This is a genomic window from Bradyrhizobium sp. USDA 4341, from assembly GCF_054063755.1.
In genome coordinates this window covers 4,777,086-4,833,749 of record NZ_JBSSGO010000002.1, presented here as the reverse complement: position 1 = coordinate 4,833,749, position 56,664 = coordinate 4,777,086, and the positions used below count along the sequence as shown (strand labels likewise).

Genomic DNA, 56,664 nt, shown 5'->3' with positions numbered 1-56,664 from the left:
CCAGGCGGCCGTCGATCAGGATCCAATGACAGGCCGGGGTTGGACGCCGGCGATCCGCCGGGCGGCGAAAACCCGGCAGGTTGTCATTGGAATAGGTGGCCGGAATCGTCCACGGCGCGACGCGCTGGGGTTGAAACGGCCGGAATTTTGCGAGCTTTTCGAACATCGCTCACCTCCACTTCCGCTGTCGCGCGGCAGGCCGGTGAGGAGCAGACGGTTACGCGAGGCGTGACCACCCATCCACGCAGGCGAAATCTGCGCGATCAGTCTTGCTGTGTTGCGGCGTCAATAGTCCCGTCAGCGGTCTACTGTCGCCTGAGTTGCTACTGCCCATGTGCCTTCTGTGTTGGCTCGTGGTCGGGTTGGTGTCCGGGGTCAGACCCCGGTGCGGAACGCATGTTCCGACAATTGGGCACTACGCCTGCCACAATGGCCTGTCAAGCCGATTCTGCTATCCTCCGGGGAGGATCGCGATTATCCTCCAGGGAGGATAGGAGAACCGAATGTCAGACGACCATCCGCACGCTGCGATCGCCCGGCGCCTGAAGCGCGCCAACGGCCATCTCGAGACCATCGTCGAGATGATCGAGCAGGGCCGGCCCTGTGCGCAGATCGCCCAGCAATTGCAGGCGGTGGAGAGCGCGATCGAGAGCGCCAAGAAGGCGCTGATCCACGATCACATCGGCCACAGCCTGGAGGAGACGCTGAAGGCATCGGGCCCGAAGGGCCGCAACGTGCTGCGCGACTTCCGGCTGATCGCAAAATATCTGTGATCGCCGCGTTCAAGAATTGACCCGCCCGGGGGATCACCGGACGGGGTCGTGTGCGACACGGGGTGGATGAGGACCCGTGCCGAACGCAGGATCCGCAGCCTTTAAAAAAATCCCGTCGATCAGTAGCAGGAGCGCACGCGGCCGATGTAGTTGCCGTAGGCGTCGAACTGGCGCACCCAGGCGCAGCGCCGATAGCCGCCGTCGTAATAGCCGTCACTGGCCGCGATCGCGCTGCCGACGATGGCGGCGCCGACGAGGCCCGCGCCAACGCCCCAGCCATACGGCTTGGCGTTGGCCTGCGACGTCGTGGACGCGATGGTGCCAGTCATGGCGAGCACGGTGAGGGCGAGGGCGGCAAACTTGGTCTTGATCGACATGGGATACTCCATCCTGTTTGAGCGCGGCGCCGGTGTGGTCCGCATGCCCGTTGGACGGAGGCTTTTCGGTTCCGGTTCGAAGGCCGTGCCGGAAATATGGTTTCGCGGATTGTTTCGTCGGCCTCTCGCCGGACGAAGGAATTCCAGGTCAGCTGGCGCGAAATACGCCCGGATCAAACCTGTCGACGTCGGCCAGCAGTTCGCAGAACGCGCGCGCACCGTGCTCGAGCAGCTTCTCGCCCTTCTCGGCCGAGGCCTTGGTCGCATCGCCGATCGCGCCGCTCGGATTGAGGTCCTGCGCCTGCCAGGCGAACGGCGCCGGCCGCTGGGTCGACAGGAAGCGGTGGTCCTTCTCGATCTGCACGCTCGCGGGCTCGAAGTCCGCGATCGCACCCTTGCGCACATGTTGCGGATATTTCGCCAGCATGATCGAGGTCTCGACCGCACCGCCATGGATGCCGTGGCGCAATTCGTCGGCATCGAACAGCCCGTCCGGCGTGCCGAAGCGCGACCAGCTCGTGGTTACCACCAGCATGTGATGTTGCGCGCGCAGGTCCTGCGCCACGAGCTGCATCGCGGCGGAATTGCCGCCATGGCTCGTCACCATCACGAGCTTCTTGATCCCGGCGCGCGCCACGCTCTCGCCGAGCGCCATCCAGCTGTTCAGCGCGACCTTGGTCGGCAGGGTCAGCGTGCCCGGAAAATCGATGTGCTCGGTGGAGATGCCGACCGGCTGCAAGGGCAGGAACGTGGCCGGGATGGCTGCCGGCAGCAGCTCCTGAACCCGCGCCAGATACGCCTCGCCAATCATGACGTCGGTTCCAACAGGCAGATGCGGCCCGTGCTGCTCGGTCGCGGCCAGCGGCAGCACCGCGATCCAGCGCGCGGCCGCACCCTCGGCGAGGTCGGGCCAGTGGATGGCGGTCCAGTCACGGGGCGGAAGCTGAGAAGTCATCAAGCCAGTCGTTTCAATACAAGCGTTTCATGGGATGGATTTGCAGGCTAGTTTGTTTAACATCAGCGAGGCGTTCGCGTCTCCGGGCGCGGTGCACGTCTTCCCGCCTTCCATCATGGGCCATAATGATCGACGGAGTCCAACCATGATCCCGGCCTTTTTGCCGCGAGCGTTAACCACGGCCCTTCTGGCCGCCACCCTCGGCGTTTCCGCAGGCCTCCTCCCGGCGCGGGCGCAGACTCTGGACAAGGTCTCGTTCGGCACCAATTGGGTCGCCGAGGGCGAGCATGGCGGGTTCTTCCAGGCGCTCGCCGACGGTACCTACAAGAAGTACGGCCTCGACGTGTCAATCGTGCCCGGCGGTCCCAACGAGAACAACCGCATGCTCCTGATCGCGGGCAAGCTCGACTTCTTCATGAGCGCGAACTCGCTGCAGACCTTCGACGCCGTCACCAACAACGTGCCGTTGGTCGCCGTCGCGGCGATGTTCCAGAAGGACCCGCAGGTCTTCCTGACCCATCCCGAGGTCAAGGTCAGCAAGATCGAGGATCTGAAGCCGCTGACGCTTTTGATCTCGAAGGAAGGCATCACCAGCTACTTCCAGTGGCTGAAATCCGAATACGGATTCGACGAGAACAAGGTGAAGCCCTACACCTTCAACCCGCAGCCCTTCATCGTGAACAAGCAGACCGCGATGCAGGGCTATGTCACCTCGGAGCCCTTTGCAGTGGAGAAAGCCGCCGGCTTCAAGCCGAACGTGCTGCTGCTCGCCGATTACGGCTTCAACTCCTATTCGACCTTGATCGAGACCCGCCGCGACCTGGTCGACAAGAAGCCGGATCTGGTGCAGCGCTTCGTCGATGCCTCCGTCGTCGGCTGGTACACTTACGTCTACGGCGACAACTCGGCCGGCAATGCAACGATCAAGAAGCTCAATCCCGAGATGAACGACGAGCTGCTGGCCTATTGTGTCGCCAAGATGCGCGAGCACGGCATCGTCGATTCCGGTGATTCCATCAAGAACGGCATCGGCGCCATGACTGACGAGCGGATGGCGAGCTTCTTCGACAAGATGGTGCGCGCCGGCGTGGTCAAGAGCACCATCGACTATCGCCAGGGCTACACGCTGCGCTTCGTCAACAGGGCGGTCGGCGTCGAGCTCAGGCCGAAGAACTGACGGGTGCGGACGCGCGATGGCGGAGCCTGCGTTTTCTGGGCCTGATGCGGGATGGGCGGTGCGCCTGCGCGGCGTCACGAAGACTTACGACAGCGGGGTAATGGCGCTCGGGTCGATTGACCTCGACGTGAGACGCGGCGAGTTCGTCTCGCTGCTCGGCCCCTCCGGCTGCGGCAAATCCACCGCGCTGCGCCTCATTGCGGGCCTCGCCGCCCCAAGCGCCGGTACGGTCGAGCTCGCCCATCACGGCGCCGAGCCGCGCGGCAGCCACAGAGTAGGCTTCGTGTTTCAGGAGCCGACGCTGATGCCGTGGGCGACCGTGCGCGACAATGTCAGCCTGCCGCTGAAGCTCGCCCGCGCGCCGGCGATTGACGCCGAAGCGCGCGTCGAAGCCGCGCTCGATCAGGTCGGGCTTGCGGAGTTCGCGACCGCCTATCCGCGCGAATTGTCCGGCGGCATGAAGATGCGGGTGTCGCTGGCGCGCGCGCTGGTCACCGATCCCGATATTCTGCTGATGGACGAGCCGTTCGCGGCACTCGACGAGATCACGCGCTTTCGCCTCAACAACGACCTGCTGTCGCTGTGGCGGAACCTGCACAAGACCGTCATTTTCGTGACGCACTCGGTGTTCGAGTCGGTCTATCTCTCGCAGCGCGTGATCGTGATGACGGCGCGTCCGGGCCGGATCGGCGCCGAGTTTCGCATCACCTCGCCCGAGCCGCGCGGCGAGGAGTTCCGCACCTCGGCCGAATATGCCGCGTTCTGCCGCGAGGTCTCGGCCGCGCTGGCGCCGTCTTATGCAGGGCAGGCGGGCGCATGAAGTCTCCGCAGGACCTCGTCCGCTTTCTGCTGCCGCTTGCGGTGTTTGCCGCGGGCCTCGTGCTCTGGGAGGCGATCGTCCGCGCCTATGGCATCCAGCCCTATGTGCTGCCGAGCCCGCTCCTGGTGCTGAAGACGCTGGTTGCGGACTGGCCGGTGCTGGCACAATCGCTCGGCGTCACGCTCCTGACCACGCTCGAAGGCTTCGTCGCCGCCGCGATCGGCGGCGTCGTGCTGGCGCTGCTGTTCAACCAGTCGAAATGGCTGGAGTATTCGCTGTTCCCTTACGCGGTGGTGCTGCAGGTCACGCCCGTGATCGCGATCGCGCCGCTGCTCCTGATCTATCTGCAGCAGCAGACCGCGGTGATCGTCTGCGCCTGGATCGTGGCGTTCTTTCCGGTGCTGTCGAACACGACGCTCGGCCTCAACTCGGTCGATCGTAACCTTGCCGGATTGTTTCAACTTTATGGCGCATCACGGCTGCAGACGCTGCTGTTCCTGAAGCTGCCCGCGGCGCTGCCCTATATCCTCGGCGGCCTGCGCATCGCCGGCGGCCTGTCGCTGATCGGCGCCGTGGTGGCGGAGATCGCGGCGGGCAGCGCCGGCGCCGGCTCGGGCCTTGCCTTCCGGATCGCTGAATCAGGCTACCGGCTGAATATTCCCCGCATGTTTGCAGCACTTCTGCTGCTATCGCTGGCCGGGATTGTCATCTATGGGGTGCTGGCGTTAGTTTCGCACCTTCTGTTGCGGCGTTGGCATGAAAGCGCGTTAGGAAAGGACAATTGATGGCCCCGATTTCTTCCGAAAAGATCGATCTGTTGGTTTATGGACCGATCCGGCCAATCCTCGAAAACGGCTTTTCCGATCAATACGTGCTGCACCGGGCCGAGAGCCGCGGCGACCTTAAGCGCCTGACGCCCGACACGATGGCCAAGATCCGCGGCATCGCCGTCACCTATCACACGATGGCGACCGACAAGACCGCGATGGCGATGTTTCCGAAGCTCGAGATCGTCGGCAGCTTCGGCGTCGGCTACGACCACGTCGATTCCGCCTATGCGCGGGATCACAATATCGTGGTCACCAATACGCCCGACGTGCTGACTGAGGAGGTCGCCGACGTCGCGATGGGCCTGTTGATCGCGACGCTGCGCGAATTCGTCAAGGCCGACCGCTATGTGCGCTCCGGCCTGTGGCAGACCCAGAATTATCCGCTCAGCGTCGGCTCGTTGCGCGATCGCAAGATCGGCATCGTCGGCATGGGCCGGATCGGCCAGGCGATCGGGCGGCGGCTCGAGGCCTCGCGCGTGCCGGTGTCCTATCATTCGCGCAATCCGTCCAAGGACGTCGCCTACAAGCACTATCCCGATCTGATCGAGATGGCGAAGGCGGTCGACACCCTGATCGTCATCGTGCCGGGCGGCGCCTCGACGGCGAAGATGATCAACGCCGACGTGCTGAAGGCGCTCGGCCCGCGCGGCGTGCTGATCAATGTCGCGCGCGGCTCCGTGGTCGACGAGCCGGCGCTGGTCGCGGCGCTGAAATCCGGCACCATCCTCGCCGCCGGCCTCGACGTGTTCGCGGCCGAGCCGAACGTGCCGGACGAATTGAAGGCGATGCAGAACGTCGTGCTGCTGCCGCATATCGGTTCGGCCTCGGAGGTGACGCGCAACGCGATGGACCAGCTCGTGGTCGACAACATCAAGAACTGGTTCGCCGGCAAGCCGCCGCTGACGCCGGTTGCCGAAACGCCGGTGAAGGGGCGCTGATGTCCCTGTCCCGCTTCAATGTCGTGCTGCTTGTGCTGCTGGCCGCCTGCGGCCCGGCCGCCGCGCAGGACGCCTCGACGTTGAAGAAGGACATGATCGGGCAGTGGGAGCTCGCCACCACCGAGCGCAGCAAGACCTGCGTCGTGACGCTGAAGAGCGATGCGACGCCGCAAGGTTTCAAGCTCGAGCTCGAGCCGGCCTGCGCCGCCGCGTTGCCTTTCACCAAGGACATCACCGGCTGGAGCATCAAGGGCCTCGGCGACATCGTGCGGCTGCAGAATGCGGCCGGCGACGCCGTGATCGATTTCACCGAGGTCGAGACCGGCATCTTCGAGGGAATGCGCACCAACGAGGGCGTCTACATCCTGCAGAACCTCGCCGCTGCCCGCGCGCTCGCCAAGTCGATGGACCAGATGATCGGCGACTGGTCGATGGTCCGCGGCAACGGCCAGGCGATCTGCGCCCTGGTGCTGACCAACACCGACGCCGGCAACGACAATTTCCAGCTGTTCCTGAAAGGCAAATGCGATCCCGCGGTCGTAGCCTTCAATCCGACGCTGTGGCGGCTCGACCACGGCCAGATGATCCTGATGTCGCCCAAGGGCGAGACTTGGCAGTTTGAGGCCGATGACAACGCCCAGTGGCGCCGCGTCCCCGACAGCGCCGACCCGCTGATCATGCTGCGGGAGCAGTAGGGGCACCTATTTCGCCTCTCCCGCTTGCGAACCTGGTTTTCCCGTCATCCTGAAGAGCGCGTCGGCGCTTCTGAGTGCGGCGGTCGCAAGCGGGGAAGGGGCGCACCACCGAGCGTCGGCGGTTTGCCCTGCTCCGTCGTCCACCCCTAAAAATAATTCCCGAGCCCATGTCGATCCGGCTGGCCCCGAATCGTCGTCCCCTGTAGCGAGCCGGTCTTGCGGCGATCGTCGCCGCGTCTCGCCTCACAGGAGCTTTCCGATGCGTTTCATGTATATCGTCACCTCCCCGCAGCCCCCCGGGCCGCCGACCCCGGCCCTGATGGAGGCAATCGGCAAGCTCGCCGAGCGAGAGATCAAGGCGGGCCGCATGATCGACACCGGCGGGCTCTTGCCGGTCGCGATGGGCGCCCAGGTGCGCATCACCGACGGCAAGCTCAACGTCATCGACGGTCCGTTCGTCGAGACCAAGGAGATGATCGGCGGCTACGCGATCTTCGAGCTCCGCAACAAGGAGGAGGCGGTCGCGGCCGCGGTGGAGTTCATGCAGCTACACAGGGAACATATGCCGGGCTGGGAGGGGACCTGCGAGGTTCGTCCCTTCGCTACGCCTGGTGCCGACGGCGGTTGCCAGGTCGACGTCTCCGCCCGCGCCTGATGCGCGAAGTGCCGACATCATGTCGGCGGCGATGACGGCCGCCGACATCGAGGCCACGATCCTCGCGGTGTGGCGCATCGAGCAGCCGCGGCTGATCACCAGCCTGTCGCGGATGCTGCGCGACGTGCCGCTCGCCGAGGATCTGACCCAGGAAGCGCTGATCGCGGCGCTCGAGCACTGGCCGCTCAGTGGCGTGCCGGAGAAGCCGGGTGCCTGGCTGATGGCGACCGCCAAGCGGCGTGCGCTCGATCATATCAGGCGCAACCGCATGCTGACCGAGAAGCACGGCATGCTTGCGCATGATCTGGTGCGGGAGCAGGAGACCATGCCCGATTTCGATTCCGCGCTCGACGACGATATCGGCGACGAATTGCTGCGGCTGATCTTCACCGGCTGCCACCCGCTTTTGTCGCGCGAGGCCCGCGCCGCATTGGCGCTTCGAATGATCTGCGGTCTCACCACCGAGGAGATCGCGCGCGCCTTCCTGCAGGCGGAGGCGACCATCGCCCAGCGCATCGTGCGCGCCAAGCGCACGCTGTCGGAGTCAGGTCTGGCCTACGAGACGCCGCGCGGCGAGGAGCTGTCGGAGCGGCTCGCCTCCGTGCTCGAAGTCGCCTACCTGATCTTCAACGAGGGCTATACCGCGGCAAGCGGCGACGAATGGCTGCGGCCGCAGCTCTGCAACGAGGCGCTGCGCATCGGCCGCGTGCTGAGCTCGATCGCGCCGCACGAGCCGGAGGCGCACGGGCTGCTGGCGCTGATGGAATTCAACGCCTCGCGGATGGCGGCGCGCACCGACGCGGCCGGCGAGCCGATCCTGTTGATGGAGCAGAACCGCGCGCTGTGGGATCGCCTGCAGATCCGTCGCGGGCAACTGGCGCTGGCGCGTGCCCGCGAGCTCGGCGGCGCCGGCGGCTTCTACGCGCTGCAGGCTGCGATCGCCGCCTGCCACGCCGAGGCCGACACGCCTGACGCGACCGACTGGCGCCGCATCGCCGCGCTCTACGGCGACCTCGCCGCGCTGCTGGATTCGCCGGTGATCGAGCTCAACCGCGCGGTCGCGATCGGCATGGCCGAAGGACCGCTTGCGGCGCTTGCGATCGTCGATGGTCTCGCGGACGAGCCGGCGCTGAAGGCCTACCATCTGCTGCCGAGCGTGCGCGGCGATCTGCTGCACCGGCTGAGCCGCTTCGCGGAGGCGCACACCGCGTTCGAGGCCGCCGCCGCATTGGCCGGCAACGCGCGCGAGCGCGAATTGCTGCGGCGGCGCGCCGCGGTCGCGGCACGCGCCGCGCAGGATCACGGCCAGCGCTGACCACGGGAAGTCAGGAGGAGCTATCTCGCGTCATGGGCAAGGGCAGCCTTGCCGCGCAGCCCCCACAACAGCAGGATCGATGCTGCGATGATCGCAAGACCGATCGAGACGAATCCTGTGGTCACCAGCGCCTCCTGCCACGGCGCGGCGCCACGCCCGGCCGCGGTCACCGGCGACAGTGCGCCGGTTCCGAGAACGGCGGCGAGTGTCGTCACGGCCCAGTTGCCGTAGGTCCCGCACAGCAGCGCCCAATAGGCTACGGCGCTCGCGCGGGGCGGCAGCCTGACCTCGCTCCAGATCGCGCCGACCGCGAGCAGGAATGTGCCGTTCATCACGCCTTCGAGATGGGCCGCGAGCGCCATCCGCACATTGACGAAATGCTGCTCGAGAAGGCCGGTCAACAGCCCGATCAGGAACAAAACCATGCCGTGAAAAAGCAGACGCCGCCGATCATCCATTCCTGTCCCCTCAAATTACTGGTGTGAATAACGGCCGACCATAGCAGAATGCGCGAAGGCGCCCGCGCGCGAATAGCGCCTGCCGCGCCGGCTGCCGGCCGAAGCATGGGGCGCGCGCCCGGACTGGACCTGAGCCGGCACGGGACGGGGCCACCATCCGCGAAGGCCCGGCGGTTGTTGCCGGCGGCAACCTATGACACCATCCCGATTCCGGTTTGTTTTTGGTTTTTGGAAGCCTATGCCGCGTCGCAAATATGCCTGGGAGAAGCTCACGGATGCGCAGTTGCTCGGGCAGCGCCTCAGCAGTCTGAGGGTTGCGGTCGAAGGCACCTGGCTCGCGGATTGTGTCAGCACGCTCTACGAAGAGCTCGAAGAGCGTGGCATCCGGCTGCGGCCGCACGCATGGATCTCGAGCGAATGGTTCAGCCCGGCCGATGTGCCCGGCATCGCCATTCCGTTCTATCTCGCCCATCCGCGCCTGATGAAGCTCGAGAAGAAGATGATGCTCGACGTCGAGGGCGCCTCGTGGTCCGAGTGCATGGCCATTCTCCGCCACGAGGCGGGGCACGCCATACAGCACGGCTACCAGCTGCAACGCCGCCGGCGCTGGCAGCAGCTGTTCGGCCCGTCGTCGCAACACTATCCGCGCTACTACCGGCCCAATCCGGCCAGCCGCAACTATGTCCAGCATCTCAGGCTCTGGTACGCGCAGAGCCATCCGGACGAGGATTTCGCCGAGACCTTCGCGGTGTGGCTGCGGCCGCGCTCGAACTGGCGGACGCGGTATGCCGGATGGCCGGCGCTGAAGAAGCTCGAATATGTCGACGAGCTGATGGGCGAGATCGCCGGCAACCGGCCGTTGCTCACGACGCGGGAGCGGGTCGATCCGCTGCATACGCTGAAGCAGACGCTGGGCGAACACTACAAGAAGAAGCAGGCATTCTACGCCTTCACGCCGCCGAAGACCTACGACCGCGATCTGTCCAAGCTGTTCTCCGCCGATCCGCGGCATCGGCGGCAGCCGCCGGCCGCGGTCTTCATCAGGCGGCACCGCGCCCAGATCAGGCAACTGGTCGCACGGTGGACAGGCGAGAACCAGTTGACGCTCGATGCCGTGCTCGACGACATGATCTTGCGCTGTCGCGAGCTCAATCTGCGTGCCGTCGGCCCCGAGCAGAAGCTGGTGACCAATTTCACCATCCTGCTGACAGCCAAGACCATGCACGCGCTGTTCGGCCCGTCGCGCCGCAAATGGATCGCGCTATGAAACACTTTCGCATTCTGGTGCTGATGCACCCGGACTGTGTGCCGCCGGACTCCAGCGACGGATACTCGGCGCGGGAAATCAACGAGTGGAAAACCGAATACGACGTGGTGAGTACCCTGCGCGCCGCAGGCCATGAGGTGCGTCCGCTCGGCGTGCAGGAAGAAATCAAGCCGGTGCGCGACGAGATCGACGGCTTCAAGCCGCACGTGGTGTTCACGCTGCTGGAGGAGTTTCACTACGACGTCGTGTATGACCAGCACATCGCGAGCTATCTCGAGCTGATGAAGATCCCCTATACCGGGTGCAACCCGCGCGGCCTGATCCTGGCGCGCGGCAAGGATCTGTCCAAGACGCTGGTGCATCACCGCCGCATCCCGGTGCCGGCCTTCGCCGTGTTCCCGATGCGCCGCAAGGTCAAGCGGCCGCCGCGGCTCGCGCTGCCGCTGATCGTCAAGAGTCTGAGCAGCGATGGATCGCTCGGCATCTCGCAGGCGTCGATCGTCGATACCGACGAGAAGCTCGCGGAGCGCGTCGCCTTCATCCATGAGCGGATCGGAACGGCCGCGATCGCCGAGCAGTTCATCGAGGGACGTGAGCTCTATGTCGGCGTGATCGGCAACAACAGGCTGCGGGTCCTGCCGGTTTGGGAATTGAAGTTCGGCAGCATGGGCGGCCCGGCTGCGCGCCAGATCGCCACCGAGAAGGTCAAGCACGATACCAGCTATCAGGAGCGCATCGGAATCGCGGACGGGCCGGCCGAGGATCTGACGCCGGAACTATCCGCCCATATTCAACGGCTGGCGAAACGCATCTACCGGACCTTAGGGCTCGATGGCTACGCGCGCATCGATTTCCGCCTGTCCACCAACGGCGTTCCGTATTTCATTGAGGCCAACCCCAATCCCGAAATCGCGAAGAGCCAGGAGTTCGCGACCGCCGCCGGGCATGACGGACTGGACTACCCGATTCTGTTGAATCGCATTGTGGCGCTCGGGATCAGCCGGGCCAAGGCCGGCGTATCGCTAGGCTGAAACGAGGCGGTTAGAGGCTGCGCTGCATCAGGTGGCGTCGCGCGTCCCTGGGGATGAACATCGCAAACGTTTCCCTAACGCGCGCCGCCGGGGTCGCGGTGGCAGTGGCTGTAGGAGCGGGTGCCGCCTCCGGACGAAACGCATCCGATTCCGGCCAGCGCCGTGCAATCACGTCGTTCACCGGAGCCGCCCTGAGCAAGCCGTCGCTGCGGCAGGCATCGTAGACGTACAAAACGGCAAGAAAAATCGATACGACAACAAGGATCGTCTTGAAAATCGGCATTGTGATTGCGCCTTCTTGATTGAGGCGAACAATGCCCGGCGACGGTGAACCGCGCGTTTAGCGCGCCGGCCGATCGGCCGATACGGTTCCCAACTCATGAACGGAACCTTGCGTAAACGGCTCGCTTACCAATGCCTTCAAGGTTGCGGCAACCAGCTTTCCTCACCGGCGGGAAAGAAGTCTCTGGCATCAAGAGACCAACAAGAAGACTGAGGAGGCACCATGTTCGTCGCCATTCGAGTCATGATCCTGATCGCCAGTGCTTACGCCGGCTCGGCGGTTGCAGAGATGCAGTTCACGCCGCTGCCGAGCCTTGCGGCGTCGTCCGCGCCGTAGCACCGGCAACAGACGCAGTGCCCCGGCGCTTTACGCCGGATTGGGTGTTGCCGCGGCAACCCCGATTGCGCGGGCGGCGTTTTCCGTCATCCGGGTCGCTGTCAGCCGCAGGAAATACAGCGACAGTCCCGGATTGCGTTCGCACAGCTTCCGCAGTGCGCCGTCGCTGATCCACAGCAAATCCACATCGGTTGCTGCCAGCGCCGTCTGCGTGCGGCGCCGCTCGAGGGAAAACAATCCGATCTCCCCGAACAATTCGCCTGCCGAGACCCCGCGATCGATCTCGGGAAACCTGACATTGCCCGATACGACCATGTAGAGCAGGTCGGCATCGTCGCCTTTCCTGAAGATCGTTTCTCCCGCCCTGACGTGCTTCGCGTGCATGAACGGTTGCAGCCAGTTCGGAGAAAGATCCGTCGCGGCAGCGCGCCTGGCCTTGCGAAGCAGCCGAACCATCTGGAATAGCAACACCACGTTCAGCGGCAGCAGAATGATGTGCAGGATGAGCACCGGGTAGATCCGGTCGCCTAATCCATAGCTGATGAATGCCAGATTGCTGAATATCGCGACGGTGCGCAGGCTCAACATCGTGCTCATGCAGAACGTCAGCAACACAAGAGCCGACGCCAGGTAACCCAAGCCATCGATCAGCGTCATGACAGCGCCCACTGGAAAATGAATGGCAAGCAAAGCGATCTGAAAACGACCGGCAACATACACCAGGGTGCTCATTTTCCTGAGCGGAAATCCACCCGGCCCGCGCTTGCGCGGTGCACGCGCCGTGACGCGGCCTCAGCTCGACGAGCGCGAACGCGAGGCCACGCGAATGGCGCGGCCCTTCGCCGAGTTTGCCTTGGCCGCGACGATGGCCGGGCGCGCCTTGCCGAGCCGGGCTGCACCGGGCGAGCCCTTTCCGATCAGAAGCACGAGCCGTCTGCGCGTGCGGCTGGCGGCGGACCTTGCCGCCTGCTGGGCGGCCTCGGCCTTGCGCGTGAGCGTGGTCACGGCGGATGCTAGCAATGCCGAGACGAAAGCGACATCCTTCGACTTCGACAGGCCGCCGGTTCCCTCGCAAGGTGCTTCGCTCGGCAGGTCGATGCGAATGGCGAGCGTGTCGACATTCTCGATCCAATCCTCCGCCTTGGTTCCGGTGATGATGCGGAGATAGTCTCGGGTCTCGCGCGGCAGCTCGCTTTGCGTGGCGAGCCACTTCTGGACCCGGCCGTTGCCGGCGTTGTAGGCGGCCGCCGCTAGGCCGAGATTGCCGAAGTCGTCACGCAACTTGCGGAGAAGTCTTGCGGAGGCGGGCAACGCCTTGAGCGGATCGAAGGGATCGTCGAGCCCGACTTCCGCGGCGGTCTCCGGCATGAACTGCGCAACGCCCTGCGCGCCAGCGTGGCTGACCTCGTTCGAACGAAAGCGGCTCTCCTGCCAGATCAGGGGCGCAAAAGAACGCGACGGGGATTTCACTCGCCTGGGCCGCGTCCTTCAAGGAGTGGCGGAACGTATCGATCGCGGACGCCTGCGGCTCGGCCGGAGCGTCGCGCGGCTCGATCGCAGGCGCCGGCGCCTCACCCTCGACCGTCGCACCGGGCGCTTCACTGGCGTCGGCGCTTTCGATGAAGCGGGCGGCGAAAGGAACGGCGTCCGTTGTGGTGTCGTGCGAGAGCGCAGGGGCCTGGGTTGTCGAGGCGTTGATGGAGCTTGGCGAACGATCGACGTCGAGCATCAAGACAAGAAACGCGGCAAGCGCCGCGATGAAGAATCGCATTTGCTTCGAGAGACCTGAACTGTGATGTGAGCTGCGCGCAAATGCGGTTCTGATAACGACTTTCTAACGGGTCGATTGCGGCGAAGCAGCGATATCGGCTGTTCCACCGCAGAACTCCGCCGCTGTTTGCATTGGAACTTCGACGCTTTCCGTAACTTTACGGAATGTAGCCACGTTGGGATACGCGATGTTCCGATATTTTTTAGTTGCGCGTTTTGCTGTTGTCCTTTTGCTTGTCTCCGCCCCGACGATGGCGGCGGGTCTCGATGCCGCCGCGATCAACGATGCGGCGGCGCCAACGGGAAAATTGCCGGGCCGTCACCGGGCCAGCGCCTCCATTGCCAAGCTCGAGATTCTGCTCGATCGCGCGCATTTCTCTCCCGGCGAGATCGACGGCCAGCTCGGCGAGAATGCGCAGAAAGCGCTCACGGCGTTTGCCGGCGCGAATGGATTGTCGTTCGACAAGGCTGTGACGCCGGATATCTGGAGCAAACTCGCCGCCGCCAGCGAAGGGCCCGCGGTCGTCAACTACACCATCGTCGATGCCGACGTGAAAGGCCCCTTCCTGAAGCAGGTCCCTGCGAAGATGGAGAGCATGAAGGACCTGCCCGCGCTGAACTACACCAGCTCGCGCGAAGCGCTGGCCGAGAAGTTCCACATGAGCGAGGCGTTGCTTCAGGCACTCAATCCCGGCCAGAAGTTCGACAAGGCCGGTGACAGCATCGCGGTTGCCAACGTCCTCGACACTGGCGCTTCGGCGCCGGTTGCCCGCGTCGAAGTCGACAAGGCGCGACAGACGCTCAGCACATTCGACGCCGCAGGAAAGCTCACGGCCTTCTATCCCGCAACGGTCGGCAGCACGGAGAAACCGACGCCGAGCGGCACGTTGAAGGTGACGGCGATCAACAAGAACCCCACCTATCGCTACAATCCCAAGTACAAGTTCAAGGGCGTCAAATCGAAGAAGCCGTTCACGATCAAGCCCGGCCCGAACAATCCGGTCGGCTCGATCTGGATCAACCTTTCGGCAGAAGGTTACGGCATCCATGGCACACCCAATCCCGGCAAGGTCTCCAAGGCCGCGTCCCATGGCTGTGTTCGGCTGACGAATTGGGATGCGCAGCACGTCGCGGCCGATGTCGCGAAGGGGACGCCGGTTACGTTCGTGGACGGGACGCGATAATGCGATAGGAGGGACCGAGCTGCGCCGGCCATCGCAAAGCGCTTCCGCCACGGCGGCACCGAGATTGACAGGTAAGCCTGGGATCGCGGATGGTGCGGTGACAGCCGCATCCTGACGGGGCGCCGATGCATTTCAGACATTTGGCCATGTCGACGCTACGGGGGTTGTCGGTTGCCGCGATGATCTGGTCAGGCGCAGCCCGCGCAGAGCGAGCCGCCGATCCGGTGTGGCCGACCCGGCAGTGGCAGACGACGCCGCCGGAAGAGCAGGGGATGGATTCCGCCGCGCTGGCGCGGCTCGTCAACTTTGGCGCGGCTCACAGTTTCGATAGCCTCCTGATTGCGCGTCATGGCCGGATCGTGCTCGACGCTTACTATGCGCCGTATACGCCGGAGATTCCGCATCTCTTAAATTCCGTCACCAAGGCGGTGACCGGCACGCTGGTCGCGATGCTGCTCAAGGACAAGGTGCTCGACAGCCTCGACCATCACATGGTGGACTTCTTTGGCGACCGCAGCATCGCCAATCTCGATGACCGCAAGCGGGCGATCACGATCCAGACCATGCTCGACCTGACTTCGGGGATGGCCTGGACGGAGGGCGTCGAGGGCGGCAAGCCCGACTCGCTGATCGAATGGGGGCGCAGCCCCGATGCGATCCAGTTCATCCTGGACCGTCCGATGGCGAAGGCGCCGGGCGAGGCGTTCTACTACAACACCGGCAATCCGCAGCTGCTGGCCGCGATCATCAACAAGCTCACCGGCGTGAGCGCGCGGGACTATGCGGTGACGAAACTGTTTCGCCCGCTGGGGATTGCCGCGCCCTACTGGCACAGCATCGGGCCGGGGCTGACGCAAGGCGGCGGCGGGCTTCTGCTCGCGCCGCGCGACGCCGCCAAGATCGGGCTGCTCTATCTGCATGACGGCGAATGGGAGGGGCAGCGGCTGCTGCCGTCCGGCTGGGTCGATCGCATCAGGCACGCGACGACAGAGATGCACGCTTCGTTCGATCCGTCCCTGCACTACGCCAATTTCTTCTGGGTGATGCCGAAGCAGCAGGCCTTCATGGCGGTTGGCGACCGCTGCCAGCTGATCATGATCTTTCCCGCGCTCGACATCGTCACGGTCGTGACCGCGCACGACTACTGCTCATTCGGCAGGATTGCCGACGACATTTCCGGCGCCGTCAAGTCCGACACGGCGCTGCCGGTGAACTCCGCCGGCGGCAATCAGCTTGCCGCGGCGCTGCGCGATAGCGCGACGGAAAAGCCGTCGGCGGTCGGTGCGGTGCCCGAGACCGCGGCGGCCATCTCGGGCAAGACCTGGCGCTTCCCGGCCAACGGCCTCAATCTGCGGGCGCTGACGCTGTATCTGACCGATCCGTCCGCGCACTACGAGCTGGAAACGGCGACGCCGGATGCGGCGAGGCCGGTAGTCAAATTGGCGGGACCGATCGGGCTCGACGGCACCTATCGTCTCGGCCAGCCAACGCCGCTCGGCGTGATGGCGCTGAAGGGGACGTGGCAGACCGCTGAGACGTTTGCGATCGACCTGCGTTTGGTCGGCGGCGATACCGATCGCAGATGGCTGCTCACGTTCGACGGCGGCAAGACCAGGCTCAGCGGCAAGGATCGCTTCGGCCACGATGTGCAAGTCGATGCGGAAGCGCAGGGCGCGCAATAACGATTCGCTATTTTGAGGCAACGCGTACGGTGCAATGACGGTGATGTGGGCACGCACCCGGCTTTCCCTACGCCCTCTGTTCAAGAGAGAGGGCGAAACAAAATGCAAAAACCCGGACAAGGATGTCGCGAGAACGCGGAAGCGTGATCCACAAGCAGCGCCATAAATTCAGTGTCGTCCCGGCCTGGTGCGCAATTGCGCACGGGGGCCGGGACCCATAACCACCGAAGGAGATTCTTGCGCGCGGCTGGGGCCACAGCTCTCTTCAACAACACGACCCTGTGGTTATGGGTCCCTGCTTTCGCAGGGACGACGCCTGGGAAGGAGCCGTGCACTCGATCACCCGCTTTCGGCTTTCGCGGGTGATGGCACCGAACGAGCTGTTTGACAGGTCAATCGGACTTCTCCCCGTCGGGCGTGCAACGGCTTTGCCGTTGCGGCCTGAGCAAGCCCCCAGCACGACTGACGCGCGCCAACGCGCACGCCGGCCATTGTCAGATGGCCGCGCGGATCAGCAATGCTACGGAGATTGTGCGCCCTCGAGTCGCGGCGCGGCAGCGCGCCTAGTGGTCGGTCTTCGGTGTCTTGGCTGCAAAGTCGAGGCCGAACCGAAGGGCGCGTTCCTGGCGCTCTTCCGTCAGGAGCTGCAGCTCCCGTTCCAGCGACCGCGCGACCTCGTCCTGCGTTTCCTTGGAGTGGCGGCGGGAGCCGCCTTGCGGTTTGGCCGATTGGGCAGTCACGGGAGAATCCCTGTCATCGCAGTGTCATAGGCCGTGATGCCACGGCCGGAGTCCGGCGGACAATCAAAAAGAATTCAGCGGGACCCCTTTGGAATGTTTGTTGTGCATCTGACTCAAATTTAAGCAGGAAATTCTCCCGGCCTTGTCGCGAACGCCGAAGCCGTAGACCCGCGGTCTCATCAATTCGGATGAGACGGCCCGGTTCCCACGAAATCATTTCCGGATTCGCACGAAGACGTCCCGAAACCGACAAGGTCTAACCTTAGTAGCGTTGTGAAGGACGGGTGCCTGGTGAGACGCTGACGATTGAGGTTGCAAGATTCATCGGTGCTCCTGAGACGTTGGGGATGATCTCGGAAATGAAGAAGCCGAATGCTGTGCCATATGTCTGGGCGGCCGCGCTGATCGCGGTCGTCATCTGGGGGGTGAGCGGAACCCCGCAGATGGCACATACCTCTGCCAGCAGCACGCATCTGGCTCGGGCGCGCTAGCGCGATTTCAAGCGAAGCGGCTTCCGGCTCGCGTCAAGACAACGCGTCTCGGCAAATACCTAGAGCTTCGGGCGCAGCGAACGCTGCATATCCATCGTGTAGGTATAGCGCCCTTCCGGGTGCGTGGTGATGGTGACCTCGAACAGTTCCTCGCGCAGGCCGTAGTAGCGGCGTACCACGGTGAGCGCCGGCGAGCCGGTCTTGACCCCGAGCGCCTTGGCGATCGGCGCCGGCATGCCGCGCACGAAGATTTCCATCTGCGCGCGCTCGGTGACCTGGCCATACATCTTGGCGATCTGCTCGTGCACCGGCGTGCGGCCATGGTCGGGCCGCGTCACGACATCGGCGAACCGGCGCAGCACGTAGATCTCGGTCCAGCCGAGCGGCGCGGCGAACTGGTCGGAGCGGCGCACGGCCTCGATCAGGAACCAGCTCTTGCCGGGCTCGCATTTCAGGAGCGCGGCCAGCTTGCGGTCGGCGACGATGTCGCTGCTGCCGACCACGTCGCGGTAGGTCTCGTTGGAATAGCGCAGCCACTCGCCGAGCGACTTGACGCTGTGGGTGAACAGCACCGGTGGCTCGGAGGCGATCACCACCGAACCGAGGCCGGCGCGGCGCACGATCAGGCCCTGGTCGATCAGGATGCGCAGCGCCTCGCGCACGGTCTGGCGGCTCGCCTGATAGCTTGCCATCAACTCGGTTTCGGTCGGCAGCAGATTGCCGACCGCGTAGGTGCCGAGACGGATGTCCTTTTGCAGCCCGGTAGCGATGTCGCGGTAGCGGGACGATCTCGCCCTCTCCGGTTGTTCAGACATGGCGGATCACTGGTATGCCATATGGCAGGCAACCGGATGTCCAGACTGCATCGACTGCAACGCGGCTTCGAACGCGGCGAGCGTTGCCAGCACATCTGCTTCGGGCACCGGGAACGGCTGCCTGCGTTCGACCGCGTCGGCAAAGGCCGCAAGTTCCGCGGTGAGCGTGTTGACCGCCGGATAGCGCGTCGTCGCAGGCGCCTCGCCGGATTTCCGTAGCACCATCGTCCCCTCGTCGAGCACCTCTGCGGATCCCTTCGTCCCGAACACATGCACGCGCCAATAGAACGGTGTTGCGCGGACCGTAGCAAGGGTTGCACTCACGCCATTCACAAATTCAATCGCTAAAGTTGCAGTATCGAGCGGCGGCGGTCCGGGCTCGCGTTCACTCAACCGGGCATAAACCTGTCGGGCAGGACCAAGGAGGCTGACGAAGCCGTCGAGCACATGCAGCCCCGCGCCGGTCAGCCCGCCGCCCGGCGACTCCTCGGGCGACAGCCGCCAGCCCTGCGTGATGCCTTGCGAGTTCTCGTTGCTGTTGTGGCCCTCGACATGCAGGATCGTGCCGAGCTCGCCGCTGGCGACAATCGCGCGCAGCGCCTGCATCGACGGCCAGAACCGGCGGTTATGCCCGACCGCGAGCAGCACGCCGGCGTTGCGGCAGGCCGCGAACATCTCGGCCGCATCGCTGCGCTTGAGCGCCAGCGGCTTCTCGCAAAACACCTGCTTACCGGCCGCGGCGGCCGCGATCACCTGGCTCCTGTGCAGCGAATGCGGTGTTGCCAGCAGCACGGCATCGATATCGGGCTCGGCCAGCACGGCCTCGAGGCTGGCCGCAGGGGACAAACCGTGCGCTGCGCAAAAGCTCGCGGCGGCGCTCTTGTCGGGTTCCACCGCGCGGACGATCCGCAGCCGCGGCTCGCTCTGCGCAGCCTCGACCAGCGCGCGGCCCCAGCGGCCGAGGCCCGCGATCGCACAATTGATCATGAGTGGTCCCTGTCCTGATCGCGTCCGGCACGGATCGCCTCGATGACAGCGGCGCTATCGCTGTCCGGGCCGTTGAGCGCGATCGCCTTGCGCAGCAGCTCGGCCTGTATCGAGGTCAGCGGCAAGGGCAGGCCGTGCCGGCCGGCCTCCTGCAGGATCAGCTCGGCGTCCTTCAAGGTCTGCGCGATATGCGATTGCGGCGCGAAATCCCGCGCCAGCATCTTCGGTCCCTTGCTGTCCATCACGGCGGAATATGCCGCCGATTGCCGCGCCGTCGCAAGGAAGCTCGCGCCGTCGAGGCCGAGGCTCTCGGCAAACGCGATGCCTTCGGCGAGCGCGGCGCGGTTATTCTGCAGGATCAGGTTGATGGCGAGCTTGGTGCGGCTCGCATTGCCGATCGCGCCGACACGGATCCGCTGCGGGCAGAGGATGTCGAGCGTCGCCGCGGCGGCAGCGATCACGTCGCGATCGCCGGCGACCAGCGCGGTGGCTGTGCCCGCGCGCACCTCGGCGCTGGTGCCCGAGATCGGCGCTTCGATGAAGGAGAGGCGCGAGCGCGTCGCGAATTCGGCGATCGCCGTGATCTCGCCCGGCGCGCATGTGGTGGTGCAGATGACGAGCGGCGGCGGCTCGGCGTTCGCGAGGTCCGGCAGCAAGCCCGTGACCTGGGCCGCGTCGTACACCGCAACCACGATGGTCCGGCACCGCGCCGCCACCTCGGCGGCGAAGGCCGCGAATTCGGCGCCGCTGGCCCGCAGCCCATCCGTCTTCGCCGCGTCGACGTCGAAGCCGATCACCCCGACGCCGGCGTCGATCAGCCGCGCGGAAAGTGTTGATCCCATCAGCCCCAGGCCAATCATGCCGACAGGTGTCTCGCGAGCCATGATGCGCCGCCGCTTCGCGCTATTGCGGCTGGATGCCGGCCGCCTTCACCTCCGCCGACCAGCGCACGACCTCGCTCTTGACGAAGACGCCGAACTCGGCCGGCGCGAGCGGCGCCACCATCACGCCGACATCGGCGAGCTTCTTCCTGGTCTCCGGCATCGCGAGGTATTTGGCGCACTCGGCGTAGATCTTGTTGACCACCGGTTCCGGCGTGCCGGCGGGCGCGAACAGCCCGTACCAGATGGTGGCCTCGAAGCCGGGCATTGCTTCGGAGAGCGCGGGCAGGCCGGGCGTCAGCTCGTTGCGGGTCGCCGATGTCACGGCGATCCCGCGCAAGGTGCCGCCCTGCATCTGCGGGATCGCGACCGAGAAATCGCCGAAGGTCAGGTCGATGACGCCGGCCATCACGTCGGTCATTGCCTGCGGCACGCCGCGATAGGAGGCCGCGATCAGCGACAGGCCGCCGCGCGATTGCAGCTGCGCGATCGAGATCTGCGACGCGCCGGAGCCGTAGCCCGCGGTCAGATTGGGACTGGTCTTGGCGTACGCCAGGAACTGCGGCAGGTCCCTGGCCGCAAGCTTCGGGTTGACCAGCAGCACCATCGCCGTGGTGGTGGTGCGGATCACGGGAGCAAAATCCTTCACCGGGTCGTAGGGCAGGCTCTTGAGCGTCGCGACATTGCTGGCATGGGTGGTGTTGGTGCCCATCAACAGCGTGTAGCCGTCGGGCGCGCTGCGGGCGACTTCCTGGGCGCCGATGCTGCCGAGCGCGCCGGCGCGGTTCTCGATCAGCACAGTCTGGCCGAACGCGTCCTGCAGATGCTGGCCGACCAGCCGCGCGACGTTGTCGGGGCCGGCGCCGGCCGGGAAAGGCACGATGATCCTGAGCGGCCGTTGCGGGAATTCGCCCGCCGCCCGCACCGGCAGGGCCGGAAGCGCAGCGAGCAGGACAACGAGCAGCCCCAGCCGTAACTTCATCCCGGTTCCCTCCGCCTCTGCTTTTGGCAAATTTATACGGACAAATAGCTCGGAAAGGCAAGCATCAAGCCTAACGGAATATTGAGGTGCGACATATTTATCCGTATAAATAGCTCATACAGGGGAGCCAGACGACGATGGTGGACATCAGCGATCTCCATGCCCGCGGGCTGCGCCGGCGCCAGAAGATGTTCGGCGAGGTCGATGTCGCCAAGCGGATGGCGGCCGCCGGCGATTTTGGCACGCCGCTGCAAAACATCATCAATGCTTACGTCTATGGCGACGTCTGGGAGCGCAGCGGCCTATCCGACCAGATTCGCAGCCTGGTGATGCTCGGCATCACCGCGGCGAGCAGCAAGCCGACCGAGTTCCGCGTTCACGCCAAGGGCGCGCTGGCCAATGGCTGCACCGCCGCGCAGGTGCAGGACGTGCTGCTGCTGGTCGCGATGTATTGCGGCATTCCGGCCGCGATCGAGACCAGCAGGATTGCAGCCGAGGTGTTCGGCGAGGCGCCCGCGGAGGGGTAGGGCACGGGCCTGCGCCGTGATAGGGACGTTGCCGACTGCGACCGGCAACAGGATCTGCCCATGTCCGCCTTCCCAACCTCGACCACCGTGCTCGATTCCGTGCTGTTTCGCGATGCTTTCGGCACGCGCGAGATGCGCGAGGTGTTTTCCGACCTGCGGCTGCTCCAGCGCTATGCGGAAGTCGAAGTCGCGCTCGCGAAGGCCGAAGCGCGCTGCGGCGTGATCCCTGCGGAAGCGGCCGAGGAGATCGCAAGGCGCACCGATGTCGCCGCGTTCGATTTCGACCTGCTGCGGCAAGAGACCGACATCGTCGGCTACCCGATCCTGCCGCTGGTGCATCAGATGGCAAAGCAGTGCGGCGAGGCCGGCCGCTATGTCCATTGGGGCGCCACCACGCAGGACATCATGGACACCGCCGTGGTGCTGCAACTGCGCGACGGCCTGACAATCATCGAGGATGACATCGCTGCGTTGCGCGGCATCCTCGCCGATCTCTCGAAGAAATACCGCGACACGCCGATGGCCGGCCGCACCCATCTGCAGCAGGCGCTGCCGGTGACCTTCGGCTACAAGACCGCGATCTGGCTCGCCGCCTTCGATCGCCACGCCGCGCGGCTGGCGGAGCTGAAGCCGCGCGTGCTGGTCGGTCAGTTCGCCGGCGCCGCCGGCACGCTGGCCTCGCTGGGTGACAAGGGCTTCGAGGTCCAGAACGCGCTGTGCGAGGAACTCGGCCTCGGCGTTCCCGTCTCCACCTGGCATGTCGCGCGCGACGGGTTGGCGGAAGCGGTGAATTTCCTCGCGCTGGTCACGGGAACGCTCGGCAAGATCGCGCTCGACATCATGATCATGGCGTCGACCGAATTCGGCGAGGTCTACGAACCCTTCGTGAAGGGACGCGGCGCCTCCTCGACCATGCCGCAGAAGCGCAACCCGATCTCGTCGGAGCTGATGCTCGCCGCTTCCAAGGCGGTGCGTCAGCATGCAGGTTTGATGCTGGACGCGATGGTGCAGGATTTCGAACGCGCCACCGGCCCGTGGCACGCCGAATGGATGGCGATCCCGGAAAGCTTCGTGCTGACCGCAGGCGCCCTGCACCAGGCCAGGTTCGCGCTTGGCGGCCTGATCGTCGACGAGAAGCGGATGGCCGGCAATCTCGACATCAGCCGCGGGTTGATCGTTGCTGAGGCCGTGATGATGGGCCTTGCGCCCGCGATCGGCCGCCAGGAGGCGCATGATGTGGTCTACGACGCCTGCCGTGTCGCCAACGACAGGGGTCTGACGCTGGCCGAGGCGCTGGCCGCGGATGATCGCGTCACGAGCCGGATCGATCGGGCGACCATCGACCGTCTCACCGCGCCGAAGAACTATCTCGGCCTCGCGCCCGAGATGGTCGACAGGGTACTGACGTCGGTGAAGCGGTAAAATTCGCCGCAATTGCTCGCCGTCGCGTGATCGGGTGCGGCGGGCGGGAACCTTGCGGATGCGGATCGAATTGGACTACGAATCCTCAAAGCCCTCAAACGACACGGCCGGACACTTCATGACCGCACATCAACGCAACCTTTCCGCCTCGATCGATCCTGTAAAACTCGATCGGCTCGCCGAAGTCGCGATCAAGGTCGGCCTGCAGCTGCAGCCGGGACAGGATCTGCTGCTGACGGCGCCCGCGGCAGCGATGCCGCTGGTGCGGCGGGTCGTGGAGCACGCCTACAAGGCCGGCGCGGGTCTCGTGACCCCGTTCTTCTCGGACGAAGAGCTCACGCTGGCGCGCTACCGCTACGCCAACGATGCGAGCTTCGATCGCGCCGCGAGTTGGCTTTACGAGGGAATGGCGAAGGCGTTCGGCGCCAACACCGCGCGGCTTGCGATCGTCGGCGACAATCCGATGCTGCTGTCGGGCGAAGACCCGACCAAGGTGGCGCGCGCCAGCAAGGCGAATTCGATCGCTTACCAGCCGGCGCTGGAGAAGATCGTCAATTTCGACACCAACTGGAACATCATCGCCTATCCCAGCACGTCCTGGGCGAAGCAGGTGTTTCCCGATGATGCCGAGGATGTCGCGGTGGCGAAACTCGCGGACGCGATCTTCTCCGCGTCCCGGGTCGATCAGGACGGTGCCGTCGCCAACTGGGAACAGCACAATGCCAGGCTGCGCGAGCGCACCGAATGGCTGAACGGCCAGCGCTTCCACGCGCTGAAATATTCCGGCCCCGGCATGGACCTCACGATCGGGCTCGCCGACGGTCATGAATGGGAAGGCGGCGCGTCGACCGCCAAGAACGGCATTGTCTGCAATGCCAACATTCCGACCGAGGAGGTCTTCACCACGCCGCACTGCCGCCGTGTCAGCGGCCACGTTGTCAGCTCCAAGCCGCTCTCCTATCAGGGTACGCTGATCGACAATATCTCGGTCAAGTTCGAGGAAGGCCGCATCGTCGAGGCCAAGGCCTCGCGCGGCGAGGAAGTGTTGAACAAGGTGCTCGACACCGACGAGGGCGCGCGCCGCCTCGGCGAGGTCGCGCTGGTGCCGCATTCCTCGCCGATCTCGAAGAGCGGGTTGTTGTTCTTCAATACGCTGTTCGACGAGAACGCAGCCTCGCATATCGCGCTCGGCCAGTGCTACTCGAAATGCTTCGTCAACGGCGACAAGCTGACGCCGCAGCAGATCGCCGAGCAGGGCGGCAACAAGAGCCTGATCCATATCGACTGGATGATCGGGTCCGCCCACACCGACATCGACGGCATCCATGCCGACGGCCGCAGCGTGCCGGTGTTCCGCAAAGGCGAGTGGGCGTAAGGCAGCAGCTAACCGCTCAGTCCCGTCATCCTGAGGTGCGCGCCCTTGCGCGCCTCGAAGGATGGACGGCCCGGATATCGCGGTGCGGAGAGAGCCCGGCCGTTCACCCTTCGAGGCTCGCTTCGCTCACACCTCCAGCGACAACGGCAAAGCCGTTGCGCGGGGGTGACGGGGGATAGATCTGGGCTGCCGGACTAATGCCGCAGGACTAGACTAGCGAAACCGCCGTCCCCGCGCGGCGAGCAATTCGCCTCGCGGTGCGCTGAAGCGGCAGGTCTCGTGCTGGGGCCGGAATCCGAGCCGGCGGTAGATCTTCAGCGCGGGCGCGTTGCGGCTTGAGACGTTGAGCCAGCAGGGATGCTCGACCGACACGTCGTGCGCGGCCAGCACGCGATAGACCAGCAGCTGGCCGAGCCCGCGTCCTTGCCGTGCCGGATCGACGGCGACCGACTCGATCCACATCGAGTTCCGCTCCGGCTCGGTCAGGCAGAAGCCCGACATCTGGCCATCTTCCGACGCGATCCAGACTTCGCTCTCGGTCAGGACCTGCGCCATCTCCTCCGGCGAATACCGGCGGAACGCGGAGTCCGAGGCATAGGCGGCGTTGTGGAGGCGGGCCACCTCGCCGGCGCAGGCGGTGACGTCGCTGACCTGCTCGATGGTGGCGCGGGCCGCCGCGAGCGTGCGTGCCGGCTGCAACGGCTCGACGCATTTCATCCCGATTTCGGACTCGACATGAACAAAGCCGAAGGCGGCCACGAAGGCCATTCCCGCCGGCCAATCGCCGCTCACCAGCGTCTGGACGGTGAGATCGGGATCGGTGTCGATCGCAAGCACGTCGTCGAACAGCGCGAGGCCAATCCGGCGGCGCCGCATCTCGGGCGCGACGACGATCTTGAGGAACCGGGAATGATGCGCGCCCTGATCGCGCAACGATGATTCAGCGAGGCCAAGGAGCCGGCCGTTCCGTTCAGCAATGCGGAAGTCGCGGCCGCCACGGTTCTGCGGCAGTTTCAGGAACTGGTCCCACTGCGGCAGCGTGACAGGGCCCAGCCGCGGTTCCACCGCAGCCGCCTTTGCGTAGAGTTCGACCACCGCTTCTGCATCAGCCTCACGAAGCGGCCGGATGGTGATGCTGTCATCCATGAGTCGCAAGTTTACCCGATATCGAGCCGATAGACATCCTTTGCCGTCTGCAAGAACAACGCCGTCTTCTCGGCTTCGCTATATTGTGATGCAAGCCGTTTAAAGGTGTTGAAGATCACCTGATAGCTGCACTGTCCCTTATCAGGTGGGAAGTTGCTTTCGAACATGCAACGGCTCGGGCCGAACGCCTCGATGCAGGTCTCCACATAGGGCCGCCAGGCGGCGGCGAGTTCCTCCGACGAGGGCGGCCTGGGGCGGAGGTGGAAGTCGTAGCCGAGCAGGCACATCGCCAGCCCGCCGAGCTTGACCACGACGTTCGGGCATTTGGCGATCTCCTGGATCGACGCCTTCCAGACCGGGAAGGTCTCCTCGCGCTTCCCGGCGAAGCGGCCGGTGCCGACCGGGCCACCGCAATGGTCGAGCACGATCCGGGTGTCGGGAAAGGCGCGGGCGAGGTCGGTCAGCTCGCCGATCTGCGGGTGGAACAGCCAGGCATCGAAGCTGAGGCCGAGCGGCGCCAGGCAGGCGAACCCCCTACGAAAGGTGGCATCCAGCAAGATGCCCTTCGGGCGGTTGGCATACATGTGGGCGACGTTGGGGTCCTCGTCCCAGGCCGAGGAGTGGCGGATGCCGCGGAACCGGCCGTTGCCGGCGGCGATTTCCGCCTCCAGCACCGCCTTGGCCTGGTCGCCGATCAGAAGGTTAACGTGGCTGACAATGCCGGCGCAGATCGCCGCCTTGCCGTAGCCGCCGCTCGCCGCCATCGCCGCGACGCCGTTGGCGAACTCGACCTCGCCGACCGGGCGGAACGCCTCCGGCCCGTCGGCGCGATACATCGACCGGCAATCGACATAGACGGTCCCCACGATGTTGTGGCCCGAGGCGATGTCATCGCGCATGTCCTCGATCAGATAGCGCAAGCCGCCGCGATCCCAGAGATGATGGTGCGGATCGACGATCGGCCTGTTGGGATCGATGATCTCCTCGGTGTATTGGGCGAGCCAGTCTTCGCGCGGATTGGCATAGAGCCCGCTCGCAGAGGCGGGCAGAGTGCTGGCCATGGATGATGCTCCCTGTTCTTGCTCTTGTCGGCCGCCGATCCGATGTCGGCTGTGCGAAGGATAACGAGCCGCGCGCGAGCAGGTCAAATGCGCAGGCGTGGCGCCTCGTGCCCTGTCACCATCCACGCCGCGCCGGCGCCAGCGAACTGGACGAGGCTTCCGGCGATCATCGCGAGCAGCAGGCCGTGGCTGCCGCCGCCGGTTGCCGCGTAGCACGCGCCGAGCACCGCAACCCCGATCGTCGCGCCGCTGATCCTGGCCACGTTGATCAGCGCCGCGGCCGTGCCGGCCCGCGCAGCGGCGACGTCGCCGACGGCCATCGCCGAGAGCGGCCCCGCAGCGAGGCCGAGCCCGAGGCCGGTGATGGCCAGTCCGAACTCGGCCAGGGCGATGTCCGGTCGCAGGCCACCGAGGCCAATCATCAGGAGGCCGACACACATCAGCGTCACGCCGCCCGAGGTGGCCGCGCGCAGCCCGAGCTTTTCCGACAGCATGCCGGAGAACGGTGAGACCAGGACGAAGACCAGCGACATCGGCAGCAACGCGGCGGCGCTTGCCGCGGCATCGAGCCGTCCGCTCGACTGCCACGCCAGCGGCAGCACGAAGACCATACCGTACCCGCCGAATGTCATGCCCGTGGTGGCGATCATGGCGGCGCGGAACCGGCGTGCGCTGAAAATCTCCGGCGACAGCAGCGCCCCGGCCCCTCTCCTTCTTTCGACGGCGATCAGCTGGGCTACCGAAAGCGAAGCGACGATCAGTGCTGCGGTGATCGCGCCCGGCGCCGATTGTGCGGTGATGGCGGCATAGGTCAGGCTTCCAAGCGCCAATGCACCGCAGAGCTGGGCCGGAATGTCGACCGCGCGCCGCTGCGGGTTGACCGATTCCGGGATCGTCGACCCAGCCATCAGTACGACGAGCAGGCCGAACGGCACGATCACCAGGAAGATGCTGCGCCAGCCCAACCACGGGATCAGCAGCCCGCCGAGGCTCGGCCCCAGCGCCATGGCCACGCCGTTGCAGGCGGCCCAGATACCAAGCGCACGGGCGCGCTCGTCCGGCCGGTCCCAGACCACCCGGATGATCGCAAGCGAGGCCGGAATCATCAGCGCACCGCCGGCGCCGGTGAGTGCGCGACCGACGATCAGCACCAGCGCGGATGGCGCGGCCGCGCACAGCAGCGATGCGCCGGTGAAGATCGCGGCGCCGCAGATCAGGATGCGGCGCCGGCCGTATCTGTCCGCGAGCATCCCGCCGGTCAGCAGCGAGACCGCGTAGACCAGATTGTAGCTGTCGACGATCCATTGCAACTCATCGACACCGGCGCCGAAATGATCGCCGATCGCGCGCGCGCCGAGATTGACGATGAACGTATCGATGTGCGCGATCGTGACGGCGAGGCACAGCGTCAGCAGTGTGAGCCGGTGCGATGCGCGCATGGCAAAGGGTTTACGCCGAAGCATATCGTCCATGGCGGATCCTGCTATTCGATGTTGGCCGGGCGTTCAGGCCCTGGTGGCGGACCGCTTGGCGCGGGCGCGCTGCTGTGGCGAGACCTTGGGCCGCGTGCCTGCCGCGACCCACTCGTCGTAGAACTCGATCTTGGCGTCGACCAGCGCGAGCGCTTCGGTCCATTTGGCGATCATGGCCCGGACGCGGAGCTGGTGCTCGGCGAGCAGCGCGCGGCGCTTGCGCAAGGTCGCGCTGCCCTGCTTCACGAGCGTGGTATAGTCGCGAAGCTGCTTGATCGACATCCCGGTCAAGCGCAGCCGCTCCATCAGATCCAGCCAGCCGATGTGATAGTCGTTGTAGACGCGGCGGCGGCCGCGGTCTCTGACGACGCCGGGCATCAGGCCCTGCGCTTCGTACCAGCGGATGGTATGCACGCTTCGGCCGGAGCGCCGCGCGATGTCGCCGATGTAGAGTGCGTTCGGCGTCGCCTGCAAATCGGGTGTCCGGGCGTCCATCACAGGTAGACCGCTATCATCGCGCCGGCCGGATAGCGCTCACCTGCCGCGGCGCCGGCCGGGATGGCTGCTGAAATCCGTGCCAGCTCGTCCGGCGAAAGCACCACGTCGAGGGCGTCGATGTTCTCGTCCAGCCGGCTGCGCTGCTTGGTGCCGGGAATCGGCACGATGTCCTGTCCCTGAGCCAGCAGCCAGGCGAGCACGAGCTGAGCCGGTGTGCAATTCTTCTCGCGTGCGATCGTCACGATGCCGCTGATGAGATCGCGGTTGCGGGCAAAATTATCGCCGGCGAAGCGCGGATGGTCGCCGCGGCGATCACCCGCGATGTCGGCCTGCGACTGGATCTGGCCGGTCAGGAAGCCGCGGCCGAGCGGCGAATAGGCGACGAAGGCGATGCCGAGCGCCCGCGTGGTCTGCAGGGTCTCCTCGGCCTCGCTGCGGTACAGCAGGGAATATTCGGTCTGCACCGCGGCCAGTCTGTGCACCTTGTGCGCGCGGCGAATGGTTTCGGGGCGCGCCTCGCACAGGCCGAGATGGCGAACCTTGCCTTGCTCGACCAGACGCGCCATGGCGCCGACCGTATCCTCGATCGGGACGTTCGGATCGATGCGGTGCTGGTAGTAGAGATCGATGGTTTCGATGTTGAGCCGCTTCAGGCTCGCCTCGCAGGCTTGCTGGACATAGGCGGGCCGTCCGTCCACGCCCTGTCCGGTCGCGGTCTTCACCTGACCGAATTTGGTCGCGATCACGACCCTGTCGCGCAGGCCCTTCAGCGCGCGGCCCAGCAATTCCTCGTTGTGGCCCCAGCCATAGAGATCGGCGCTGTCGAGGAAGTCGATGCCCCGGTCGATGGCGTAGCGGATGAAGCCGGGCGTCGCCGTATCGTCGTTGGCGCCGTAGACGCCGGACAGTGACATGCAGCCGAGCCCGACGGCGGAAACCTGCGGGCCGTCATTGCCGAGCCTGCGGTGCGGGAGCTTGCTTGAAGGTGTCATGCGGTTGGTCCTCGTGGCCGGGTGTTGCCGGACGATCCCGAGTGAACAAGCTAGAGTATACTCTAGGTCAAGCGCGAAAGTGCCGGCGCACGAAATCGTGTCAGGGGCAGGTGTCGGGCGCCTTATACCCCGTCGAGGATGATCACCGTCGGGGTCGCCGGCAGCGTGTCGCGCGAGATCCGCAAGGTGCGCTCGCCGCCGCGGCGGTCGATCTCGAATTGCTGGCCGATCAGGCGCATGAACTCGTCGAGCGGAGTGGCGAACCGGTGCATCGGCAGCACGACGGCGGCGCGCAACCGCTTGGTGATCTCCGAGATGCCGTCGAGCGACATCGTATAGGTGCCGTCGATCGGCACCATCACGATGTCGAGCCGGCCGATCGCCGCGAAATGGCTGTCGTCGAGCTTGACGTGGAGGTGGCCGAGATGGCCGATGCAGAGGCCGGCGACCTCGAAGATGAAGATCGAGTTGCCGTCCCTGATCATCTCGCCGCCGGAGTCTTCGCCCCAATAGCGGCGGATGTCGGTGGTGACGTTGCGGATATAGACGTCGCCGATCCGCATCCCGTAATGCGCGGCCTGGCCGTTCTCGCCCCAGCCATGCAGCACGTGCGGAATCCCGGGGTCGGGAAACAGCGTGTAATGCGTCGCGTGGGCGCGGTTCATGGTCGCGACGTCGGGCAACCGCCCGGTCTGATAGACGCCGTTGTAGTCGGTCGCGATCCTGATGCCGCCGGGCGTGTCAATGTAATAGGTGGAATGGCCGGCATAGGTGATCGCGACCTCATCCGCTTTGGCCGCGACGCTCCGGTAGTTCACCGGGACGGCGCGTGGCGCTGCATTGGCCATCGCCGGGCATTCGCTGCGCTGGGTGTCCTGCGCCAGGGCGTGACTGGTCAATGATCCCAGCAAAGCGAGCGCGGCAAGCAATCTCAGCATGAGCTGTTCCGTCTCCGGCGATATCCGCCGGCGTCAGACTATCGCGCAATTGGCGTGTCGTCATGATGACGCCGGCGCATCGCTCCATGGCGTAGGCTGCAATACGATCCGGGCGATTATTGCGTTGGCAGGCGCTATCATGCCGCGCAGATCACAGCGATCAGGGAGTTCTGCGTGACTGACAATAGCTCCGCGCCGCGCGCATCGTCCACCAAACGGCTCGAGCCATTGCGCCATGTCGACGCAGGCGTGATCGACATCGCTTATTACGAGGCTGGTCCGGCCGACGGTCCCGCCGTCATGCTGATGCACGGGTTTCCCTACGACATCCACTCCTATGTGGACGTCGCCCCACTGGTGGCGGCGCAGGGTTGCCGGGTCATCGTGCCCTATCTGCGTGGCTACGGCCCGACGGTGTTCCGCGACAAGGCGACGCCGCGCTCGGGCGAGCAGGCGGCGGTCGGAGCCGACCTGATGGCGCTGATGGATGCGCTCGGCATCAAGCGCGCGGTATTTGCCGGCTACGACTGGGGCGGCCGCGCCGCCTCGATCGGTGCAGCGCTGTGGCCGGAGCGCTGCATCGGGCTCGTCTGCACCAACGGCTACATGATCCAGGACATCGCGAACGCTATGGTGCCGGCGCGTCCCGAGCGCGAGGTGCCGCTGTGGTATCAGTACTACTTCCAGCTCGAGCGGGGGCGGGCGGGGCTTGCCGCCAACCGGCGCGGCATCGCCAAGATATTGTGGTCGCAATGGTCGCCGAGCTGGGTGTTCGACGATGCGTGCTTCGACCGGACCGCGGTCGCATTCGACAATTCCGATTATGTCGACGTGGTGATCCACAGCTACCGGCATCGCTACGGCGTTGTCGCCGGGGATCCGCAATATGCGGATTTGCAGCGGCGGCTAGACGCGCTGCCGGTGATTACGGTCCCCACCATCACGCTCGACGGCGCCGATGACGGCGTGACGCCTGCGCGCGACGGCAGCGCCAGCGCGGCAAAATACACCGCCCGCCGGGCGCATCGCGTGATCCCGGGCGCCGGCCACAATCTGCCGCAGGAAGCGCCGGAGGCGTTCGCCGCGGCGGTGATGGAGCTGGTGAAGGGCTAGCGTGGTTCCTACGCGCGGCGCGGGCTGATCTTCCAGGCTGTCGCAAGCGTCAACAGCGTCAGAATGCCGCTGACGAACGCGGCCATCGGGATCGTCAGGGCCAGCGCTGCGGTTGCGGCCCAGCCGATCGAGGAGAAGGCTTCAGCGAAGGTGGCGATGCGGGAGGAGGTCTGGCGCCGGCGGAACTGGCTGCGCTTGGCCTGCGCGCGGAACCAGAGCTGGACCGCGGCGGCGGACGCGGTCGCGATGACGATCGCGATCGCCGTCACCGCGGCCTGCCCCGGCGAGGCGAACGCCAGCGCGGCCACCAGCGGCGCGAAAACGGTGGCGATCGCGAGCAGGACGACCTCGACCTTGGCGCGGGTCACGCGCGACGGCGGCAGCGGCGCGGTCGCCACCAGATCGGGCGCGTCCTCGCCCGAGATGGTCAGCCAGGCCAGCCCGCCGGCGAGCTGGCCTGCGGCCATCACGATGACTGGCGTGATCAGCACGATCGCGGTCGACGTGCCGGAGAAGGTTCGCCACAGCATCAGCGCCGGCGGCAGCAAATAGAGCATCTGCATCAGGCTCTGCGACAGCAGCCACGGATCGCGGCGCAGCAGCAAGAATTCCTTGCGCCGCAGCGCCTGCTGCCGCGAGCCGGTCCGGAACGCGCGGGCGCGTCCTTGCGTGACCGTCGCCGGATTGGCGGCGACGCGTGCGACGGTGTCGGCAAACCGCGGCGCGAACACCGCCATCACGACGCCGAGCAGCACGAGCGCGGTGGCGAGCAGCAGCATCATGATTTCGAGGTCGCCGAGCGATGCGCGCGCCGGCCACCAGACGAGGCTGTCGGGGGCCGGGGCAATTCGTGCCGCGGTCTCCGAGGTCAGAAAGGCAAAGCGCGACAGCGTGCCGTAGGACAGCACGGCGACGACCTGCAACGCGATGACGAAGCCGGCGCCGATGACGGCGGAGACGATCTGTGCCACCAGCCGCGTCCGGCCCGGTCCGATCAGGCGAAACAGCAACGCGGTGACGGCGATCGCCGCGGCCGCCGCCGACAGCCCGATCGCAAGGACGACGCCGAAGCCGGCAAGCCAGCGTGCACCGCCGAGATACACCAGCACGTCGATGAACGGCGTCGACAGCAGCAGCGCCATGCTGCTCACCGTCAGCGCGATCGCGGCGATCCGGATCGAGAAGATGTTGGTGAGCTTTGCTGGCGACGACATGATCAGGTCGAGATCGGCGCGGGCGTAGAACACCCGCGTCACCGACTCGATCGCCTGCGAGAGCATCAGCGCCCAGGACAGGAAGATCGTCGCGGTCAGCACGATCAGCGAGGACGGATCGAGCGGAAACCGCAGGTCGACATAGCGGGCGACCACGGCATAGGCCGGCAGATGCAGGATCGCCGCGAAGATCAGCAGGCCGATGACGGCGCGATTGCGCCGGCGCCGGCCGCCGGTCATCATCGCCAGCCATTCGCGCCAGGCCAGGCGGAATTCGTGGCGGGCGAACCAGGTGAGATGGGCGGTCGAGCTCACGCGGCGGCTGCCTCGGTATCGACCAGCGCGATGAACATGTCCTCGAGGGTGGTGTCGTTGCGGCCGTTCTGCTCGCGCAGCTCGGCCAGCGTGCCCTCGGCGATCAGCCTGCCGGCCGCGATCACGCCGATGCGGTCGGCCATGCGCTCGGCGACCTCGAGAATGTGGGTGGTCATGATCACGGTGCAGCCGGCGCGGACGCGCTCCTGCAACAGCCCCTTGACGTGGCGCGCCGACAGCGCGTCGAGGCCGGTCAGCGGCTCGTCGAGAATGATCAGGCGGGGATCGTGCACCAGCGCACCGGCGAGCGCCACCTTCTGGCGCATGCCCTTGGAGAAGCCTTCGCAGCGCGCGTTGAGATGCGGCTCGAGCCCGAGCGACACCAGGAGATTGCGCGCCGACTTCTCCGACGTGCGGGGGTCGATGCCCCACAGGCCGGCGACGAATTCGAGATATTCCAGCGGCGTCAGCTTATCGTAGATCATCGGCTCGTCGGACACCCAGGCCATGATCTGCTTGGCTGAGACCGGGTCGGCCAGCGCATCGATGCCGAGGATCGACACCGAGCCGGCATCGGGCCGCAATAGCCCCGCCACCATGCGCAGCGTCGTGGTCTTGCCGGCGCCGTTCGGACCGAGCAGCGCATAGAATTCACCGACACGGACGGTGAGATCGAGCGCGTCGACCGCCGGGCGGTCAAAACGCTTGGTTAACCCTCGCACGGCGAGTGCGGACAGTTCCGAAGTCATGGTGCGTTGGCGATCCGGGAGTTCGCTCGTCGGTTGCGTAAGCTTGGACAAAAACCGTTTCGGTGCAGTGAATCGCACAGGGCAAATCGAACGCGATATCCGTATTAGTCCGTGCTGCGGCATATCTCCGCAAATGTGATGATACAGCCGGATCAGCCGTTTGTTGACAGGGATCGGGCCTTTTGGCTCAATCGGGGCGGACATAGGCAGCTTTCAGCGCTTCCGACACAGGGGTGCGAAGGCGGGATGCAACGAGCGATCGGGAAGAATCGCCGGGCATCGGGGAGGGAACGATGCTGGACTTTGTTCAGCAGCTCGTCAGCGGCATCGCGCTCGGCTGCGTTTACGGCCTGATCGCGCTCGGCTTCGTGCTGGTCTACAAGGCAACCGAGGTCGTCAATTTCGCGCAAGGCGATTTGATGATGCTGGGCGGCTTTTTCGCCTTCACCTTCATCGGCATGCTCGGGCTGAATTACTGGGTCGGCTTCGCCGGCGCGGTGATCTGCATGGCGCTGTTCGGCATGCTGGCCGAGCGGCTGGTGGTGCGGCCGATCCTCGGCTATCCGCAGTTCTCCATCATCATGGCGACGATCGGGCTCGGCTATTTCCTGCGCTCGGTCTCCGGCATGATCTGGGGCACCGACGACTTCAAGATCGAGACGCCGTTCAGCCAGGGCGTCTTGAGGATCGGCAGCCTGGTGCTCGCCTATGACAAATTGTCAGTGATCGCGGCGACCATCATCCTGTGTGCACTGCTCTATCTGTTCTTCAACCGCACCACGCTCGGCACCGCGATGCGCGCCAGCTCCGAGAACATGCTGGCTGCCTATTACATGGGCATCCCGGTCAAGCGCGTGGTCTCGATCGTCTGGGCGATCTCGGCGGCGGTGGCGACCTGCGCCGGCGTGCTGCTGGCACCGATCACCTTCATCCATTCCAATGTCGGCCTGGTGCTGGGATTGAAGGCGTTCCCCGCCGCGGTGCTCGGCGGTTTCGGCTCGATCCCGGGTGCGGTGGTCGGCGGCGTCTTGATCGGCGTGATCGAGAGCATGGCCGGCTTCTATCTGCCGCAGGGATGGAAGGACGTCGCGCCCTACATCGTGCTGCTCGCGGTGCTGCTGCTCAAGCCCGAGGGCCTGTTCGGCCTTCACGTTCGCAAGAAGGTTTGAGGGGTAACGCATGCGGTTTCTCTTCAAGACCGACTATGAAGACGACATCAGGCTGTTCCCGCATTCCGGCTATATTTATTCCTACGGCCTGCTGCTGGCGGTGCTGCTGATCGCGCCCTACGTGCTCTCAAGCTATCTGATGAGCCAGGTCGTCTTCGTCTGTATCTATGCGACCGTCGGCGTCGGGCTGTTGATCCTGACCGGCTTCACCGGACAGGCCTCGCTCGGCCATGCCGCGTTTCTGGCGATCGGTGCCTACACCGCGGCCTATCTGCAGCAATTCAACGTGCCGTTTCCGGTCTATTTCCTCGCCGCGGGGCTGTTGACCGGCGTGGTCGGCGCGCTGGTCGGATTTCCGGCGCTGCGGCTGCAGGGCATCTATCTGGTGATCGCCACGATCTCGTTTGCCTTCATCGTCGAGGAAATCCTGGCGCGCTGGGAAAGCGTGACCCACGGCAATGAGGGCATGCGGGTCAAGACCATTCAACTGCTCGGCACCACGGTGTCGCGCGACGGCCCGACCTTCTATTATCTCTGCCTTGCGGTGCTGGTGCTGACCATCGTCGGCACGCTCAATCTGCTGCGCTCGCCGACCGGGCGCGCCTTTGTCGCGATCCGCGACAGCGAGACCGCGGCGCGCAGCATGGGCATCAACGTCGCGCTCTACAAGGTGAAGTCGTTCGCGATCTCGGCGGCGATCACGGGCTTTGCCGGCGTGCTGTTCGCCCACAAGCTCTCCTTCATCTCGCCCGAGATGTTCACTTTGCAACTCTCGATCGAGTTCATCATCGTGATCCTGATCGGCGGCACCTTCAGCCTGCATGGCGCGGTGCTGGGCGCGATCTTCCTGGTCATGATCGATCCGTTCCTGACCTACCTGAAGGACGACATGCCCGGCGTGATCGGCGGCGTCGCGGCCACGTTCGGCGCCGGCACGGAACGCGCGGGCCACATCCAGGATGCGGTTGCGGCCTTCGCCTCCGCCAACGGGCTGAAGGGCGCGATCTACGGCATCATCATCGTGGTGTTCGTGTTGTTCGAGCCGCTCGGGCTCTATGGCCGCTGGCTCAAGATCAAGCTCTTCTTCCAGCTGTTTCCGCTGTACAAGCGCGCGACCTTCAAGCGGCAGAAGATCTACGTGAAATCGGAGCGGAACCGATGAGCTATTTCCGCGCCGAGAACCTGTCCCTGCATTTCGGCGGCCTCAAGGCCGTCGATGCGGTCAGCTTCGCGGTCGAGAAGGGCGAGATCCTCTCGATCATCGGGCCCAACGGAGCCGGCAAGAGCTCGATCTTCAACCTGATCTCGCGGATCTATCCGCCGACCTCGGGCAAGATCTTCTTCGAGGATCAGGACATCACCCAGCAGCCGGCCTACGACATTGCCCGGCTCGGCATCGCGCGCACCTTCCAGAACATCGAGCTGTTCGAGAATGCGACCGTGCTGAGCAATCTGCTGGTCGGCCGCCACCGCCATTCCACCACCCAGCTCTGGCAGGAACTCTTGTTCCTGCCGAGCGTCCGGGCCGGCGAGAAGGCGCATCGCCGCCGGGTCGAGCAGGTGATCGAATTCCTCGATCTCGAGCCGTACCGCGACAAGCTGATCTCGGGGCTGCCTTACGGCGTGCGCAAGGTGATCGAGCTGGCGCGCGCGCTGTGCTCGGAGCCGAAGCTGATCCTGCTCGACGAGCCGTCGTCCGGCCTCAATGTCGAGGAGACCGACGACATGTCGTTCTGGATCCGCGACATGAAGAGCGAGCTCGGCATCACCGTGCTGATGGTCGAGCACGACATGACGCTGGTCAACCGGGTCTCCGACCGCGTCATCGCGCTGAACTACGGCCGCGTGCTGGCGATGGGCTCGCCGTCCGAGGTGCAGCACCATCCCGACGTCGTCGCAGCGTATCTCGGCGCATGAGGATGATGCTATGAGCGCAGCAGACATCATCCTGAAGCTCTCCAACATCGAGAGCTATTACGGGCCGATCATGGCGATCCGCGGCATCAGCCTCGAGGTGCCGCGCGGCCGGATCGTGACGCTGCTCGGCGCCAACGGCGCCGGCAAGACCACGGTCTTGAAGACGATCTCCGGCATCCTCGATCCGCAGAAGGGCTCGATCGAATTCCTGGGCAAGCCGATCCAGCGCATGGAGGCCGACCGGATCGTGCGGCTCGGCCTCAGCCACGTGCCGGAGGGACGCGAGGTGTTTCCGTTCCTGTCGGTGCGCGAAAACCTGATGATGGGCGCCTATCTGCGCAAGGACCGCGACGGTGTGGCGCAGGACCTCGAACGCGTCTACGGCTATTTTCCACGGCTGAAGGAGCGGCTCGGCCAGCCGGCCGGACAGCTTTCGGGCGGCGAGCAGCAGATGCTTGCGATCGGACGGGCGCTGATGAACCGGCCGACCTTGCTGCTGCTGGACGAGCCGTCGCTCGGGCTGTCGCCGATCCTGGTGAAGGAGATCTTCACCATCATCCGCCGCGTCAATGAGGAGCAGGGCATGTCGATCCTGCTGGTCGAGCAGAATGCCAAGATCGCGCTGGAAACGGCGCATTACGGCTATGTGCTCGAGATCGGCCGCGTCGTCATGAACGACACCTGCGAACGGCTGTTGAATTCGCCCGATATCCAGGAGTTCTACCTCGGCGCCAAGGAAGCCGGCGCGCGGGGCGAGCGGCGCTGGAAAAAGAAGAAGACGTGGCGCTGAGAAGGTCGGCGTTGACGAAGGTTGGCGTCGACTAAAGTTGGCCGAGGAAGGTTTGGCGCTGAGAGCCAGTTGGAGCTAGATTTCGGGCCTGCTTCGCGAACAAGACCGGCATTCGAGCCGGCGGGTGAGGCAAGCGGCAGAGGAGGGAGCGCGCATGGCAGGACCAGCGGTGCTGACGGTTGCCGACACGATCGCGAGGAGCTTTCTGCTCGCGGTGCAAACGCGTGGCGACAGGCCCGCGGTCCGCGAGAAGAAGTTCGGCATCTGGCAGCCGACCAGCTGGCGCGAATGGCTGCAGATCTCCAGGGACATCGCCTTCGGCCTGCATGCGACCGGCTTCCGTCCCGGCGACGTCGCCTCGATCATCGCCAACGCGGTGCCGGAATGGGTCTATGCCGACATGGGCGTCCTGTGCGCCGGCGGCGTGTCCTCCGGCATCTATCCGACCGATTCGGCGGCGCAGGTCGAATACCTCGTCAATGACTCCCGCACGCGGGTGATGTTCGTCGAGGACGAGGAGCAGCTCGACAAGATGCTGACCTGCCGGTCGCGCTGTCCGACGCTGGAAAAGATCGTCGTGTTCGACATGGAGGGCCTCTCCGGCTTCTCCGATCCGATGGTGCTGTCGCTCGCCGAATTCACGGCGCTCGGCCGCAATCATGCGCAGGGCAGTGATGCCTTGTGGGATGAAATGACCGGCAGCCGCACTGCCTCCGATCTCGCGATCCTGGTCTATACCTCGGGCACGACAGGCCCGCCCAAGGGCGCGATGCACTCCAACCGCAGCGTGACGCACCAGATGCGCCACGCCAACGATCTCTACCCTTCGACCGACAGCGAGGAGCGGCTGGTGTTCCTGCCGCTCTGCCATGTCGCCGAGCGGGTCGGCGGCTACTACATCTCGCTCGCGCTGGGCTCGGTGATGAATTTTGCCGAGAGCCCGGAGACGGTGCCGGACAATCTGCGCGAGGTGCAGCCGACCGCATTCCTTGCGGTGCCCAGGATCTGGGAGAAGTTCTATTCCGGGATCACCATCGCGCTGAAGGACGCGACCCCGTTCCAGAACTGGATGTATGCCCGAGCGCTTGCGATCGGCAACCGGATGACCGAGTGCCGGCTGGAGGGCGAGACGCCGCCGCTGTCGCTGCGGCTCGCCAACCGCGCCGCCTACTGGCTGGTGTTCCGCAACATCCGCCGCATGCTCGGGCTCGACCGCTGCCGGATCGCATTGACCGGCGCGGCGCCGATCTCGCCGGATCTGATCCGCTGGTATCTCGCGCTCGGCATCGACATGCGCGAGGTCTACGGCCAGACCGAGAATTGCGGCGTCGCGACCATGATGCCGGCGGACCGCATCAAGCTCGGCTCGGTGGGCAAGGCCGCGCCCTGGGGCGAGGTGATGATCTGTCCGAAGGGCGAGATCCTGATCAAGGGCGACTTCCTGTTCATGGGCTATCTCAACCAGCCGGAGAAGACCGCCGAGACCATCGACGCGAAAGGCTGGCTGCACACCGGCGACGTCGGTGTGATCGACAATGAAGGCTATGTGAAGGTCACCGACCGGATGAAGGACATCATCATCACCTCCGGCGGGAAGAACATCACACCGTCCGAGATCGAGAACCAGCTCAAATTCTCGCCCTATGTCTCCGATGCGGTCGTGATCGGCGACAAGCGGCCGTATCTCACCTGCTTGATCATGATCGATCAGGAGAATGTCGAGAAATACGCCCAGGACCAGGATATCCCCTTCACCAACTACGCGAGCCTGTGCCATGCCCGCGAGATCCAGGACCTGATCCAGCGCGAGATTGAGGCGGTCAACGCGAAGTTCGCGCGCGTCGAGACCATCAAGAGATTCTACCTGATCGAGCGCCAGCTCACGCCCGAGGACGAGGAGCTGACGCCGACCATGAAGCTGAAGCGCAATTTCGTGAACAAGCGCTATGCGGCCGAGATCGACGCCATGTATGGCGCGCGGGCGGTTGCGTAGAGCATGATCCGGAAAAGTGCGAAGCGGTTTTCCGAATAGATCATGCTCAAGGAGAGAGGCGACGACGAGGAATTGGCGAGGGAGCGAGCAGGCCCGACCCTTCGCTCAACATGGGCCATGTAAGGAGGAGACTGCAATGTCGAAATCGCTGAAGGCGCTGGGCCTTGCGGTGAGCGCGCTGGCGCTGACCTGTCTGCCGGCCGCAGCCCAGACCAAGGTCACCAATGAAGGCATCTCGCCGACCGAGATCGTGATCGGAACGCATCAGGATTTGTCCGGCCCGATCAAGGTCTGGGGCGTCCCGGTGTCCAACGGCATGAAGATGGCGGTTGAGGAAATCAACGCCAGCGGCGGCATCAACGGCCGCAAGATCAAGATGATCCTGGAGGACAACGGCTACGACCCGAAGAAGGCCGTGCTGGCCTCGCAGAAGATGGTCGAGCGCGACAAGGTCTTCGCGATGATCGGCCCGATGGGCTCGCCGACCGTGCTTGCCGCGCAGGACATCCTGTTCGACGCCGGCGTGCTGCAGCTGTTCCCGCTGACCGCCGCCGAATTCACCTTCAAGTTCGATCCCGCCAAGCCGCAGGAGCGGCTGAAGTTCAACAACCTGCTGCCCTATGTCGAGAGCACGCGCGCCGCGATCAAATACATGATGGAGTGGAAGAACTTCAAGAAGCCCTGCATCATGCACCAGGACGACGAGTACGGTAAGAACGTGCTCGACGGCTTCACCCAGCAGCTCGGCGCGATGAAGGTGCAGCCGGCCTCGGTCACGAGCTACAAGCGCGGCGCCTCCGACTTCTCGGCGCAGGTCGCCAAGATGAAGTCCGACGGCTGCGATCTCGTCGTGCTCGGTACCGTGATCCGCGAGACCATCGGCGCGATGAACGAGGCGAAGAAGCTCGGTTGGGACGTCACTTTCCTCGGCGCCACGCCGACCAACGTGCTCGAAGTGCCGGCGCTCGGCAAGGAAGCGGTCGAGGGCCTCTACGCCGCGTCGGGCTTCGAGATTCCCTACGAGGACACCGCCAAGGGCAAGGTGAAGGACTGGCTCGTCAACTACAAGAAGATGTTCAACAGCGAGGCCAACACGCAGGCGATCATCGGCTACAACGCGGTGATGACCTTCGCGTTCTACGCGCAGAAGGCGGGCAAGGATCTCACCGGCCAGAAGATGCTGGACGCGCTGGAGTCAGGCGACAAGTTCCTCGACATCTTCAGCTCGCCGCCGACCAAGTTCTCCAAGACCGATCATCTCGCCAACACCATCACCCAGGTGCAGCAGGTCAAGGGCGGCCGCTGGGTGCTGGTGAAGGACAATTTGATGTTCTGAGGGGTCCAGCACTCCAACCGGACGCCATTGCGAGCCACCCGGTCGGCGCGAAGCGCCGCCGGATGACAGGCTCCGCGAAGCAATCCATACCTCCGCAAAGGAAACATGGATTGCTTCGTCGCTTCGCTTCTCGCAATGACGTCGTGGCAGCGGCTCACGCCATGATCGGCAGTCGAGCGCGTCAATTCACCGCCGCGGCCGGCCGCCACGCGGCCTCGATGACGAGCGGTGCATCGACATAACGGCTGACCCCGTTCTGGTCGATCACGAAGGTCGGCCGAAAACTCCTGATGTCGGCGTCCTCGATCATCGCCATGCGGCGGTTGTCGAGCGTGAGCCAGTGGCCGTCGAGTCGCGCCGCGACCACGGCATGGTCCTCGCCGCCGAGCAGGTCATGCATCACGACGATGCGCAAATCTTCCGGCGCGACGCCGGCCTTGCCGAGCGCCACGAATTTCGCGATCGCATAGTCCTCGCAATCGCCGCTTCCTCGAGCAAACGTGGCGAGCGGCGTGGCCCAGACGTCGGGCTCGCCATAAGTCGCGAGATCGCTGCCGGGGCGGATCGCCAGATTGATCGCGCGGTTGATCTCGCCGAGACGGGCGCGACCGGTGCGCGCGCGTCCGGCATCGACGATCGCCAGGAATCGCAACGCCTCCGGCGACGCACACCCCGCGCGGTCGCTCTCGCAGGCTGCGAGTTGCACCAATTCGTCGGTAAGCTGGCGCTGCACGCCGAGCCATTTGTCGCGCAGGCCGCCGTCGGCAAGCGAGCTGGTCGACAGGCCGAACGGCTCGGTCGACTTTCTGAGCAGTGTCGCCGGGCCGGGCGAAAGCACCGAGGCGGCATTGAGCTCGGCAATTGGCCCGGCCAAGGCCAGGCCGAAGCCCAGCATGATGGCGCGCAGCGCAAACGAGCGAAGCGAGTTACCCATATGACACCCCCTGTCCGCTCATCGACGGGTGGATACTGCACCGCGCACGCGACCGGATCGTTTCATGCCGGCAGCATGGTCAACGATCCCTTCGAATCGACTTAAGATGTGGGGAAACCGGGCAGGAGGCTAAAGGGCATGTGGTCCGGGTCCCGAAAACTTTACCGGTTTGTGAAACGAACCGGCGAACCTTTTTCCACCGAAAAACGCCTCATCGTTGCCCTCTGGTTAGCCCGGCCGGTCCGCGCACGGGATAGCTGCGATTTGTAAGCCAGGTCACAGCTTTAGCCGGAAAATTGGGGTCAAATGCCCTCTCGGGGCTGCGGGGAAATAAAGGCAAGTAGAGAAATGCCAGTCAATACCACGAATACGTGGCTCAGTACCCATCTTGGCTTAAATCCCATCTCATGGTACCGTCAGGTAAGTTCGGACTACACGACTCATCTGAGAGTGAGCCAAGTCACACCCAGTCAAACCGCGCAATCAGAGCACCTTGCGAAACCACAGCATGATTTCGCGAAGCTTTATCCGATGATATGCAGGCGTAATCATTCGGATATTCTACCAATATTAACCTTCGTGCGGTGATCCGCAGTGAACTTTGTCGAGAAATTCGACGGCCATTTGCCGAACGCGGACGCTTATGCCCGTGGATCGGTGCATGTCGACAGCGTTTCCACGCACGCTCCGCCCGGCGCGATCACGGTCGACGACGGGCAATTGCTGTTCACCGGCGACTTCAAGCGGACCGGGCTCGATCTCGTCATCTCGAAGGACGACCGGGAACTCGTCCTGCACGACTACTTCAAGGGCGGGAAACACGCGGCCCTGGCGTCGCCTGAAGGCGCGCATCTCACCGGCGACCTCGTCAACGCGCTCACCGGCTACACCCAATATGCCCAGGCCGGCGGCGCGGTGGAACCGGCGAAGGTCATCGGCCACGTCACCAAGCTGGTGGGCAACGCCACCGCGATCCGCAATGGTGTCGCGATCGTTTTGAATCAGGGCGACAACGTCAACAAGGGTGACGTGGTGCAGTCCGGCGGCGACTCGACGCTCGGCATCACCTTCATCGACGGCACCGTGTTCGGTCTCGGACCGAATGCCAAGATGGTGCTGAACGAGATGATCTACGACCCGAACGGGTCGAGCAATTCGTCGCTGATGAGCCTCGTCTCGGGCACGATCTCGTTCGTTGCCGGCGCGACCGCCAAGCATGGCGACATGAAGGTCGATACGCCGGTCGCGACCATGGGCATCCGCGGCACCGCGGTGCTGGTCGAGATCGATTTCGACGTCCAGGGCACGGGTGGTGTGCCGCCGGCCAAATTCCAGGTGCTGGTCGAACCCGACGGCACCACCGGCTCCTACATCCTGTTCGACAAGACGACGCTCAATCCGATCGCGACCGTCGATCAGGCCGGCACCCAGACCATCGTCAACGGCCAGGGCAGCGTCAGCTTCGTCTCGTCGGCGCAACTGTCGACCGATGCGCAAAAGCTGATCTCCGACGTCTTCGCGCTGAAGTTCACCGACAATTCGAATCCCAACACCAAGCTCACGACGAACTTCACGGACAGCGTCGTCCCGGTCACGATCGGCCTGAAGCTCGCGACCGGCGACGCCTTCGTGCCGATCAACTTTCTGCTGGGTTTGACCAACAATTCCGGATCGCAGGCCGCTGCCCCCAAGTCCGACCACATCGCCGGGGCGCCGCATGTCGTGACACAGAATGCGGCGTTCAGCGAACAGGCCGGACAGACCCACAGCGCGCTGCCCGACACGGTGAACGGCCAGATCACCTGGGTGGACGTCAATCTCGGCGACAAGCCGACTGCAACCATCAACTTCAGCACGTTCAGCTACCACGACGCCGGCGGCAACGACGTCACCTCGTCGCTGACGGCGGCGGAACAGGCGGCCATCGCGGCCGTCGAGGTCCCGGTGCTGCTCGACCCCAATCCGCTGAACAGCAACATCGGCTCGGCGACCTGGACTTACAGCCTTGCCGACGGCGCGTTCGATTTCCTCGCCGCCGGCGAAACGCTGACGCTCACCTATATGGTACGCGTCGATAACAACTACGCGCTGAGCAACGAGACCGCGTTCAAGACCATCACCATCACGATCACCGGCACCAACGACACGCCAGTCGTGACGTCCTCGGCACAGGTCGGTTCGATCACCGAACTGCCGTGGACGACGAATTCCGCCGTGCCCGATACCGCGCATGGCACGGTGACGTTTACCGATGCGGATTTGACGGACACGCATACGGTCGCCATCACCGGCGTCACCGCGACCGGCTTCACTGGCGGAATTCCCAACCAGGCCACCATGCTGAGCTGGCTGTCGCTGGGCACACTGACCGATTCGACCGACGGCGTGATGGGATCGCGCTCCTGGACGTTCTCGGCCGCCGACAAGAGTTTCGATTATCTCGCCGCCGGCGAGACGCTGACGCTGATCTACACGGTCCAGATCGACGACCATCATGGTGGCGTCGTCACGGTCCCGATCACGATCACGATCGTCGGCACCGACGACAAGCCGGTGATCACCTCGCCGACCCAGGCAGCCGCCATCACCGAGGCCGAGGGCGTAACCGGTTCGGCGAATCCGGATAGCGCGTCCGGCACCGTGACCTTCACCGATGCCGATCTCAGCGACACCCACAGCGTCACCGTGGCCGGTGTCACCGAAACGGGCGTGACCACCGGGCTCCCCGATCAGGCGACGATCCTGAGCTGGCTCTCGCTCGGCACGCTGAAGGACACGACCGGCGGCGTCAGCGGATCCAATGCCTGGACGTTCTCGGCCGCCGACAAGAATTTCGACTATCTGGCGGCCGGCGAGAAGTTGACGCTGACCTACCTGATCCAGGTCGACGACCACCATGGCGGCGTCGTCACCCAGCCCGTCACGATCACCATCACGGGCACCAACGATACCCCGACATTCACGTCGGAACCGCCGACCACCTCGGTGCCCGAGGCGATCGGCGAGAGCGGCTCGACCAAGCCGGACGTGGCCCAAGGCGTGGTGGCGTTTGCCGACGTCGATCTCAGCGATACCCATACCGTGTCCATCACCGGCGTCGCGGAAACCGGCACGACCACCGGCCTGCCTGAGGACGTGTCCACGGTCCTGAACTGGCTGTCGCTGGGGACGCTGACGGATTCGACCGGCCATGTGAACGGATCGCAGGCCTGGACCTTCTCGGCCGCGGACCAGAATTTCGACTATCTCGCCGCCGGCGAGACGCTGACGCTGACCTACACAGTCAAGATCGACGACCATCATGTCGGCGTGATCAGCCAACCGGTGACGATCACGATCGTCGGCAGCAATGACGCGCCAACCGTCACGTCGGCGCCGCAGACCGCCACCATTCCCGAGCAGCCCGACACGACGGGTTCATCCAAGCCGGACGTCGCATCGGGCGTGGTGGGATTTGCCGATGTCGATCTCAGCGATACTCATACCGTATCCATCACCGGCGTGACCGAATCCGGGCCGACCTCGGGCCTGCCCGAGGAACAGTCCACCATCCTGAACTGGCTCTCGCTGGGGACGCTGACGGATTCGACCGGCCATGTGAACGGATCGCAGACCTGGACCTTCTCGGCCGCGGACCAGAATTTCGACTATCTGGCCGCCGGCGAGACGCTGACGCTGACCTACACGATCCAGATCGACGACCATCATGGCGGCGTCATCACCCAGCCCGTGACGATCACGATCAACGGCGCCAACGACGCGCCGACACTGGCTGACGTCAATGCCGGCACGCTCACCGATACCGCTGCTGCCGACACGTTCAGCCCGCTCACCGGCGCGCTGCACGGCCATGACGTCGACGACGGCGAGACCGCGACGCTGACCTATGCCGCCCTCAATGCGGACCACGTCGCGGTCAACTCGTCGATCGCGGGCCTCTACGGCTCGCTCACGGTCAACCCAGACGGCACCTACAGCTATGTTCCCGACGCCGCCGCGATCAACGCGCTGGCCAAGGGCACCTATGCCGACACGTTCACCGTCGAGACGATCGATGCCCATGGCGCGACCGGGACTGCGACGCTGACGGTTGATGTCGTCGGCGCCAACGACGCGCCGGTGATCCATACCGACAACATCAGCATCACCGACAATCCCAACGGGACTGAAACGATCTCCGGCCTGACTGTCACGGATGTCGATGCCGGCGCCAACGAGAACTTCACCCTGGCGGCCGCGACGAACCCCGGTTCAGGCAGCAGCGTCGCGCCGCCAGTGCTGCTCGGCCATCTCCCGGATCTCAACACCGCGCTCGGGTCGCCGGGCCTTGTCTACGACCCGGGCCAGACCCCGCCGGCGACCGACAAGATCGCGCTCTCCGTGACCGATGGCCACGGCGCGAGCGATACGGTCAACCTGATCTTCAACGTCCAGCAAAATCCGTCTCAGCCGGTGACGCTGACGGGCACCAGCGACAGGGACGTGTTCTTCGGATCGGGCTATCAGGACAAGTTCGTGTTTGCGCCGAACTTCAATCACGACACGATCCTGAACTTCACGCCGGGCCAGGACCAGATCGACCTGTCCACGGTCGTCTCGACAAGCACCTTCAGCAGCTGGTTCGATCAGAATGTGACGACGTCGCCGACGAATTCGGCGGATACGCTGGTTACGATCGACAGTGCAGACACGATCACGCTGCATAATGTCGTGAAGGCGAGTTTGTCACAGAGCGACTTCATCATTCATTATACGTGATAGCGTCGGCCCCTGAAAAAGCCGACTGTATCCTGCATTGCGCAACGTCTGCTCGATTGGAACAACTCGCCGCGCGTGATATCCAGACGGCATGAAACGGCTGAAGGCGATACGAAGGTGGTTCGGACGGCGCTTCGGCTATGCGCGGCTGGCCTGCGTGGCGCTTTTGATCGGCATTGCCGCGCTGCGGATGGCGGATCCGGGCCCGGTGCAGGAGCTTCGCGTCAGGACGTTTGACACGTTCCAGGTGATCGAGCCGCGCCAGAAGACCGCGCGGCCCGTCACTATCGTCGATATCGACGAGAAAAGCCTTGCTGACCCCCGGCTTGGGCAATGGCCGTGGCCGCGGACGCGGCTTGCCGACATCGTCGTCAATCTCACCCGGCTCGGCGCCGTGGTGATCGCGTTCGACGCAGTGTTCTCCGAGCCCGATCGTCTCAACCCCGATATCGCGGCCGATACGTTCAGCAGCCTTGATGAGGAGATGCGCGCCAGGCTGCGGCAGCTGCCGAGCAACGATAGCATCCTGGCCGACGCGATCAGGAATTCGCGTGTGGTGCTCGGCGAGTCCGGCGGCCCCAACGTGCGCGCCGACCTCAACGAAAAGCTGCCGGTCACCGGGCTTGCGATGCTCGGCGAGGAGCCGCAGAGCTTCATGTTCCAGTTTCCGGGATTGTTGCGCAACGTGCCGGTGCTCGAGGAGGCCGCGGCCGGGCGAGGCCTGTTCACGATCAGGCCGGAACGCGACGGCATCGTCAGGCGGGTGCCGATGATGATGGTCGCGCAGGGCATCACCATGCCGTCGCTGACCTTCGAAATGCTGCGGGTGGCGGGCGGCTCGGGCACGATCCTGATCAAGGCCGACAAGGCCGGCATCAAGAGCCTTGGCATCAAGGGCTTTGCGATCCCGACCGATCTCTATGGCCAGCTCTGGATCCACTACGCACGCCGTGACCCCTCGATCTACGTCTCGGCCGTCGATGTGCTGGATGGGCGGGTCCCGCCGGACAGGATCGCCGGCAAGCTGATCCTGATTGGCACCTCCTCAGTCGGGCTCAACGACATCAAGACCACGCCAGTGACGCCGGCGATGCCCGGTGTCGAGGTTCACGCCCAGGTGCTGGAGAGCGCGCTGACCGGCGACGTGGTTTCGCAACCGAACTACGGCATCGGCATCGAGTTCTTCGCTGCGCTGATCATGGGGCTCCTGGTCATCGCCTTCGCGCCGAAGTTCGGTCCGATCACGCTGGTCGTCGTCGGCGGGATGTTTGCCTCGGTGCTGACCGGCACGTCCTGGTATTTCTATTCCCAGCACCGGCTCCTGATCGATTTTACCTATCCGCTGATGTCGACCACGGCGATCTATCTCACCCTGATCTTCTCCGCCTTCGTGCGCGAACAGCAGCAGCGCCGGCAGATCAGATCGCAATTCGTGCAGTACATGTCGCCCGCGCTGGTCGAGCAGCTGGCGCAGTCGCCGGAGCGGCTCGTGCTCGGCGGCGAAGAGCGCGAGATGACCATCATGTTCTCGGACATGCGCGGCTTCACCACGATCTCGGAAACCTACAAGCGCGACCCGCAGGGCCTTACGGCGCTGATGAACCGTTTCCTCACCCCGCTCACCAACGCGATTCTCGCCCGCAAGGGCTATATCGACAAATACATGGGCGACGCCATCATGGCGTTCTGGAACGCGCCGCTCGACGACAAGCAGCACCAGCTCAACGCCTGCGACGCCGCGCTTGACATGCTGGAGCACGTCGGCGACCTCAACCGCAAGCGCGAACAGGAGGCGCAGGACGGTGGCCACGTCTATGTGCCGCTCAACATCGGCGTCGGCCTCAACACCGGCACCTGCGTGGTCGGCAATATGGGGTCTGATCTCAAGTTCAATTATTCGGTGCTCGGCGACAGCGTCAATCTGGCGGCGCGGCTGGAGGGGCAGTCCAAGGAATACGGCTTCCCGATCATCGTGGGATCGAAGACCGCGCTCGCGGTGAAGGAGAAGTTCGCGATCCTCGAGCTCGACTTCATCATGGTCAAGGGCAAGAAGGAGCCCGAGGTGATCTATGCGATCGCCGGCCGCGAGGACGTGGCCGGTTCCGGCCGCTTCCAGCGGCTGCGCAACCTGACCATCGAAATGCTCGCCTGTTACCGCAGCCGTGACTGGGACGGTGCGCTCGCCGCGATCGAGCGCGGTCGCAAGACCGACGAGGCGCAGACGCTGCAATATCTCTACCGCCTCTACGAGGCGCGCATCCGCGCCTTCCAGAAGGAGCCCCCGCCGGACGATTGGGACGGCGCCTTTGCATTGACGACGAAATAGGCGACGCACATTCGATGTCGTCCCGGCTGATGACGAAATCGACGCCACAAACCCGGTGTCGTCTCGGCCTTCGCCGGGACGACGGTGGAGAGGTTTACGCGACGACGACCAACAACTTACTCCAGTCCGATCTGCGTCAGATCCTGGAACCAGTGCTGCGCCTGCACGAAGGTTTTCACCTTCGGCGACAGCGCGTGCGGATTGGTGTCGTGCACCACCCACACCAGCGCGGCATCGTCGACGATCAGCGCGTGCGCCTGCGCCAGCAGCGCATCCTGTTTTGCGCTGTCGAAGGTCTGTTTGGCCTCGTCGATCAGCGCGTCGACCTTCGGATTCTTGTAGCCGCCCCAGTTGACGCCTGTCGGCGCCACCTGGCCGGAATGGAAGAACCGCACGATGGCGTAGAGCGGATCCGAGGTGACATAGGCGATGTTGTTGGCGGTGATGCCGGCGTTCATCTCGTCGGCGGCGCCCTTGCGCCAATGCGCATATAACGTCTCGAGCTCGACGACCTTGAAGTCGATATCGATGCCGATCTCCTTGAAGCTCTGCTGCAGGAATTCGTTCATCGGCAGCGACAGCATCTGCCCGGTGCCGCCCTGGGCGATGATGAAGGTGGTCTTCAGCGGCTTGTCCTTTGAATAGCCGGCTTCCTCCACCAGCTTTTTCGCGGCCGCGAGGTCGTATTTCAGTTCGAAGCTCGGCTTGCCGAACCACGGGCTCGACGGGTCGACCTGGCCCTTGGCCGGCTTGGCCAGGCCGTTCATCAGGCCAACCACCGCATCGCGGTCGATCGCGAGGTTGAGCGCCTTGCGCAGGCGGATATCGGTCCAGGGCGACCCCGGCAGCACGCTCAGGTGATAATTCCAGACATGCGGCGTCACGTTGTCGACGATTCTCATGCCGGCGGCCTTGAGCTGCGGCACGGCGTCGGGCGCCGGCGTTTCGATCAGGTCGACCTGACCGGCCAGCAGCGCGTTGGTGCGGGTCAGCGCCTCCGGCATCGGGATCAGGATCATCTTGTCGACCTTCGCCAGCCGCTTCTTGTCCCAATAGTCCGGGTTCTTGGTCAGCTCGGCGAGTTCGCGCGGCACCAGCTTGGTCAGCTTGAACGGGCCGGTGCCGGAGGGCTGGCTGGCGAACTTGTCCCAGTCCCTGCCGAGCTTCTCATATTGCGCGGGGCTCGAGACCAGGAACCAGAGCATCTGGTAGGGGAAGAAGGAGTCGACCGTCTTGGTGGTGATCTCGATGGTCTGGTCGTCGATCTTGGCGTAGCTCGCGACCGAGGGCAGCCGGGTCTTGACCTGCGCGCTCTGCCGCTTGTCGAATTGCGATGCCTTGTCGTTCAGCACCTTGTCGAGATTCCAGATCACCGCGTCGGCGTTGAAGTCGCTGCCGTCGTGGAATTTGACGCCCTTGCGCAGGGTGAAGCGCCACTTGGTCTTGTCGCTGTCGTCGACCTTCCATTCGGTCGCAAGCCCGGGCACCAGTTTGCCCGGCCGGTCGGCGACGTCCATCGCCCAGGCCACCAGCGGATCGTAGATCGTGTAGGCGGTGAACTGATAGGCGCCGGCGCCGCGATCGGGCTGGCCGGTCGTCAGCGGAATGTCGGCCATCGAAATGCCGTAGCGCACAATGGACTCTGCTCGCGCTGAGGTGGCCGGCCAGCCCGCGGTCAGGGCGAGCGCCATTGCCGCCATCAGGATCGAATTGCGCGCGCGCATATGAAGGCTCCGTTGGTGGGAAGTCGGGGCCAAATCCTGCAAGCATGATGCCAGAATAGGCATCTTCGCACGGTTCAGGCGCGAGGTGGGAAGAAATGACGCGCCCAGCGGTTATTTGCTGAAGAACTATTCCCCTTGGCACAGGCATTGCATACGCTTGCCCAAGAAATAATCACTAAAACGTCACCAGACTTCGAAGGGGTTGCTCAGATGCGTAACAGGAAGACCAATGCGACGGCGATCATGCTGGCGCTTGCGATCGCCAATTGTGTGCCGGCGATCGCCAGCGCCGAGACCGTGCTGCGCATTGGCATGACGGCTGCCGATATTCCGCGCACGCTGGGGCAGCCCGACCAGGGTTTTGAGGGCAACCGCTTTACTGGCCTGACGATGTATGACGCGCTGACGATGTGGGACCTGTCGTCGTCGGACAAGGCGAGCGCGATGATCCCGGGCTTGGCGACCGAGTGGAAGGTCGACGATGCCGACAAGACCAAGTGGGTCTTCAAGCTGCGTCCCGGCGTCAGCTTTCACGACGGCTCATCGTTCAATGCCGACGCCGTGGTCTGGAATGTCGACAAGGTGCTGAAGCAGGACGCGCCGCAATACGACGCGAGCCAGGTCGGCGTCACCGCCTCGCGCATGCCGACCTTGGTCTCGGCGCGCAAGATCGACGACATGACGGTGGAACTGACCACCAAGGAGCCGGACAGCTTCCTGCCGATCAACCTCACCAATTTGTTCATGGCGAGCCCGGCCAAGTGGCAGCAATTCTACGACAAGGCGGAAGGTGCCGATGCCAAGGCAAAGTCGCAGGCCGCATGGGCCGCGTTCGCCAAGGACGCTTCGGGCACCGGCCCGTGGAAGATGTCGAGCTTCACCCCGCGCGAGCGGCTCGAGCTGGTGAAGAACGAGAATTACTGGGACAAGGCCCGCGTCCCGAAGACCGACAAGATGGTGCTGTTGCCGATGCCCGAGGCCAACGCGCGCACTGCGGCGCTGCTGTCGGGGCAGGTCAACTGGATCGAGGCGCCGGCCCCCGACGCGCTGCCCGAGATCAAGCAGCGTGGCTTCAACCTCTATTCCAACGAGGAGCCGCATGTCTGGCCGTGGCAGTTCTCCCGCGTCGAAGGATCGCCGTGGAACGACATCCGGGTCCGCAAGGCCGCCAATCTCTGCGTTGATCGCGAAGGGCTACGTGACGGCCTGCTCGCGGGGCTGATGGTGCCGGCCACGGGCACGTTCGAGCCCGGCCATCCCTGGCGCGGCAACCCGACCTTCCAGATCAAGTACGACAAGCCGGCCGCGCAGAAGCTGATGCAGGAGGCCGGCTTCGGTCCCAACAAGAAGCTGACGGTCAAGATCCAGACCTCGGCGTCGGGTTCGGGCCAGATGTTGCCGCTGCCGATGAACGAGTATCTGCAACAGGCTTTGGCCGAGTGCTACTTCGATGTGCAGCTCGACGTCATCGAGTGGAATACGCTGTTCACCAACTGGCGGCGCGGCGCCAAGGATCCATCGGCCAATGGATCGAATGCGACCAACGTCACCTATGCGGCAATGGATCCGTTCTTCGCGCTGGTGCGCTTCCTGCAATCGGGCATGGCGCCGCCGGTCTCGAACAATTGGGGCTTCATCAACAATCCGAAGTTCGATGAGCTGGTGAAGAAGGCCCGCCAGACCTTCGAACCGGCGGCGCGCGACGCTGCGCTCGCCGAATTGCACGCCGCCTCGGTCGACGATGCGGCGTTCCTCTACGTCGCTCACGACGTTGCGCCGCGCGCGATGAGCCCGAAGGTCAAGGGCTTTGTGCAGCCGAAGAGCTGGTTCGTCGACTTCTCGCCGGTCTCGGTCGTGCCGTGAGGTAACGCGCGGCGCTCTTAGGTACCCTCTCCCCTTGTGGGAGAGGGTGGCTTCGCGAGAGCGAAGCCGGGTGAGGGGTTGTCTCCGCGGGCGCTCCTCGCTGAAATGAAATGACTGTATCCGCGGATAGAACCCCTCATCCGGCGCGCTCTGCGCGCCACCTTCTCCCACAAGGGGAGAAGGAAGAAAGAACCCAACGTGCTCGCCTATACGTCCAGACGGATCGTCTACGTCATTCCGATCGTGCTCAGCGTTGCGCTGGTGTGCTTCCTCTTGGTGCACATCACGCCCGGCGATCCGCTAGTCGCGGTGCTGCCGGCCGATGCCTCGCAGGAACTCGCCGCGCAATTGCGCAGCGCTTACGGCTTCGATCGCCCATTGCCGGTGCAGTTTGGCCTGTGGCTGTGGCGCGCGATCCATGGCGATCTCGGCAATTCGATCGCCACCGGGCGGCCGGTGCTGTCGGAAGTGATGCGTGCGGTCGGCAACACCGTGATGCTGGCGATTGCGGCTGCGATGATCGGCTTCACGCTCGGCCTGCTGTTCGGGCTGATCGCCGGCTATTTCCGCGACACCTGGGTCGACAAGGTCGCGACATCAGTTGCCATCGCGGGCGTCTCGCTGCCGCATTACTGGCTCGGCATGGTGCTGGTCATCATCTTCTCGGTGCAGCTCAACTGGCTGCCCGCGGTCGGCGCAGGTCCCGGCGGCTCCGGCGCCTGGGCGTGGGACTGGGAGCATCTGCGCTATCTGGTGCTGCCGGCGATCACCACCTCGGTGATCCCGATGGGCATCGTCACCCGCACGGTGCGCGCGCTGACCGGTGACATCCTGAGCCAGGATTTTGTCGAGGCGCTGCGCGCCAAGGGCCTGCGCGAGACCGGGGTATTTCGTCACGTCATCAAGAACGCGGCGCCGACCGCGCTTGCGGTGATGGGTTTGCAACTCGGCTACATGCTCGGCGGCTCGATCCTGATCGAGACGGTGTTCTCGTGGCCGGGCTCGGGGCTGCTGCTGAACTCGGCGATCTTCCAGCGCGATCTGCCGCTGCTGCAGGGCACGATCCTGGTGCTGGCGCTGTTCTTCGTGCTGCTCAATCTCCTGGTCGATATCGCGCAGGCCGCGATCGATCCGCGCATCAAGCGGAGCTAGCCATGAGTGCGATGTCAGATACTGCATTGCAGGCCGCGCCCGTGACCAAGGCGCGCGGCTACTGGGCGACCGTTGGGCGCCGCATCAGGCGCGACAAGGTCAGCATGGCCTGCGCCATCATCCTGGTGCTGATCTTTGCCTCCGCGCTGCTGGCGCCGTGGCTGCATCTCGCCGATCCCTATCAGGGCTCGATGATCCGTCGTCTCCGCCACATCGGCACGCCGGGCTATCCGCTCGGCACCGACGAGCTCGGCCGCGACATGCTGGCGCGGCTGATCTATGGCGGACGGCTGTCGCTGGTCATCGGCATCCTGCCGGTGATCCTCGCCTTCATGATCGGCACCTCGCTCGGCCTCGTCGCCGGTTACGTCGGCGGCAAGCTCAACACCGCGATCATGCGCACCGTCGACGTGTTCTACGCCTTCCCGTCGGTGCTGCTGGCGATCGCGATCTCGGGTGCGCTCGGCGCCGGCATCACCAATTCGATCGTGTCGCTGACCATCGTGTTCGTGCCGCAGATCACCCGTGTCGCCGAAAGCGTCACCACGGGCGTGCGCAACATGGATTTCGTCGAGGCGGCGCGCGCGTCCGGCGCCGGTCCCTTCACCATCATGCGCGTGCACATGCTCGGCAATGTGCTCGGCCCGATCTTCGTCTACGCCACCGGCCTGATCTCGGTGTCGATGATCCTCGCCGCCGGTCTCTCCTTCCTTGGGCTCGGCACCAAGCCGCCGGAGCCGGAATGGGGCTTGATGCTGAACACGCTGCGCACCGCGATCTATGTCAACCCGTGGGTCGCGGCGCTGCCGGGTGCGATGATCTTCGCGGTCTCGATCTGCTTCAATCTGCTCAGCGACGGCATGCGCAGCGCCATGGACATCAGGAACTAAGGCATGAGCGAAGCCAAACTTTCCGTCGATATGCTGGAGCCGGTCGCCGATATCGGCGGCGCCGCGCAGCCGCTGCTGCAGGTCAAGGGACTGACCAAGCACTTCCCGGTGCGCGGCGGGCTGTTCAGCCCGCGCAAGACCGTGCGTGCCGTCGACGACGTCAGCTTCGCGGTCATGAAGGGCGAGACCGTCGGCATCGTCGGTGAATCCGGCTGCGGCAAGTCGACCACTGCGCGGCTGTTGATGCACCTGATGGCGCGCGATGCCGGCGACATCATCTTTGACGGCCGGCAGGTCGGCCCGGCGCTCTCGCTGCGCGATTTGCGGCGCGGCGTGCAGATGGTGTTCCAGGACAGCTACGCCTCGCTCAACCCGCGCCTCACCATCGAGGAATCGATCGCCTTCGGACCAAAAGTCCATGGCATGGCCGATGATACGGCGCGGACGCTGGCGCGCGAACTGCTCGGCAAGGTGGGCTTGCGGCCGGAGATTTTCGCCAACCGCTATCCGCACGAAGTGTCCGGCGGCCAGCGCCAGCGCGTCAACATCGCCCGCGCGCTCGCGCTGTCGCCGCGGCTTGTGATCCTCGACGAGGCGGTCTCCGCGCTCGACAAATCCGTCGAGGCCCAGGTGCTCAATCTGCTCGCCGACCTGAAGCGTGAGTTCGGCCTGACCTATCTGTTCATCAGCCACGATCTCAACGTGGTCCGCTACATCTCCGATCGCGTGCTTGTGATGTATCTCGGCGAGGTCGTCGAGCTCGGCCCGGTCGACTCGGTCTGGGACGCGCCGGCGCATCCCTATACCCGCGCGTTGCTGGCGGCGATGCCGTCATCCGATCCCGACAGGCGCACCGAGGTGCCGCCGATCTCGGGCGATCCGCCCAATCCGATCGATCCGCCGGCCGGCTGCCGGTTTCACACCCGTTGTCCGTTTGCGGAGCCGCTCTGCGCAAACGTCACGCCAAAACTCAGCGATCTCGATACAATGGGCCATCAAGCGGCGTGCTACATGGCCATTGCTGGCTCGGGGCACAGCCGCGCGCCGGCAAAAGCAAAAGGAGAAAACGCGGCATGACCAGACCAACTTCCAAGGACGTCAAGGTGATCGCGCACGTCGCCGACGTGCCAGCCGATGACGATGTCGCCGCCCGCATCGCCAATTCGATCGGCCCGGCATTCGACGGCTTCGCGCCGATCTCCGGCACGCTGCCGTTCGATCTCGAACCCGCGAGCTTCCTGCTGGCGCAGAAGGTGTCGAAATGAGCACCGAACCGGCCCTGATGACGCTGACCGCGGTCGCCAAGGCGATCGCCGACAAGAAAGTCTCCTCGCATGAGGTGACCCGCGCCGTGCTGCATCGCATTGCTGAATGGCAGCCGCGCCTCAACGCCTATATGGCGATCGAATCCGAACAGGCGCTTGCCGCCGCCACCGAGGCCGATGCCGCGCTCGCCAAGGGCAACAGCCGCGGCCCACTGCACGGCGTGCCGCTGGCGCACAAGGACATGTATTACGAGGCCGGCAAGGTCGTGACCTGCGGCTCGCT

At 64.8% G+C, this 56,664-nt stretch carries 53 protein-coding genes (2 of these 53 running past the window's edge); 31 read left to right on the top strand and 22 right to left on the bottom strand.

The window, feature by feature from the left end; translation table 11 throughout:
- On the bottom strand, positions 1–166 hold the 5' portion of the coding sequence (locus ACVIGB_RS28945; RefSeq protein WP_456720086.1) for a hypothetical protein. It extends 134 nt beyond the left edge of the window; the window shows 166 of its 300 coding nt (coding positions 1–166); it begins with the start codon at positions 164–166; its stop codon lies beyond the left edge, outside the window.
- Between the two features lie 337 nt (positions 167–503).
- Here ACVIGB_RS28945 and ACVIGB_RS28940 point away from each other — a divergent pair, with 337 nt between their 5' ends.
- Positions 504–773, top strand: coding sequence for a metal-sensing transcriptional repressor (locus tag ACVIGB_RS28940; RefSeq protein WP_050403822.1), 270 nt, complete (start codon positions 504–506; stop codon positions 771–773).
- Between the two features lie 119 nt (positions 774–892).
- Here ACVIGB_RS28940 and ACVIGB_RS28935 read toward each other — a convergent pair whose 3' ends face one another.
- Both ACVIGB_RS28935 and ACVIGB_RS28930 read right to left on the bottom strand, forming a co-directional pair.
- A complete protein-coding gene (locus ACVIGB_RS28935; RefSeq protein WP_456720087.1) occupies positions 893–1,150 on the bottom strand; it encodes a hypothetical protein in 258 nt (85 codons plus the stop codon).
- A 148-nt stretch (positions 1,151–1,298) separates the two neighbouring features.
- Positions 1,299–2,105 (bottom strand): creatininase family protein, encoded by an 807-nt coding sequence (locus tag ACVIGB_RS28930; RefSeq protein ID WP_456720088.1) that lies wholly within the window; start codon positions 2,103–2,105, stop codon positions 1,299–1,301.
- Positions 2,106–2,250: 145 nt separating this feature from the next.
- On the opposite strand from ACVIGB_RS28930, the gene ACVIGB_RS28925 reads away from it, so the two are divergent.
- The 7 genes from ACVIGB_RS28925 to ACVIGB_RS28895 all read left to right on the top strand — a co-directional run bounded on the left by ACVIGB_RS28925 (position 2,251) and on the right by ACVIGB_RS28895 (position 8,535).
- Positions 2,251–3,282: an ABC transporter substrate-binding protein gene (locus tag ACVIGB_RS28925; protein WP_456720089.1), complete on the top strand. Its 1,032-nt coding sequence runs from the start codon at positions 2,251–2,253 to the stop codon at positions 3,280–3,282.
- Between the two features lie 16 nt (positions 3,283–3,298).
- The gene (locus tag ACVIGB_RS28920) at positions 3,299–4,102 is read left to right on the top strand and encodes an ABC transporter ATP-binding protein (protein WP_456720090.1); all 804 of its coding nucleotides are present in this window, start codon (positions 3,299–3,301) and stop codon (positions 4,100–4,102) included.
- Complete coding sequence (locus tag ACVIGB_RS28915; protein ID WP_456720091.1) at positions 4,099–4,887, top strand: ABC transporter permease; 789 nt, start codon at positions 4,099–4,101, stop codon at positions 4,885–4,887. The genes ACVIGB_RS28920 and ACVIGB_RS28915 overlap by 4 nt, the downstream gene beginning before the upstream one ends.
- A complete protein-coding gene (locus ACVIGB_RS28910) occupies positions 4,887–5,870 on the top strand; it encodes a 2-hydroxyacid dehydrogenase (protein WP_456720092.1) in 984 nt (327 codons plus the stop codon). Before ACVIGB_RS28915 ends, ACVIGB_RS28910 begins: the two co-directional genes overlap by 1 nt.
- Complete coding sequence (locus ACVIGB_RS28905; RefSeq protein WP_456720093.1) at positions 5,870–6,565, top strand: AprI/Inh family metalloprotease inhibitor; 696 nt, start codon at positions 5,870–5,872, stop codon at positions 6,563–6,565. Before ACVIGB_RS28910 ends, ACVIGB_RS28905 begins: the two co-directional genes overlap by 1 nt.
- A 259-nt stretch (positions 6,566–6,824) precedes the next feature.
- Positions 6,825–7,220, top strand: a complete 396-nt coding sequence (locus ACVIGB_RS28900) for a YciI family protein (protein WP_456720094.1) — start codon at positions 6,825–6,827, stop codon at positions 7,218–7,220.
- 31 nt (positions 7,221–7,251) lie between these two features.
- On the top strand, positions 7,252–8,535 hold the full coding sequence (locus tag ACVIGB_RS28895; RefSeq protein ID WP_456725054.1) for an RNA polymerase sigma factor: 1,284 nt from the start codon (positions 7,252–7,254) through the stop codon (positions 8,533–8,535).
- 20 nt (positions 8,536–8,555) lie between these two features.
- Here the strand turns inward: ACVIGB_RS28895 and ACVIGB_RS28890 are convergent, their stop codons facing one another.
- Positions 8,556–8,993, bottom strand: coding sequence for a hydrogenase (locus tag ACVIGB_RS28890; protein ID WP_092119750.1), 438 nt, complete (start codon positions 8,991–8,993; stop codon positions 8,556–8,558).
- Between the two features lie 238 nt (positions 8,994–9,231).
- Between ACVIGB_RS28890 and ACVIGB_RS28885 the strand changes: the two genes are divergently transcribed.
- A complete protein-coding gene (locus tag ACVIGB_RS28885) occupies positions 9,232–10,260 on the top strand; it encodes a putative zinc-binding metallopeptidase (RefSeq protein WP_456720095.1) in 1,029 nt (342 codons plus the stop codon).
- The gene (locus ACVIGB_RS28880; protein WP_456720096.1) at positions 10,257–11,291 is read left to right on the top strand and encodes a D-alanine--D-alanine ligase family protein; all 1,035 of its coding nucleotides are present in this window, start codon (positions 10,257–10,259) and stop codon (positions 11,289–11,291) included. The genes ACVIGB_RS28885 and ACVIGB_RS28880 overlap by 4 nt, the downstream gene beginning before the upstream one ends.
- Before the next feature lie 10 nt (positions 11,292–11,301).
- On the opposite strand, the gene ACVIGB_RS28875 is transcribed toward ACVIGB_RS28880, so the two are convergent.
- The 3 genes from ACVIGB_RS28875 to ACVIGB_RS28865 form a co-directional block, all read right to left on the bottom strand.
- The gene (locus tag ACVIGB_RS28875; protein ID WP_456720097.1) at positions 11,302–11,574 is read right to left on the bottom strand and encodes a hypothetical protein; all 273 of its coding nucleotides are present in this window, start codon (positions 11,572–11,574) and stop codon (positions 11,302–11,304) included.
- Positions 11,575–11,940: 366 nt separating this feature from the next.
- Positions 11,941–12,642 carry a Crp/Fnr family transcriptional regulator gene (locus tag ACVIGB_RS28870; protein WP_244549691.1) on the bottom strand — a complete coding sequence of 234 codons (702 nt, stop codon included), beginning with the start codon at positions 12,640–12,642 and terminating at the stop codon, positions 11,941–11,943.
- Between the two features lie 60 nt (positions 12,643–12,702).
- On the bottom strand, positions 12,703–13,380 hold the full coding sequence (locus ACVIGB_RS28865; RefSeq protein WP_456720098.1) for a lytic transglycosylase domain-containing protein: 678 nt from the start codon (positions 13,378–13,380) through the stop codon (positions 12,703–12,705).
- On the opposite strand from ACVIGB_RS28865, the gene ACVIGB_RS28860 reads away from it, so the two are divergent.
- The 3 genes from ACVIGB_RS28860 (at position 13,277) to ACVIGB_RS28850 (ending at position 16,546) form a co-directional block, all read left to right on the top strand.
- Complete coding sequence (locus ACVIGB_RS28860) at positions 13,277–13,699, top strand: hypothetical protein (protein WP_456749419.1); 423 nt, start codon at positions 13,277–13,279, stop codon at positions 13,697–13,699. The genes ACVIGB_RS28865 and ACVIGB_RS28860 overlap by 104 nt on opposite strands.
- A gap of 169 nt (positions 13,700–13,868) precedes the next feature.
- Positions 13,869–14,864: a L,D-transpeptidase family protein gene (locus ACVIGB_RS28855; protein ID WP_456720099.1), complete on the top strand. Its 996-nt coding sequence runs from the start codon at positions 13,869–13,871 to the stop codon at positions 14,862–14,864.
- Between the two features lie 146 nt (positions 14,865–15,010).
- The gene (locus ACVIGB_RS28850) at positions 15,011–16,546 is read left to right on the top strand and encodes a serine hydrolase domain-containing protein (protein ID WP_456720100.1); all 1,536 of its coding nucleotides are present in this window, start codon (positions 15,011–15,013) and stop codon (positions 16,544–16,546) included.
- A gap of 563 nt (positions 16,547–17,109) precedes the next feature.
- On the opposite strand, the gene ACVIGB_RS28845 is transcribed toward ACVIGB_RS28850, so the two are convergent.
- The 5 genes from ACVIGB_RS28845 to ACVIGB_RS28825 form a co-directional block, all read right to left on the bottom strand.
- The gene (locus ACVIGB_RS28845; protein WP_176528650.1) at positions 17,110–17,286 is read right to left on the bottom strand and encodes a hypothetical protein; all 177 of its coding nucleotides are present in this window, start codon (positions 17,284–17,286) and stop codon (positions 17,110–17,112) included.
- Positions 17,287–17,836: 550 nt separating this feature from the next.
- Positions 17,837–18,592, bottom strand: coding sequence for a GntR family transcriptional regulator (locus ACVIGB_RS28840; protein ID WP_342708990.1), 756 nt, complete (start codon positions 18,590–18,592; stop codon positions 17,837–17,839).
- A gap of 6 nt (positions 18,593–18,598) precedes the next feature.
- Entirely contained in the window at positions 18,599–19,579 is a 981-nt protein-coding gene (locus ACVIGB_RS28835; RefSeq protein WP_456720101.1) for a Gfo/Idh/MocA family protein, read from the bottom strand.
- A complete protein-coding gene (locus ACVIGB_RS28830) occupies positions 19,576–20,463 on the bottom strand; it encodes an NAD(P)-dependent oxidoreductase (protein WP_456720102.1) in 888 nt (295 codons plus the stop codon). Before ACVIGB_RS28830 ends, ACVIGB_RS28835 begins: the two co-directional genes overlap by 4 nt.
- A gap of 19 nt (positions 20,464–20,482) precedes the next feature.
- Positions 20,483–21,442: a Bug family tripartite tricarboxylate transporter substrate binding protein gene (locus ACVIGB_RS28825; protein ID WP_456720103.1), complete on the bottom strand. Its 960-nt coding sequence runs from the start codon at positions 21,440–21,442 to the stop codon at positions 20,483–20,485.
- 137 nt (positions 21,443–21,579) lie between these two features.
- Between ACVIGB_RS28825 and ACVIGB_RS28820 the strand changes: the two genes are divergently transcribed.
- From ACVIGB_RS28820 to ACVIGB_RS28810, 3 genes are all read left to right on the top strand, one after another.
- The gene (locus tag ACVIGB_RS28820; RefSeq protein WP_456720104.1) at positions 21,580–21,969 is read left to right on the top strand and encodes a carboxymuconolactone decarboxylase family protein; all 390 of its coding nucleotides are present in this window, start codon (positions 21,580–21,582) and stop codon (positions 21,967–21,969) included.
- 60 nt (positions 21,970–22,029) lie between these two features.
- On the top strand, positions 22,030–23,391 hold the full coding sequence (gene pcaB / locus ACVIGB_RS28815; RefSeq protein WP_456720105.1) for a 3-carboxy-cis,cis-muconate cycloisomerase: 1,362 nt from the start codon (positions 22,030–22,032) through the stop codon (positions 23,389–23,391).
- Between the two features lie 118 nt (positions 23,392–23,509).
- Positions 23,510–24,766: an aminopeptidase gene (locus ACVIGB_RS28810; RefSeq protein WP_456720106.1), complete on the top strand. Its 1,257-nt coding sequence runs from the start codon at positions 23,510–23,512 to the stop codon at positions 24,764–24,766.
- 213 nt (positions 24,767–24,979) lie between these two features.
- Here ACVIGB_RS28810 and ACVIGB_RS28805 read toward each other — a convergent pair whose 3' ends face one another.
- From ACVIGB_RS28805 to ACVIGB_RS28780, 6 genes are all read right to left on the bottom strand, one after another.
- Positions 24,980–25,912, bottom strand: a complete 933-nt coding sequence (locus tag ACVIGB_RS28805) for a GNAT family N-acetyltransferase (protein ID WP_456720107.1) — start codon at positions 25,910–25,912, stop codon at positions 24,980–24,982.
- A gap of 11 nt (positions 25,913–25,923) precedes the next feature.
- Positions 25,924–26,973: an amidohydrolase family protein gene (locus ACVIGB_RS28800; protein WP_456720108.1), complete on the bottom strand. Its 1,050-nt coding sequence runs from the start codon at positions 26,971–26,973 to the stop codon at positions 25,924–25,926.
- Positions 26,974–27,056: 83 nt separating this feature from the next.
- Positions 27,057–28,445: an MFS transporter gene (locus ACVIGB_RS28795; protein WP_456720109.1), complete on the bottom strand. Its 1,389-nt coding sequence runs from the start codon at positions 28,443–28,445 to the stop codon at positions 27,057–27,059.
- Positions 28,446–28,478: 33 nt separating this feature from the next.
- Positions 28,479–28,940, bottom strand: coding sequence for a MerR family transcriptional regulator (locus ACVIGB_RS28790; protein WP_092119706.1), 462 nt, complete (start codon positions 28,938–28,940; stop codon positions 28,479–28,481).
- On the bottom strand, positions 28,940–29,935 hold the full coding sequence (locus ACVIGB_RS28785; protein ID WP_456720110.1) for an aldo/keto reductase: 996 nt from the start codon (positions 29,933–29,935) through the stop codon (positions 28,940–28,942). Before ACVIGB_RS28785 ends, ACVIGB_RS28790 begins: the two co-directional genes overlap by 1 nt.
- Before the next feature lie 122 nt (positions 29,936–30,057).
- Positions 30,058–30,873: an MBL fold metallo-hydrolase gene (locus ACVIGB_RS28780; protein WP_456720111.1), complete on the bottom strand. Its 816-nt coding sequence runs from the start codon at positions 30,871–30,873 to the stop codon at positions 30,058–30,060.
- A 174-nt stretch (positions 30,874–31,047) separates the two neighbouring features.
- On the opposite strand from ACVIGB_RS28780, the gene ACVIGB_RS28775 reads away from it, so the two are divergent.
- On the top strand, positions 31,048–31,986 hold the full coding sequence (locus ACVIGB_RS28775) for an alpha/beta fold hydrolase (protein ID WP_456720112.1): 939 nt from the start codon (positions 31,048–31,050) through the stop codon (positions 31,984–31,986).
- An 8-nt stretch (positions 31,987–31,994) separates the two neighbouring features.
- On the opposite strand, the gene ACVIGB_RS28770 is transcribed toward ACVIGB_RS28775, so the two are convergent.
- Positions 31,995–33,515, bottom strand: coding sequence for a permease (locus tag ACVIGB_RS28770; protein ID WP_456720113.1), 1,521 nt, complete (start codon positions 33,513–33,515; stop codon positions 31,995–31,997).
- The gene (locus ACVIGB_RS28765) at positions 33,512–34,264 is read right to left on the bottom strand and encodes an ABC transporter ATP-binding protein (protein WP_092119695.1); all 753 of its coding nucleotides are present in this window, start codon (positions 34,262–34,264) and stop codon (positions 33,512–33,514) included. Before ACVIGB_RS28765 ends, ACVIGB_RS28770 begins: the two co-directional genes overlap by 4 nt.
- A gap of 293 nt (positions 34,265–34,557) precedes the next feature.
- On the opposite strand from ACVIGB_RS28765, the gene ACVIGB_RS28760 reads away from it, so the two are divergent.
- From ACVIGB_RS28760 to ACVIGB_RS28735, 6 genes are all read left to right on the top strand, one after another.
- A complete protein-coding gene (locus tag ACVIGB_RS28760) occupies positions 34,558–35,433 on the top strand; it encodes a branched-chain amino acid ABC transporter permease (protein WP_028336612.1) in 876 nt (291 codons plus the stop codon).
- A gap of 10 nt (positions 35,434–35,443) precedes the next feature.
- Positions 35,444–36,595, top strand: coding sequence for a branched-chain amino acid ABC transporter permease (locus tag ACVIGB_RS28755; protein ID WP_456720114.1), 1,152 nt, complete (start codon positions 35,444–35,446; stop codon positions 36,593–36,595).
- The gene (locus tag ACVIGB_RS28750; RefSeq protein WP_092119690.1) at positions 36,592–37,350 is read left to right on the top strand and encodes an ABC transporter ATP-binding protein; all 759 of its coding nucleotides are present in this window, start codon (positions 36,592–36,594) and stop codon (positions 37,348–37,350) included. The genes ACVIGB_RS28755 and ACVIGB_RS28750 overlap by 4 nt, the downstream gene beginning before the upstream one ends.
- A 10-nt stretch (positions 37,351–37,360) precedes the next feature.
- The gene (locus tag ACVIGB_RS28745; protein ID WP_173640269.1) at positions 37,361–38,140 is read left to right on the top strand and encodes an ABC transporter ATP-binding protein; all 780 of its coding nucleotides are present in this window, start codon (positions 37,361–37,363) and stop codon (positions 38,138–38,140) included.
- A 154-nt stretch (positions 38,141–38,294) separates the two neighbouring features.
- Complete coding sequence (locus ACVIGB_RS28740; RefSeq protein ID WP_456720115.1) at positions 38,295–40,133, top strand: AMP-dependent synthetase/ligase; 1,839 nt, start codon at positions 38,295–38,297, stop codon at positions 40,131–40,133.
- A gap of 136 nt (positions 40,134–40,269) precedes the next feature.
- Entirely contained in the window at positions 40,270–41,469 is a 1,200-nt protein-coding gene (locus ACVIGB_RS28735; protein ID WP_092119682.1) for an ABC transporter substrate-binding protein, read from the top strand.
- Between the two features lie 181 nt (positions 41,470–41,650).
- Here the strand turns inward: ACVIGB_RS28735 and ACVIGB_RS28730 are convergent, their stop codons facing one another.
- Positions 41,651–42,403, bottom strand: a complete 753-nt coding sequence (locus ACVIGB_RS28730) for a transglutaminase-like cysteine peptidase (protein ID WP_456720116.1) — start codon at positions 42,401–42,403, stop codon at positions 41,651–41,653.
- A gap of 594 nt (positions 42,404–42,997) precedes the next feature.
- Between ACVIGB_RS28730 and ACVIGB_RS28725 the strand changes: the two genes are divergently transcribed.
- A complete protein-coding gene (locus ACVIGB_RS28725; protein ID WP_456720117.1) occupies positions 42,998–47,161 on the top strand; it encodes a VCBS domain-containing protein in 4,164 nt (1,387 codons plus the stop codon).
- A gap of 91 nt (positions 47,162–47,252) precedes the next feature.
- A complete protein-coding gene (locus tag ACVIGB_RS28720) occupies positions 47,253–49,487 on the top strand; it encodes a CHASE2 domain-containing protein (protein WP_456720118.1) in 2,235 nt (744 codons plus the stop codon).
- Positions 49,488–49,603: 116 nt separating this feature from the next.
- Here the strand turns inward: ACVIGB_RS28720 and ACVIGB_RS28715 are convergent, their stop codons facing one another.
- Entirely contained in the window at positions 49,604–51,211 is a 1,608-nt protein-coding gene (locus ACVIGB_RS28715) for an ABC transporter substrate-binding protein (RefSeq protein WP_456720119.1), read from the bottom strand.
- Positions 51,212–51,421: 210 nt separating this feature from the next.
- Between ACVIGB_RS28715 and ACVIGB_RS28710 the strand changes: the two genes are divergently transcribed.
- The 6 genes from ACVIGB_RS28710 to ACVIGB_RS28685 all read left to right on the top strand — a co-directional run.
- Positions 51,422–53,074: an ABC transporter substrate-binding protein gene (locus ACVIGB_RS28710; protein WP_456720120.1), complete on the top strand. Its 1,653-nt coding sequence runs from the start codon at positions 51,422–51,424 to the stop codon at positions 53,072–53,074.
- A gap of 198 nt (positions 53,075–53,272) precedes the next feature.
- Positions 53,273–54,226, top strand: a complete 954-nt coding sequence (locus tag ACVIGB_RS28705) for an ABC transporter permease (RefSeq protein WP_176528672.1) — start codon at positions 53,273–53,275, stop codon at positions 54,224–54,226.
- Between the two features lie 11 nt (positions 54,227–54,237).
- Positions 54,238–55,116: an ABC transporter permease gene (locus tag ACVIGB_RS28700; RefSeq protein WP_092126304.1), complete on the top strand. Its 879-nt coding sequence runs from the start codon at positions 54,238–54,240 to the stop codon at positions 55,114–55,116.
- A 3-nt stretch (positions 55,117–55,119) separates the two neighbouring features.
- Positions 55,120–56,193, top strand: a complete 1,074-nt coding sequence (locus tag ACVIGB_RS28695; RefSeq protein ID WP_456720121.1) for an ABC transporter ATP-binding protein — start codon at positions 55,120–55,122, stop codon at positions 56,191–56,193.
- A complete protein-coding gene (locus ACVIGB_RS28690; RefSeq protein ID WP_456720122.1) occupies positions 56,190–56,381 on the top strand; it encodes a hypothetical protein in 192 nt (63 codons plus the stop codon). The genes ACVIGB_RS28695 and ACVIGB_RS28690 overlap by 4 nt, the downstream gene beginning before the upstream one ends.
- A protein-coding gene (locus ACVIGB_RS28685) for an amidase (protein WP_456720123.1) crosses the window boundary here: on the top strand, positions 56,378–56,664 show its start. It continues 1,126 nt past the right edge of the window; only the first 287 of its 1,413 coding nucleotides appear in the window; the start codon lies at positions 56,378–56,380; its stop codon lies off the right edge, out of view. The genes ACVIGB_RS28690 and ACVIGB_RS28685 overlap by 4 nt, the downstream gene beginning before the upstream one ends.

Bases quoted from the DNA above. Each gene is read 5' to 3' on its own strand.
- ACVIGB_RS28695 (WP_456720121.1), top strand. From the start codon at position 55,120: ATGAGCGAAGCCAAACTTTCCGTCGATATGCTGGAGCCGGTCGCCGAT.
- ACVIGB_RS28795 (WP_456720109.1), bottom strand. From the start codon at position 28,445: ATGGACGATATGCTTCGGCGTAAACCCTTTGCCATGCGCGCATCGCAC.
- ACVIGB_RS28925 (WP_456720089.1), top strand. From the start codon at position 2,251: ATGATCCCGGCCTTTTTGCCGCGAGCGTTAACCACGGCCCTTCTGGCC.
- ACVIGB_RS28790 (WP_092119706.1), bottom strand. From the start codon at position 28,940: ATGGACGCCCGGACACCCGATTTGCAGGCGACGCCGAACGCACTCTAC.
- ACVIGB_RS28765 (WP_092119695.1), bottom strand. From the start codon at position 34,264: ATGACTTCGGAACTGTCCGCACTCGCCGTGCGAGGGTTAACCAAGCGT.
- ACVIGB_RS28805 (WP_456720107.1), bottom strand. From the start codon at position 25,912: ATGGATGACAGCATCACCATCCGGCCGCTTCGTGAGGCTGATGCAGAA.
- ACVIGB_RS28885 (WP_456720095.1), top strand. From the start codon at position 9,232: ATGCCGCGTCGCAAATATGCCTGGGAGAAGCTCACGGATGCGCAGTTG.
- ACVIGB_RS28750 (WP_092119690.1), top strand. From the start codon at position 36,592: ATGAGCTATTTCCGCGCCGAGAACCTGTCCCTGCATTTCGGCGGCCTC.
- ACVIGB_RS28920 (WP_456720090.1), top strand. From the start codon at position 3,299: ATGGCGGAGCCTGCGTTTTCTGGGCCTGATGCGGGATGGGCGGTGCGC.
- ACVIGB_RS28690 (WP_456720122.1), top strand. From the start codon at position 56,190: ATGACCAGACCAACTTCCAAGGACGTCAAGGTGATCGCGCACGTCGCC.
- ACVIGB_RS28875 (WP_456720097.1), bottom strand. From the start codon at position 11,574: ATGCCGATTTTCAAGACGATCCTTGTTGTCGTATCGATTTTTCTTGCC.
- ACVIGB_RS28800 (WP_456720108.1), bottom strand. From the start codon at position 26,973: ATGGCCAGCACTCTGCCCGCCTCTGCGAGCGGGCTCTATGCCAATCCG.
- pcaB (WP_456720105.1), top strand. From the start codon at position 22,030: ATGTCCGCCTTCCCAACCTCGACCACCGTGCTCGATTCCGTGCTGTTT.
- ACVIGB_RS28940 (WP_050403822.1), top strand. From the start codon at position 504: ATGTCAGACGACCATCCGCACGCTGCGATCGCCCGGCGCCTGAAGCGC.
- ACVIGB_RS28900 (WP_456720094.1), top strand. From the start codon at position 6,825: ATGCGTTTCATGTATATCGTCACCTCCCCGCAGCCCCCCGGGCCGCCG.
- ACVIGB_RS28935 (WP_456720087.1), bottom strand. From the start codon at position 1,150: ATGTCGATCAAGACCAAGTTTGCCGCCCTCGCCCTCACCGTGCTCGCC.
- ACVIGB_RS28930 (WP_456720088.1), bottom strand. From the start codon at position 2,105: ATGACTTCTCAGCTTCCGCCCCGTGACTGGACCGCCATCCACTGGCCC.
- ACVIGB_RS28850 (WP_456720100.1), top strand. From the start codon at position 15,011: ATGTCGACGCTACGGGGGTTGTCGGTTGCCGCGATGATCTGGTCAGGC.
- ACVIGB_RS28840 (WP_342708990.1), bottom strand. From the start codon at position 18,592: ATGTCTGAACAACCGGAGAGGGCGAGATCGTCCCGCTACCGCGACATC.
- ACVIGB_RS28910 (WP_456720092.1), top strand. From the start codon at position 4,887: ATGGCCCCGATTTCTTCCGAAAAGATCGATCTGTTGGTTTATGGACCG.
- ACVIGB_RS28870 (WP_244549691.1), bottom strand. From the start codon at position 12,642: ATGAGCACCCTGGTGTATGTTGCCGGTCGTTTTCAGATCGCTTTGCTT.
- ACVIGB_RS28830 (WP_456720102.1), bottom strand. From the start codon at position 20,463: ATGGCTCGCGAGACACCTGTCGGCATGATTGGCCTGGGGCTGATGGGA.
- ACVIGB_RS28730 (WP_456720116.1), bottom strand. From the start codon at position 42,403: ATGGGTAACTCGCTTCGCTCGTTTGCGCTGCGCGCCATCATGCTGGGC.
- ACVIGB_RS28735 (WP_092119682.1), top strand. From the start codon at position 40,270: ATGTCGAAATCGCTGAAGGCGCTGGGCCTTGCGGTGAGCGCGCTGGCG.
- ACVIGB_RS28880 (WP_456720096.1), top strand. From the start codon at position 10,257: ATGAAACACTTTCGCATTCTGGTGCTGATGCACCCGGACTGTGTGCCG.
- ACVIGB_RS28785 (WP_456720110.1), bottom strand. From the start codon at position 29,935: ATGACACCTTCAAGCAAGCTCCCGCACCGCAGGCTCGGCAATGACGGC.
- ACVIGB_RS28760 (WP_028336612.1), top strand. From the start codon at position 34,558: ATGCTGGACTTTGTTCAGCAGCTCGTCAGCGGCATCGCGCTCGGCTGC.
- ACVIGB_RS28915 (WP_456720091.1), top strand. From the start codon at position 4,099: ATGAAGTCTCCGCAGGACCTCGTCCGCTTTCTGCTGCCGCTTGCGGTG.
- ACVIGB_RS28905 (WP_456720093.1), top strand. From the start codon at position 5,870: ATGTCCCTGTCCCGCTTCAATGTCGTGCTGCTTGTGCTGCTGGCCGCC.
- ACVIGB_RS28855 (WP_456720099.1), top strand. From the start codon at position 13,869: ATGTTCCGATATTTTTTAGTTGCGCGTTTTGCTGTTGTCCTTTTGCTT.
- ACVIGB_RS28740 (WP_456720115.1), top strand. From the start codon at position 38,295: ATGGCAGGACCAGCGGTGCTGACGGTTGCCGACACGATCGCGAGGAGC.
- ACVIGB_RS28895 (WP_456725054.1), top strand. From the start codon at position 7,252: ATGACGGCCGCCGACATCGAGGCCACGATCCTCGCGGTGTGGCGCATC.
- ACVIGB_RS28835 (WP_456720101.1), bottom strand. From the start codon at position 19,579: ATGATCAATTGTGCGATCGCGGGCCTCGGCCGCTGGGGCCGCGCGCTG.
- ACVIGB_RS28810 (WP_456720106.1), top strand. From the start codon at position 23,510: ATGACCGCACATCAACGCAACCTTTCCGCCTCGATCGATCCTGTAAAA.
- ACVIGB_RS28715 (WP_456720119.1), bottom strand. From the start codon at position 51,211: ATGCGCGCGCGCAATTCGATCCTGATGGCGGCAATGGCGCTCGCCCTG.
- ACVIGB_RS28710 (WP_456720120.1), top strand. From the start codon at position 51,422: ATGCGTAACAGGAAGACCAATGCGACGGCGATCATGCTGGCGCTTGCG.
- ACVIGB_RS28745 (WP_173640269.1), top strand. From the start codon at position 37,361: ATGAGCGCAGCAGACATCATCCTGAAGCTCTCCAACATCGAGAGCTAT.
- ACVIGB_RS28720 (WP_456720118.1), top strand. From the start codon at position 47,253: ATGAAACGGCTGAAGGCGATACGAAGGTGGTTCGGACGGCGCTTCGGC.
- ACVIGB_RS28700 (WP_092126304.1), top strand. From the start codon at position 54,238: ATGTCAGATACTGCATTGCAGGCCGCGCCCGTGACCAAGGCGCGCGGC.
- ACVIGB_RS28820 (WP_456720104.1), top strand. From the start codon at position 21,580: ATGGTGGACATCAGCGATCTCCATGCCCGCGGGCTGCGCCGGCGCCAG.
- ACVIGB_RS28780 (WP_456720111.1), bottom strand. From the start codon at position 30,873: ATGCTGAGATTGCTTGCCGCGCTCGCTTTGCTGGGATCATTGACCAGT.
- ACVIGB_RS28890 (WP_092119750.1), bottom strand. From the start codon at position 8,993: ATGGATGATCGGCGGCGTCTGCTTTTTCACGGCATGGTTTTGTTCCTG.
- ACVIGB_RS28755 (WP_456720114.1), top strand. From the start codon at position 35,444: ATGCGGTTTCTCTTCAAGACCGACTATGAAGACGACATCAGGCTGTTC.
- ACVIGB_RS28860 (WP_456749419.1), top strand. From the start codon at position 13,277: ATGAACTGCGCAACGCCCTGCGCGCCAGCGTGGCTGACCTCGTTCGAA.
- ACVIGB_RS28825 (WP_456720103.1), bottom strand. From the start codon at position 21,442: ATGAAGTTACGGCTGGGGCTGCTCGTTGTCCTGCTCGCTGCGCTTCCG.